The organism is Tenacibaculum sp., assembly GCF_048269885.1.
Lineage (GTDB): Bacteria > Bacteroidota > Bacteroidia > Flavobacteriales > Flavobacteriaceae > Polaribacter.
The window spans coordinates 1-57,671 of record NZ_JBLWTZ010000016.1 but is presented as its reverse complement, the minus strand read 5'-3'; the positions used below and the strand labels follow the sequence as shown (position 1 = coordinate 57,671).

General features: G+C 32.5%; 57 protein-coding genes, 1 other RNA gene, 1 pseudogene and 1 riboswitch (1 of these 60 running past the window's edge). Of the genes and pseudogenes, 30 read left to right on the top strand and 29 right to left on the bottom strand.

The features are described 5' to 3' along the window. Window positions 1-666, top strand: partial view of an ABC transporter substrate-binding protein gene (locus ACN0WY_RS12715; protein ID WP_417800585.1) — the 3' portion only. It extends 273 nt beyond the left edge of the window; only the last 666 of its 939 coding nucleotides appear in the window; its start codon lies off the left edge, out of view; it ends in the stop codon at window positions 664-666. A 9-nt stretch (window positions 667-675) separates the two neighbouring features. Further along, window positions 676-871: riboswitch (cobalamin riboswitch) on the top strand. 82 nt (window positions 872-953) lie between these two features. Beyond that, window positions 954-2,846, top strand: a complete 1,893-nt coding sequence (locus ACN0WY_RS12710) for a TonB-dependent receptor plug domain-containing protein (protein ID WP_417800584.1) — start codon at window positions 954-956, stop codon at window positions 2,844-2,846. 74 nt (window positions 2,847-2,920) lie between these two features. Here ACN0WY_RS12710 and ACN0WY_RS12705 read toward each other — a convergent pair whose 3' ends face one another. Continuing rightward, window positions 2,921-3,334: a thiol-disulfide oxidoreductase DCC family protein gene (locus ACN0WY_RS12705; protein WP_417800583.1), complete on the bottom strand. Its 414-nt coding sequence runs from the start codon at window positions 3,332-3,334 to the stop codon at window positions 2,921-2,923. A 148-nt stretch (window positions 3,335-3,482) separates the two neighbouring features. Between ACN0WY_RS12705 and ACN0WY_RS12700 the strand changes: the two genes are divergently transcribed. Genes ACN0WY_RS12700 through ACN0WY_RS12685 form a run of 4 tightly spaced genes read left to right on the top strand, consistent with a single transcriptional unit; the run spans window position 3,483 to window position 7,795 of the window. Beyond that, window positions 3,483-4,187 (top strand): ABC transporter ATP-binding protein, encoded by a 705-nt coding sequence (locus tag ACN0WY_RS12700; protein WP_330486644.1) that lies wholly within the window; start codon window positions 3,483-3,485, stop codon window positions 4,185-4,187. Window positions 4,188-4,189: 2 nt separating this feature from the next. Beyond that, on the top strand, window positions 4,190-5,419 hold the full coding sequence (locus ACN0WY_RS12695) for an ABC transporter permease (protein ID WP_417800582.1): 1,230 nt from the start codon (window positions 4,190-4,192) through the stop codon (window positions 5,417-5,419). Between the two features lie 2 nt (window positions 5,420-5,421). Continuing rightward, window positions 5,422-6,666 (top strand): ABC transporter permease, encoded by a 1,245-nt coding sequence (locus ACN0WY_RS12690; protein WP_330486646.1) that lies wholly within the window; start codon window positions 5,422-5,424, stop codon window positions 6,664-6,666. A 22-nt stretch (window positions 6,667-6,688) separates the two neighbouring features. Next, a complete protein-coding gene (locus tag ACN0WY_RS12685; protein WP_330486647.1) occupies window positions 6,689-7,795 on the top strand; it encodes an efflux RND transporter periplasmic adaptor subunit in 1,107 nt (368 codons plus the stop codon). Window positions 7,796-8,058: 263 nt separating this feature from the next. Here ACN0WY_RS12685 and gcvT read toward each other — a convergent pair whose 3' ends face one another. Next, a complete protein-coding gene (gene gcvT / locus ACN0WY_RS12680) occupies window positions 8,059-9,141 on the bottom strand; it encodes a glycine cleavage system aminomethyltransferase GcvT (protein WP_417800581.1) in 1,083 nt (360 codons plus the stop codon). A gap of 259 nt (window positions 9,142-9,400) precedes the next feature. Between gcvT and ACN0WY_RS12675 the strand changes: the two genes are divergently transcribed. From ACN0WY_RS12675 to ACN0WY_RS12665, 3 genes are all read left to right on the top strand, one after another. Beyond that, a complete protein-coding gene (locus tag ACN0WY_RS12675; RefSeq protein ID WP_417800580.1) occupies window positions 9,401-11,032 on the top strand; it encodes an aminopeptidase P N-terminal domain-containing protein in 1,632 nt (543 codons plus the stop codon). Window positions 11,033-11,109: 77 nt separating this feature from the next. Then, window positions 11,110-11,655, top strand: a complete 546-nt coding sequence (locus tag ACN0WY_RS12670) for a TlpA family protein disulfide reductase (protein ID WP_417800579.1) — start codon at window positions 11,110-11,112, stop codon at window positions 11,653-11,655. Between the two features lie 18 nt (window positions 11,656-11,673). After that, complete coding sequence (locus ACN0WY_RS12665) at window positions 11,674-11,895, top strand: VF530 family DNA-binding protein (protein ID WP_125344916.1); 222 nt, start codon at window positions 11,674-11,676, stop codon at window positions 11,893-11,895. 2 nt (window positions 11,896-11,897) lie between these two features. Here ACN0WY_RS12665 and ACN0WY_RS12660 read toward each other — a convergent pair whose 3' ends face one another. After that, window positions 11,898-12,749, bottom strand: coding sequence for an alpha/beta fold hydrolase (locus ACN0WY_RS12660; RefSeq protein ID WP_417800578.1), 852 nt, complete (start codon window positions 12,747-12,749; stop codon window positions 11,898-11,900). A 57-nt stretch (window positions 12,750-12,806) separates the two neighbouring features. Between ACN0WY_RS12660 and ACN0WY_RS12655 the strand changes: the two genes are divergently transcribed. Continuing rightward, on the top strand, window positions 12,807-13,517 hold the full coding sequence (locus tag ACN0WY_RS12655) for a hypothetical protein (protein WP_417800577.1): 711 nt from the start codon (window positions 12,807-12,809) through the stop codon (window positions 13,515-13,517). Continuing rightward, on the top strand, window positions 13,517-15,961 hold the full coding sequence (priA, locus tag ACN0WY_RS12650) for a replication restart helicase PriA (RefSeq protein WP_417800576.1): 2,445 nt from the start codon (window positions 13,517-13,519) through the stop codon (window positions 15,959-15,961). The genes ACN0WY_RS12655 and priA overlap by 1 nt, the downstream gene beginning before the upstream one ends. Before the next feature lie 123 nt (window positions 15,962-16,084). On the opposite strand, the gene ACN0WY_RS12645 is transcribed toward priA, so the two are convergent. From ACN0WY_RS12645 to ruvX, 8 genes are all read right to left on the bottom strand, one after another. Continuing rightward, entirely contained in the window at window positions 16,085-17,482 is a 1,398-nt protein-coding gene (locus ACN0WY_RS12645) for a hypothetical protein (protein WP_417800575.1), read from the bottom strand. 194 nt (window positions 17,483-17,676) lie between these two features. Further along, window positions 17,677-18,270, bottom strand: a complete 594-nt coding sequence (locus ACN0WY_RS12640) for a hypothetical protein (protein WP_417800574.1) — start codon at window positions 18,268-18,270, stop codon at window positions 17,677-17,679. A gap of 11 nt (window positions 18,271-18,281) precedes the next feature. Then, window positions 18,282-18,914: a hypothetical protein gene (locus tag ACN0WY_RS12635; RefSeq protein WP_253056544.1), complete on the bottom strand. Its 633-nt coding sequence runs from the start codon at window positions 18,912-18,914 to the stop codon at window positions 18,282-18,284. 23 nt (window positions 18,915-18,937) lie between these two features. Beyond that, window positions 18,938-19,672 carry a (S)-benzoin forming benzil reductase gene (locus tag ACN0WY_RS12630; protein ID WP_417800573.1) on the bottom strand — a complete coding sequence of 245 codons (735 nt, stop codon included), beginning with the start codon at window positions 19,670-19,672 and terminating at the stop codon, window positions 18,938-18,940. Between the two features lie 454 nt (window positions 19,673-20,126). Beyond that, window positions 20,127-20,906, bottom strand: a complete 780-nt coding sequence (gene mazG / locus ACN0WY_RS12625; protein WP_417800572.1) for a nucleoside triphosphate pyrophosphohydrolase — start codon at window positions 20,904-20,906, stop codon at window positions 20,127-20,129. Window positions 20,907-20,909: 3 nt separating this feature from the next. Beyond that, complete coding sequence (locus tag ACN0WY_RS12620; protein ID WP_330486656.1) at window positions 20,910-21,332, bottom strand: DUF5606 domain-containing protein; 423 nt, start codon at window positions 21,330-21,332, stop codon at window positions 20,910-20,912. 26 nt (window positions 21,333-21,358) lie between these two features. Further along, window positions 21,359-21,943 carry a peptide deformylase gene (gene def, locus ACN0WY_RS12615; RefSeq protein ID WP_330486657.1) on the bottom strand — a complete coding sequence of 195 codons (585 nt, stop codon included), beginning with the start codon at window positions 21,941-21,943 and terminating at the stop codon, window positions 21,359-21,361. A gap of 54 nt (window positions 21,944-21,997) precedes the next feature. Continuing rightward, window positions 21,998-22,408, bottom strand: a complete 411-nt coding sequence (gene ruvX, locus ACN0WY_RS12610) for a Holliday junction resolvase RuvX (RefSeq protein ID WP_417800571.1) — start codon at window positions 22,406-22,408, stop codon at window positions 21,998-22,000. Window positions 22,409-22,528: 120 nt separating this feature from the next. On the opposite strand from ruvX, the gene ACN0WY_RS12605 reads away from it, so the two are divergent. Continuing rightward, window positions 22,529-23,344 carry a 2,3,4,5-tetrahydropyridine-2,6-dicarboxylate N-succinyltransferase gene (locus ACN0WY_RS12605; protein WP_417800611.1) on the top strand — a complete coding sequence of 272 codons (816 nt, stop codon included), beginning with the start codon at window positions 22,529-22,531 and terminating at the stop codon, window positions 23,342-23,344. 32 nt (window positions 23,345-23,376) lie between these two features. Here ACN0WY_RS12605 and ACN0WY_RS12600 read toward each other — a convergent pair whose 3' ends face one another. Beyond that, entirely contained in the window at window positions 23,377-24,138 is a 762-nt protein-coding gene (locus ACN0WY_RS12600) for a glycosyltransferase family 2 protein (RefSeq protein ID WP_417800570.1), read from the bottom strand. Between the two features lie 47 nt (window positions 24,139-24,185). Here ACN0WY_RS12600 and ACN0WY_RS12595 point away from each other — a divergent pair, with 47 nt between their 5' ends. Continuing rightward, window positions 24,186-24,944 carry a glycosyltransferase family 32 protein gene (locus ACN0WY_RS12595; protein ID WP_417800569.1) on the top strand — a complete coding sequence of 253 codons (759 nt, stop codon included), beginning with the start codon at window positions 24,186-24,188 and terminating at the stop codon, window positions 24,942-24,944. Here ACN0WY_RS12595 and ACN0WY_RS12590 read toward each other — a convergent pair. Further along, on the bottom strand, window positions 24,931-25,911 hold the full coding sequence (locus ACN0WY_RS12590; protein WP_417800568.1) for a polysaccharide pyruvyl transferase family protein: 981 nt from the start codon (window positions 25,909-25,911) through the stop codon (window positions 24,931-24,933). The two genes, ACN0WY_RS12595 and ACN0WY_RS12590, sit on opposite strands and share 14 nt — an antisense overlap. 60 nt (window positions 25,912-25,971) lie before the next feature. Between ACN0WY_RS12590 and ACN0WY_RS12585 the strand changes: the two genes are divergently transcribed. Next, window positions 25,972-26,520 (top strand): L-threonylcarbamoyladenylate synthase, encoded by a 549-nt coding sequence (locus tag ACN0WY_RS12585; RefSeq protein ID WP_417800567.1) that lies wholly within the window; start codon window positions 25,972-25,974, stop codon window positions 26,518-26,520. 5 nt (window positions 26,521-26,525) lie between these two features. Next, window positions 26,526-27,950, top strand: coding sequence for a CCA tRNA nucleotidyltransferase (locus ACN0WY_RS12580; RefSeq protein WP_417800566.1), 1,425 nt, complete (start codon window positions 26,526-26,528; stop codon window positions 27,948-27,950). Between the two features lie 35 nt (window positions 27,951-27,985). Here ACN0WY_RS12580 and ACN0WY_RS12575 read toward each other — a convergent pair whose 3' ends face one another. From ACN0WY_RS12575 to ACN0WY_RS12560, 4 genes are all read right to left on the bottom strand, one after another. Beyond that, window positions 27,986-29,815, bottom strand: a complete 1,830-nt coding sequence (locus ACN0WY_RS12575; RefSeq protein ID WP_417800565.1) for an ABC transporter ATP-binding protein — start codon at window positions 29,813-29,815, stop codon at window positions 27,986-27,988. Then, entirely contained in the window at window positions 29,815-31,524 is a 1,710-nt protein-coding gene (locus ACN0WY_RS12570; protein WP_417800564.1) for a phospho-sugar mutase, read from the bottom strand. The genes ACN0WY_RS12575 and ACN0WY_RS12570 overlap by 1 nt, the downstream gene beginning before the upstream one ends. Before the next feature lie 33 nt (window positions 31,525-31,557). Beyond that, window positions 31,558-32,514 carry a glycosyltransferase gene (locus tag ACN0WY_RS12565; protein ID WP_417800563.1) on the bottom strand — a complete coding sequence of 319 codons (957 nt, stop codon included), beginning with the start codon at window positions 32,512-32,514 and terminating at the stop codon, window positions 31,558-31,560. Window positions 32,515-32,593: 79 nt separating this feature from the next. Further along, window positions 32,594-33,121: a DUF4199 domain-containing protein gene (locus tag ACN0WY_RS12560; RefSeq protein ID WP_330486667.1), complete on the bottom strand. Its 528-nt coding sequence runs from the start codon at window positions 33,119-33,121 to the stop codon at window positions 32,594-32,596. 176 nt (window positions 33,122-33,297) lie between these two features. Between ACN0WY_RS12560 and ffs the strand changes: the two genes are divergently transcribed. Beyond that, window positions 33,298-33,396: signal recognition particle sRNA small type (gene ffs / locus ACN0WY_RS12555), an RNA gene on the top strand. A 20-nt stretch (window positions 33,397-33,416) separates the two neighbouring features. Here the strand turns inward: ffs and ACN0WY_RS12550 are convergent. Continuing rightward, the gene (locus tag ACN0WY_RS12550; protein ID WP_330486668.1) at window positions 33,417-34,340 is read right to left on the bottom strand and encodes a tyrosine recombinase; all 924 of its coding nucleotides are present in this window, start codon (window positions 34,338-34,340) and stop codon (window positions 33,417-33,419) included. 95 nt (window positions 34,341-34,435) lie between these two features. Between ACN0WY_RS12550 and ACN0WY_RS12545 the strand changes: the two genes are divergently transcribed. The 3 genes from ACN0WY_RS12545 (at window position 34,436) to aroQ (ending at window position 36,119) form a co-directional block, all read left to right on the top strand. Continuing rightward, entirely contained in the window at window positions 34,436-34,924 is a 489-nt protein-coding gene (locus ACN0WY_RS12545) for an outer membrane beta-barrel protein (RefSeq protein ID WP_330486669.1), read from the top strand. A gap of 208 nt (window positions 34,925-35,132) precedes the next feature. Beyond that, window positions 35,133-35,603, top strand: a complete 471-nt coding sequence (locus ACN0WY_RS12540) for an outer membrane beta-barrel protein (protein WP_330486670.1) — start codon at window positions 35,133-35,135, stop codon at window positions 35,601-35,603. 99 nt (window positions 35,604-35,702) lie between these two features. Further along, window positions 35,703-36,119, top strand: a complete 417-nt coding sequence (gene aroQ, locus ACN0WY_RS12535) for a type II 3-dehydroquinate dehydratase (protein ID WP_330486671.1) — start codon at window positions 35,703-35,705, stop codon at window positions 36,117-36,119. On the opposite strand, the gene ACN0WY_RS12530 is transcribed toward aroQ, so the two are convergent. Together ACN0WY_RS12530 and ACN0WY_RS12525 are read right to left on the bottom strand one after the other, a co-directional pair. Then, window positions 36,096-37,283 (bottom strand): DUF4105 domain-containing protein, encoded by a 1,188-nt coding sequence (locus ACN0WY_RS12530; RefSeq protein ID WP_417800562.1) that lies wholly within the window; start codon window positions 37,281-37,283, stop codon window positions 36,096-36,098. The genes aroQ and ACN0WY_RS12530 overlap by 24 nt on opposite strands. 48 nt (window positions 37,284-37,331) lie before the next feature. Beyond that, window positions 37,332-38,333: a YheT family hydrolase gene (locus ACN0WY_RS12525; protein ID WP_417800561.1), complete on the bottom strand. Its 1,002-nt coding sequence runs from the start codon at window positions 38,331-38,333 to the stop codon at window positions 37,332-37,334. Window positions 38,334-38,438: 105 nt separating this feature from the next. Between ACN0WY_RS12525 and ACN0WY_RS12520 the strand changes: the two genes are divergently transcribed. Beyond that, window positions 38,439-39,185 (top strand): CDP-alcohol phosphatidyltransferase family protein, encoded by a 747-nt coding sequence (locus ACN0WY_RS12520; protein WP_417800610.1) that lies wholly within the window; start codon window positions 38,439-38,441, stop codon window positions 39,183-39,185. Between the two features lie 549 nt (window positions 39,186-39,734). Here the strand turns inward: ACN0WY_RS12520 and lptB are convergent. The 4 genes and pseudogenes from lptB to ACN0WY_RS12500 form a co-directional block, all read right to left on the bottom strand. After that, window positions 39,735-40,463 (bottom strand): annotated as a pseudogene (gene lptB / locus ACN0WY_RS12515) (LPS export ABC transporter ATP-binding protein); the annotation flags it as partial. An 87-nt stretch (window positions 40,464-40,550) separates the two neighbouring features. Next, window positions 40,551-40,898 (bottom strand): carboxymuconolactone decarboxylase family protein, encoded by a 348-nt coding sequence (locus tag ACN0WY_RS12510; RefSeq protein WP_330486674.1) that lies wholly within the window; start codon window positions 40,896-40,898, stop codon window positions 40,551-40,553. Then, the gene (tatC, locus tag ACN0WY_RS12505; protein WP_417800560.1) at window positions 40,873-41,694 is read right to left on the bottom strand and encodes a twin-arginine translocase subunit TatC; all 822 of its coding nucleotides are present in this window, start codon (window positions 41,692-41,694) and stop codon (window positions 40,873-40,875) included. Before tatC ends, ACN0WY_RS12510 begins: the two co-directional genes overlap by 26 nt. 1 nt (window position 41,695) lies before the next feature. After that, window positions 41,696-42,667: a KpsF/GutQ family sugar-phosphate isomerase gene (locus ACN0WY_RS12500; protein WP_417800559.1), complete on the bottom strand. Its 972-nt coding sequence runs from the start codon at window positions 42,665-42,667 to the stop codon at window positions 41,696-41,698. Window positions 42,668-42,813: 146 nt separating this feature from the next. On the opposite strand from ACN0WY_RS12500, the gene ACN0WY_RS12495 reads away from it, so the two are divergent. From ACN0WY_RS12495 to ACN0WY_RS12485, 3 genes are read left to right on the top strand one after another with little or no spacing between them, the layout of a single operon-like run. After that, complete coding sequence (locus tag ACN0WY_RS12495) at window positions 42,814-45,009, top strand: RecQ family ATP-dependent DNA helicase (protein ID WP_417800558.1); 2,196 nt, start codon at window positions 42,814-42,816, stop codon at window positions 45,007-45,009. Between the two features lie 12 nt (window positions 45,010-45,021). Then, window positions 45,022-45,450, top strand: coding sequence for a VOC family protein (locus tag ACN0WY_RS12490; protein WP_330486678.1), 429 nt, complete (start codon window positions 45,022-45,024; stop codon window positions 45,448-45,450). After that, a complete protein-coding gene (locus ACN0WY_RS12485; RefSeq protein WP_417800557.1) occupies window positions 45,450-46,043 on the top strand; it encodes a YdeI/OmpD-associated family protein in 594 nt (197 codons plus the stop codon). The genes ACN0WY_RS12490 and ACN0WY_RS12485 overlap by 1 nt, the downstream gene beginning before the upstream one ends. On the opposite strand, the gene ACN0WY_RS12480 is transcribed toward ACN0WY_RS12485, so the two are convergent. Genes ACN0WY_RS12480 through ACN0WY_RS12460 form a run of 5 tightly spaced genes read right to left on the bottom strand, consistent with a single transcriptional unit; the run spans window position 46,040 to window position 50,263 of the window. Next, complete coding sequence (locus tag ACN0WY_RS12480) at window positions 46,040-46,414, bottom strand: DUF4258 domain-containing protein (RefSeq protein ID WP_330486680.1); 375 nt, start codon at window positions 46,412-46,414, stop codon at window positions 46,040-46,042. The two genes, ACN0WY_RS12485 and ACN0WY_RS12480, sit on opposite strands and share 4 nt — an antisense overlap. Window positions 46,415-46,452: 38 nt before the next feature. Further along, window positions 46,453-47,649, bottom strand: coding sequence for an alanine dehydrogenase (locus ACN0WY_RS12475; RefSeq protein WP_330486681.1), 1,197 nt, complete (start codon window positions 47,647-47,649; stop codon window positions 46,453-46,455). 6 nt (window positions 47,650-47,655) lie between these two features. Further along, complete coding sequence (tsaE, locus tag ACN0WY_RS12470) at window positions 47,656-48,069, bottom strand: tRNA (adenosine(37)-N6)-threonylcarbamoyltransferase complex ATPase subunit type 1 TsaE (RefSeq protein ID WP_330486682.1); 414 nt, start codon at window positions 48,067-48,069, stop codon at window positions 47,656-47,658. Window positions 48,070-48,110: 41 nt separating this feature from the next. Then, window positions 48,111-48,692: a DUF1287 domain-containing protein gene (locus ACN0WY_RS12465; protein ID WP_417800556.1), complete on the bottom strand. Its 582-nt coding sequence runs from the start codon at window positions 48,690-48,692 to the stop codon at window positions 48,111-48,113. Window positions 48,693-48,715: 23 nt separating this feature from the next. Continuing rightward, on the bottom strand, window positions 48,716-50,263 hold the full coding sequence (locus tag ACN0WY_RS12460; RefSeq protein ID WP_330486954.1) for a bifunctional response regulator/alkaline phosphatase family protein: 1,548 nt from the start codon (window positions 50,261-50,263) through the stop codon (window positions 48,716-48,718). A 152-nt stretch (window positions 50,264-50,415) separates the two neighbouring features. Here ACN0WY_RS12460 and ACN0WY_RS12455 point away from each other — a divergent pair, with 152 nt between their 5' ends. The 7 genes from ACN0WY_RS12455 (at window position 50,416) to sucD (ending at window position 57,443) form a co-directional block, all read left to right on the top strand. Continuing rightward, window positions 50,416-51,648 (top strand): HD domain-containing protein, encoded by a 1,233-nt coding sequence (locus ACN0WY_RS12455; RefSeq protein ID WP_417800555.1) that lies wholly within the window; start codon window positions 50,416-50,418, stop codon window positions 51,646-51,648. Between the two features lie 65 nt (window positions 51,649-51,713). After that, a complete protein-coding gene (lpxD, locus tag ACN0WY_RS12450; RefSeq protein WP_330486685.1) occupies window positions 51,714-52,754 on the top strand; it encodes a UDP-3-O-(3-hydroxymyristoyl)glucosamine N-acyltransferase in 1,041 nt (346 codons plus the stop codon). Continuing rightward, a complete protein-coding gene (locus ACN0WY_RS12445) occupies window positions 52,747-54,138 on the top strand; it encodes a bifunctional UDP-3-O-[3-hydroxymyristoyl] N-acetylglucosamine deacetylase/3-hydroxyacyl-ACP dehydratase (protein WP_330486686.1) in 1,392 nt (463 codons plus the stop codon). The genes lpxD and ACN0WY_RS12445 overlap by 8 nt, the downstream gene beginning before the upstream one ends. Window position 54,139: 1 nt before the next feature. Continuing rightward, entirely contained in the window at window positions 54,140-54,925 is a 786-nt protein-coding gene (lpxA, locus tag ACN0WY_RS12440; RefSeq protein ID WP_330486687.1) for an acyl-ACP--UDP-N-acetylglucosamine O-acyltransferase, read from the top strand. A 44-nt stretch (window positions 54,926-54,969) separates the two neighbouring features. Then, window positions 54,970-55,536: an elongation factor P gene (gene efp / locus ACN0WY_RS12435; protein WP_330486688.1), complete on the top strand. Its 567-nt coding sequence runs from the start codon at window positions 54,970-54,972 to the stop codon at window positions 55,534-55,536. A gap of 39 nt (window positions 55,537-55,575) precedes the next feature. Beyond that, the gene (locus ACN0WY_RS12430) at window positions 55,576-56,496 is read left to right on the top strand and encodes a UDP-3-O-(3-hydroxymyristoyl)glucosamine N-acyltransferase (protein ID WP_417800554.1); all 921 of its coding nucleotides are present in this window, start codon (window positions 55,576-55,578) and stop codon (window positions 56,494-56,496) included. Window positions 56,497-56,570: 74 nt separating this feature from the next. Further along, the gene (gene sucD / locus ACN0WY_RS12425) at window positions 56,571-57,443 is read left to right on the top strand and encodes a succinate--CoA ligase subunit alpha (RefSeq protein ID WP_099214339.1); all 873 of its coding nucleotides are present in this window, start codon (window positions 56,571-56,573) and stop codon (window positions 57,441-57,443) included. The last annotated feature ends 228 nt before the right edge of the window (window positions 57,444-57,671 follow it).

Here is a 57,671-nt window from a genome sequence, read left to right as displayed (position 1 = left end):
TGTGATGTTTGCCAGATAGATACAGAATCTGTGGCAAAATCGGCGTATAAACTACCAAAGGTTCCAGAATTAATTTCGATTACTCCTAATTCGTTAGAAGATGTTTTTGAGAATGCATTAACCATTGCAAAAGCTATGAAGCAGGAAGCAATAGGAGAAGCGTATGTAAGTGGATTGAAAAAACGTATTTATGATATTGTAGATGTGCAACGTGAACATAGAATCCAGTCTAAAAGTGTAATGTTGTTAGAATGGATTGATCCGTTGTTCAACTGCGGACACTGGATTCCTCATCAAATAGGGTATGCAGGTGGAATCGATTTGTTATCGCATCCATCAGGAGATAGCATTGTAATTTCTTGGGATAAAATCGTAAAATACAATCCAGAGGTATTGATTATCGCTCCTTGTGGATACGGAATTGATAGAACTCTTGAGGATATGAAATTTTTAGAAGAAAGAGAGGAATGGACGTCTTTAAGAGCGGTAAAAAACAAACAAGTGTATATTGCCGACTTTGCCATGTTTACACAATCTTCTGCAGGAACTTTAGTAGAAGGAATTGAATGTTTGGCAAAAATGATTCATCCAGCGTATTATACCCTTCCAGAAAACTTACAAACAAAATTCGCAAATTATCATGATTTGATGGTTGCTAATTTATAAGAATACTATACATTTGCCGTGATTTTTGGTTTTTCTTTAATCACCTATTAAAGAGAATTAAAAGGGAATTCGGTGCAAAACCGAAGCTGTTCCCGCAACTGTAAGCTACTAAGCTTGTAACAATTACTCAAACCACTGTTTTTAAAATGGGAAGGTATGTTGCAAGACGCAAGCCAGGAGACCTGCCAAGATTCAACATGTAATTCGAACTTTCGGGATAAAAGTTTGGGTGTGGTTTTTCTACGCTTATATTTTTCCTGATTTTAAACTTTAATGATTAAGTAGTAATGAAAAAAAAAGTACTTTACTTAAGTGTTTTAACATCATTTTTTGCGTTTAATATCAATGCGCAAGAACAAGACAAAACAATACAACTAGATGAAGTTGTAATTTCAGATTCTAAATTCAAATTAAAAAAGGAAAATTCTGGAAAAGTTATTCATAAAATAACAGCAGAAACTATTGAAAGAAACAGTGGTAAAAATGTTGTTGATTTAATTAATAGTATTTCAGGAATTGAAATAAACGGAAACACAAGTTCACCAGGACAAACTTTAGGAGTTTTTGTTAGAGGAGGAAGTACCAAAGAAGTAGTCGTATTAATTGATGGAATTCAGGTGTCTAATCCATCAAGTAGCTCTGGAAGTTTTGATTTAAGATTATTAGACTTAAATGATGTTGAATCTATAGAGGTTATTAAAGGAGCAGCCAGTACTTTATATGGAACAGGAGCAGCAACAGCTGTAATAAATATTAAGTTAAAAGAAGCAAAATCAAATAAAACCAATGTAGCGTTATCGTTGTTTGGTGGAACAAATAATGACCAAAACACGAAGAGTGGCACAAGCATTCAAAGTTCAGCAAATGTGAATGGGAAAATCAATGATTTTAACTATTTAGTAAGCTTTTCTTCTCTAGATACAAAAGGAACATCTGCAGCAAGAGCAGAAGGGGGAGAGACTTTCAAAGCAGATCCTTTCCAACGTATTTCTACAAATGTGAAGTTAGGTTATAAGTTTAATGATAAGTTTTCTATCAATACTCTAGGGAGTTATAGTGAATTTACCAATAGTTATGATGGAGGTTCTTTCGCAGATGCTGATAACGTTTCGTTAGATAAAAGCTATAGAGTAAGCTTATCTCCTAAATATGAGTACGGAAAAGGAAGTGTACAAATAAACATGGCCTATAGTAAGTATGATTCTAATAGAGTTAACACTCAATATCCAGGAATAAGCAAAGGTGAAAACTACATAGCTGATGCATTTCTTAAGCATGAATTTGATAAAATATATTTTTTAGCTGGGGTTAATTTTCAACATAATACAATTGAAACCTATTCAATTCCTTATGGAGAAACGGAGTTAACGAAGACAGAGTATTCAGAGGAACCAACAACAAAATTGATAGATCCATATGTGAACGCTGTTTATGTATCAGATTTTGGATTGAACGTAAATGCAGGAGTTAGATTGAATAACCATAATAAATATGGTAACCATTTTGTATATAACGTGAATCCATCTTATAGAATAAAACAAGAAAATGGATATGTTAAGTTCTTAGCATCATACAGTACAGCTTTTATAGCTCCTTCTGTTCAAGATTTATATGCTTCTTGGGGGAATGTTGATTTAGAACCACAAGAGAGTGTAACTTATGAAGGAGGAGTAGAGTATAAGCTAAACTCATTAGTACTTAATGCTGTTTATTTTAATAGAGATATAGAAAACATAATTGCATACAATCCTACAACGTATACAATGGACAATATTGGTGATGCTGTTGTAAATGGGGTTGAGTTTAATGTAAATTATAAATTATTAGAAAGTTTAGGTTTGAATACTAATTATACCTACACAAATAATGAAGAAACAGCCATTAGAATTCCAAAACATAAAATTAACGCAGGAGTAAATTATGAAATTAAAGCTACTAATTTGTCGTTAAATTATCAATATGTTAGTGATAGAGATGATACAGATTTTAGAGGATTCCCTTATGAGAATGTTTCATTAGAGTCATATTCGTTGTTAGATTTTTCAGCTAATCATAAGTTGAACGATAATGTAAAGTTATTTTTAGGAGTAACTAACATTTTAAATGAAGATTATCAAGAAACTTTAGGATATACAACTCTTGGAAGAAATTATAAGTTGGGAGTTCGTTTATCCTTTTAATTTATAGAGCGTCCCCCAAAATAAACAGGGAAATATTGCTATGAATAAGCTCACCAATTTGGTGAGCTTATTTTTTATAAAAACTTTTCTTGTATTTCTTTAGAAGGAACCATGCACGCTTCTTTTTTACCAAACCATTTGTAACGATTTTTAGCAATATAATCGTATACAATATTTCTAAGCCCCTCTGGAAATACCCAAAAAACTTGTGTTAATTTCCAGATTCCACCAAAACCATTCATAATTTTTAACGCAGCCGTAGATTTAATATCATAAGCTACATTTGGCTCATATAGTATAATAGAATCAACCTTTGAAGTATCTATTCCTAAATATTGTGTAATTTCTTTTCCTATATCAGACTGAAGAGAAGTAAAAACAAACTGATTTTTCACGTCATATTTTATAACTTTTAGCACACTATTGTTGCAAAAATTACACACACCATCAAACAAAATCACTTTTTTATCACTAGGTAAATTGTTCATATTTAATTTTTTGTAAAAAATTAAGCGCTAACTTGTAACATTAATCAAAATTAAGCGTCTTGTAAGAAAGTAAATAACGATTTAACAATAATTTATCAGTAGATTAGAAAGATCAGTATTTATTTTTATTTAAAAATTAACTAACACTATGATTCGAATAGAAAATCTTCACAAATCTTACCCTATAGGAAAAGACTCACTTCATGTTTTAAAAGGGTTGGATTTACATATAAAAGAAGGGGAATTTGTGTCTATTATGGGATCTTCAGGGTCTGGAAAATCTACCTTATTAAATATTGTAGGATTATTAGATACACACGATGAAGGAAACTATTACTTAAATGGACAGTTAATAGAAAACTTAAATGAAAAGAAAGCTGCGGTATTGCGTAACAAGTTTTTAGGATTCGTTTTCCAGTCATTTAACTTAATTTCTTACAAAACCGCTTTAGAGAATGTTGCATTACCGTTATACTACAAAGGAGTTTCTAGGAAAGAACGATTAGAAATAGCTTTAGAGTACCTTGAAAAAGTAGGATTAAAAGAATGGGCTAATCACTTGCCAAACGAGCTTTCTGGAGGTCAAAAGCAACGAGTAGCAATTGCAAGAGCTTTAGCCACCAAACCAAAAGTAGTGTTAGCAGATGAACCAACAGGAGCATTAGATTCAACTACAACCGATTCGGTAATGGATTTACTAAAAGAAATTAACGATGAAGGGATGACTGTTTTTGTAATTACACACGAAGAAGAAGTAGCTGCTCAAACCAATAGAGTTGTTCGTTTAAAAGATGGAGTTATCATTAGTGATGAGTTAACAGAAGCGGCAACAAATAAAGCAAAAGCAATTTAATTATGTTTGATTTAGATCGCTGGAGAGAAATATTTCAAAGTATTGGTAAAAATAAGCTGCGTTCAGTTTTATCAGGATTCACCGTAGCCTTTGCAATTTTACTATTTACCTTATTATTCGGAATTGTGTCAGGATTGCAAAATCAGTTTAAAACAGCTTTTGTAGACGATGCAACCAATGCTATGTTTGTAAGAGTATGGAAAACATCCAAACCTTATAAAGGATTACAAACAGGAAGAAGAATTCAACTTAAAAATAAAGATTTTGACTACGTAAAAGATACCTACGATAACAAAATTCAACATTTAACAGCAAGAATATATAAGAGCGTAAATATTGCCTATAAAAACAATCAAAATAACTACCAGTTAAGAGCAGTTCATCCAGATCATCAGTTTTTAGAAAAAACAATTATTGATGAAGGAAGGTATATTAACGATTTAGACTTAAAAAATAAATCTAAAGTAATTGTAATTGGTAGGCTTGTAAAGCAAGATTTATTTGGAGAAAAGCCAGCGTTAGGAAAAAGAGTAAATGTTGATGGGATTTCGTATAAAGTAGTCGGAATATTTTCTGATAAAGGAGGAGATAATGAAGAACGATTGACCTATATGCCTGTTACAACAGCGCAGAAATTATATGGAAACAACGATTACATCAGTCAAATTAATATAGGATATGACCCTAAACTAAACCTTGATCAAGCGATTACATTTGGGAATCGACTAGAAAGAGATTTACGTAATAAGCTAGATATTCATCCTGATGATCAAAGTGCGTTATCTGTAAGAAATATGGCAGAAGCAAATAAAGGAATCAACCAATTTATGTTTGCATTGTACTTTATTGTCATTTTTGTAGGTTCAGGTACCTTAATTGCAGGAATTATTGGTATTAGTAATATTATGATTTTTGTGATTAAAGAGCGTACCAAAGAGTTCGGAATCCGTAAAGCATTAGGAGCAAAACCATCTTCAATTATTGGTATGGTAATTCAAGAGTCTATTTTAATAACCACTATCGCGGGGTATTTAGGACTGAGTTTAGGAACCTATATTTTAAGTGCTATTGGAGATAGTTTAGAAAAATACTTTATCAAAGATCCAAGTGTAAGTCCGGGAATTGTAATAGGAGCTACCATTATTTTAATCTTATCAGGATTAATTGCAGGGTATTTACCAGCAAAAAAGGCAGCACAAATTAAACCAATTGTAGCACTAAGAGCAGACTAATTATGAAGTTTTTATTTGATTCAGACACTTGGCAAGAAATTTACGGAAGTATTCGTAAAAACAAATTAAGAACGGGTATCACCATTGTAGGTGTGCTATGGGGAATTTTCATATTAGTTGTCTTGTTAGGGGCTGCGCGTGGTATGGAAAACAATTTTAAAAGAATTTTTGGAGACTTTGCAACCAATAGTGTTTTTATGTGGACGCAGAGAACTGACATGCCTTTTAAAGGGTTTCAAAAAGGAAGAAGATTTAATTTAACCTTTAAAGACATTGAGGTACTTGAAAAAGAATACGCCAATGAAATAAAGCTATTAGCACCTAGAAATCAAACTAACGGTACTGTTGTTAAAGATTTTAAATCAGGTGATTTTCAGGTAAGTGGTGATTATCCAGTGCTAGATCGTGTACAAAAGAAAGATTTAATCTACGGAAGATTTCTCAATCAAAACGACATAAAGAACAATTCAAAAGTTTGTGTTATTTCTGAAGATATGTACAAACAACTGTTCGATAAAAAGGAAATACCTATTGGACAGTATGTGAAGATTAGCAACGTAAACTATAAGGTTGTAGGAGTATATAAGGTTTCTAATACAATCAACATTGATGGAGACACAGCGTATATTCCATTTACTACCTTTCAAAAAGTATACAACACATCCAATAAAGTAGATTGGATGATGATTACAGCCAATGAAGGAGTAGATATTAAGCAGATGGAAAAAGACATTCTGTTAACCTTAAAAAACTTACACAAAGTACATCCAGACGATAAAAGAGCTTTCGGTAGTGTAAACTTAGGAGACCAAATAGATAAGTTAATGGGCTTTTTAACAGGAATGCAGTTTCTAACTTGGTTTGTAGGAATTGCAACCTTAATAGCAGGGGTTTTTGCCATCGGTAATATCTTATTAATAACCGTAAAAGAGCGTACGAAAGAAATTGGAATCAGAAGAGCTTTAGGAGCAACTCCCAAAAGTATAAGAAGACAAATAGTATTAGAATCTGTATTCTTAACCACCGTAGCAGGCATGTTAGGAATTATTTTTGGAGGATTTGTTTTATTCTTACTAGACCGTTTAGTAGGAAGTGGAGACGATCCAACACTCGTAAATCCAACCGTAAATATACCCATAGTAATGTTGGCTTTTTTAATCTTAGTAGTTTTAGGAACCTTAATAGGATTAATACCAGCATATATGGCAACAGTAGTAAAACCAATCGAAGCATTAAGAGAAGAATAAAAAAAGAAACAATCAATTAATCATGAGCAAAAGAGCAAAAATTATCTTAGGAATAGTAGCACTATTATTTGTAGTCATCCTAATTTGGTTAGGGAAGAAAAATCAAAAAAGTGTGGTAACCTATGAAACAGAAAAACCATTTAAAACCACAATCGTAAAAAAAGCGGTAGCTACCGGAAAAGTGGTTCCCTTAGAAGAAGTTGAAATCAAACCTCAAATTGCAGGAATTATAGACAAAATTGTTGTTGAAGAGGGAGCTATTGTAAAAGCAGGAGATTTATTAGCAACGGTAAGAGTTGTGCCAAACGAACAATCATTACAAAGTGCTAGAGGAAGAATAAACTCAGTGCAAATTCAATTAAACAATGCAAAAACTCAATACGATAGAAACAAGAAACTTTTTGATAATGGAGTCATTTCTAGTCAAGAATTTGAAGCCTCTCAATTGTCGTATAACCAAGCAAAAAACGATTTAACCAATGCTCAAAATGATTACCAAATCATTAAAAAAGGATCTGTAGGTTCTGCTGGAGCTAATACAAATATTAGAGCTACCACCTCTGGTATGGTAGTAGAAATTCCTGTTAAAAAAGGATATCAAGTAATTCAATCTAACAATTTTAATGCAGGGACTACCATTGCTACCATTGCAGATATGGAGAAAATGATTTTTGAAGGGCAAGTTGATGAATCAGAAGTAGGTAAATTGGTAAAAGGCTCAAACATTCAAGTTTCATTAGGGGCGATTGAAAGTAAGAAGTTTCCAGCAGTTTTGAACTTTATAGCTCCAAAAGGAACCGAAGAAAACGGAGCGGTCCAATTTAAAATTAAAGCAGATGTAACACTTGATGAAAATTATTTTGTAAGAGCCGGTTATAGTGCCAATGCAGATATCGTTTTAGAGAAAAAGGACAGTGTTTTATCGATCAAAGAATCGTTATTGCGTTTTGATAAAAAAACAGAAGAACCATATGTAGAGATTAAAAAAGGAGAAGATGAGTTTGAAAAACGCGAGTTAAAACTAGGAGTTTCTGATGGTGTAAATATTGAAGTACTAGAAGGGGTAACCGCTAATGACGAAATTAAAATATGGAACAAAGCATCGAAAGATGACGAAAAGAAAAATTAATACTATTTAGATAAAGTATTGATTAATAGTTGGAAAGCAGTTCTTTTAAGAGCTGCTTTTTACTTTTATGGTATAATATAACACACTCATATCCAAAAAGGTGTCATTCAGGGAAGTAAAGATGGAAAAGGGACTTTTGTTGTAGATATTTGGAGTGCTCAAACTACAGAGTACTTAATTTAATTTATTGGGGAAAATTAAATTATTTAAATAAGGGGTAAAAAGCAGCTTTTTTAAAAGCTGCTTTTTTTTAGATATATTTTTTAACCTTTATAAAAAGGTAACTTCACTACTTTAGCAGGAATTTGTTTCTTACGAACTTGGATAAATATATCACTATCTACTTTTGAGTTTTCAATAGTAACATACCCTAATCCAATTCCTTTTCCTAATGATGGGCTCATGGTACCTGAAGTAACACGACCAATATTGTTTCCATTAGCATCAACAATTTCATAATCATGACGAGGAACCCCACGCTCTGTTAATTCAAAAGCAACTAATTTACGAGTAACACCTGCTTCTTTTTGAGCTTTTAAAGCCTCAGCATTTACAAAGTCTTTTGTAAACTTAGTAATCCAACCTAAGCCAGCTTCTAAAGGAGAAGTTGTATCATCAATATCGTTGCCATATAAACAATATCCCATTTCTAAACGTAAAGTATCACGAGCAGCCAAACCAATAGGTTTAATTCCCCAGTCTTTACCAGCTTCAAAAACGTTGTTCCAAAGTTGTTCAACATCTTCATTTTTTACATATACCTCAAATCCACCAGAACCAGTATATCCAGTAGCAGAAACTACGACATTCGGAATTCCAGCAAAATCAGTAATTTCAAACGTATAGAATTTAATATTTGATAAATCAACAGAAGTTAACGATTGCATTGCTTCCGCAGCTTTTGGACCTTGAATAGCTAATAACGACCATTCTTCAGAACGGTTTTCCATTTCAACGTTTAAATCGTTGTGCTGAGAAATCCAGTTCCAATCTTTTTCAATATTAGAGGCATTAACCACTAACATATACTCATTTTCGGCAATCATGTAAATAATTAAATCATCTACAATTCCTCCATCAGCATTAGGCATACAGCTATATTGCGCTTTACCAGGAACTAATTTAGAAGCGTCGTTAGAAGATATTTTTTGAATCAAAGCCAATGCATTTTCTCCTTTTAAAAAGAACTCTCCCATATGACTTACATCAAAAACACCAACTCCTTTTCTAACAGTTTCGTGTTCAGCAGTTACTCCTTCGTATTGTACAGGCATGTTATAACCTGCAAAAGGAACCATTTTAGCTCCTAAAGCTTCATGTACATGTGATAAAGCTGTATTTTTCATGTGTTTGTTTTTTATTGTTTGTATTAACGCATGTAACCTTTGGTAAATAAAACAACCATTATAGGGTATATTTTATGTATGTAGGTTTCATTATTGTGTATTGTTTGTTTTAAAAAAGTGATGCTAAAGTATTGAAAAATTAGCAAACAAAACAGGCGAATCTGTGTAATATTATAAGAGGATATTACCTAAATGTTTGTTAATATTTTCCTTTTTCTACAATAGAATACTAAATTTGAGAGTAACAAATTTTATCACGATGCTAAAAAAACTATTATTTCCTCTTTTCTTACTAAATATATGTGTTGTTGTATCAGCACAAACCCCTACAGATTATTTATCAGCCGATTTTCATAAAGAACGAAGAGCAACTTTACGATCAAAAATGTCTAAAAATGCCGTAGCAGTTGTTTTTGCGAATCCAACCCGAAACAGAGCGAATGATGTAGATTATGTATTTCATCAAGATCCTAATTTTTACTATTTAACTGGGTTTAGAGAACCCAATGCGGTTTTGGTACTATTTTCTGAAAATCAAAAAGACGCTGAAGGGAATAGTTATAATGAAATATTATATGTACCTAAAAAAGACCCTCGATTTGAAATGTGGAATGGAAAACGTTTAGGAGTAGAAGGAGCAAAAAAAGAGTTAGGGTTTGCGATGGCAAAAACATCAGAAGAATTTGTTACAGATGCTATTAATTTTAAAAGCTTCAATAAAGTAAACATATTAAAGTTTAATGATGATTATAGAAACTCAGAAAGAGATAAAGGAGAGATTTACGATTTAGTAAAATCGTTTAAAAAGCAATCTGGATATAATGATAGTGTGTTAAAAGACCCAAATATAGCGTATATTCATAAGGCTATAGCAAATGTACCTGATGCGAAATTAGAAGAGGTGGCTAAAGAGCTTTCTAAAAGTTTAGAGAGTTATCCAGAGTATAAAAAAGACCCGATAATAAAAGAGTATATCTCCGCTACAGATGATGGATTACGAAGAGAACTCAAACAAAAAATAAAAATTAAACTTCAAAAAAATGGTGAATCGAATATAGACATTACTTTTTTACCCACAGCACTTGCTGAAATGCGGGAAGTAAAAATACCAGAAGAATTAAAACTGTTAACTAAGGCAATACGAATTTCGGCAATAGGACAAGTAGAAGTGATGAAAGCTATGAAACCACACATGTCTGAAACAGAGATTCAAGGAGTTCATGAGTTTGTGTATAAAAAATACGGAGCAGAATATGAAGGCTATCCGTCTATAGTTGGTGCGGGAAATAATGGCTGTGTTTTACATTACATTGAAAACAACAAAACAAAACTTGGAAATGAGCTAGTTTTAATGGATTTAGGAGCGGAGTATAGAGGATATACAGCTGACGTAACCAGAACCATACCAGCAAACGGTAAGTTTTCTCCAGAACAAAAAGCTATTTACGAATTGGTATTAAAAGCACAAGATGCAGGAATCAAGGTATGTAAACCTGGAAATCAATTTTGGAAGCCAGGAGAGGCAACAAAACAGATTATTAATGAAGGATTAGCAGCTTTGGGTATTATTAGTGCTCCTTCAGCAGAGCATAACTATTTTCCGCATGGTACTTCTCATCATATAGGCTTAGATGTTCATGATCCGGGAACCTATGGCGCTTTTAAAGAAAATATGGTTATTACCGTAGAACCTGGTATTTATATTCCTGAAGGAAGTCCTTGTGATAAAAAATGGTGGGGAATTGCAGTGAGAATAGAAGACGATATTTTAATTACAAAAAACGGACCAGTAAACCTATCAGCAGAAGCTCCAAGAACGGTTGAACATATTGAGAAAATGATGGCTAAAAAAAGTGTTTTGAATGATTTTTTACTGCCCGAATTAGATTGATAAAGAAAACACACACATTTTGTAATACAATAATATTCATAACGACAGATAACAACCTTTAACTTAAAAGAAACTACATGAAATTCAACAGAAAAACAATCTCAAACATTGTATTTGTCGTTATTATAGGCTTGTTACTATATCCGCCAACAAAAGTCTATTTTATTAGATTGGTTTCGTTTTCACCTTCAACCATTACTGAAGAACAAAGAGAAGAGCTAGTAGACTATAACTGGAATTTAAAAGGGTTAAACACTACGAATATAGATTTTAACGACACCAAGAACAAAGTTGTTTTTGTAAACTTTTGGGCAACTTGGTGTCCGCCATGTATAGCAGAAATGCCAAGTATTCAAAAGTTATATAATGATTATAAAGATAAAGTTGAGTTTGTATTTGTTAGTAATGAAGATTGGACAACAATTGATGCTTTTTATAAAGACAAAGGCTATGATTTACCAACGTATAACATTTTATCAAAAGTACCAGACCAATTAGTAAGCAACTCAATTCCTGCGACGTTTATTATGGATAAAAACGGAACTATTGTCGTAGACAAAAAAGGACCTGCCGATTGGAATAGTGATAAAATTAGAATTTTGTTAGACGAATTACTACAATAGAATATTTACCTTTGTAGCATGAGTCAAGAACAGCCAAATAATCCGCTTCACGGAATAAAATTAGCCACCATGTTAGAAGAATTATACTTAGAGTATGGTTGGGAAGAAATGGGAGAGATTTTAAACATAAATGCCTTTAAAAAGAATCCAACCTATACATCGAGTTTAAAGTTTTTAAGAACAACCCCTTGGGCAAGAGCTAAAGTAGAAAAGCTGTACCTGCAAATGTTAGGTTATTAAGGTTAGCTTAGTACTAAATTACTCCATTCTTCAGGGTTTTCAAGCATAGGGAAATGCCCTGTGTTTTCAAGCCATCGTAGTTTGTTATTAGGAATTTCTTTGTGTAATTGCTCTCCAATAGCCCTTACAGCAATAGGATCGTGGGTAGCCCAAACTATTTTTGTAGGAATTTGTGTTTGTGTCAATCCACCAATCCAACGATGCCAAAAAAAGTAACGTTCATTAATATAATTGCTCAATAAATGAATGACATTCCGACCATTATTATAGTTTAGCTGAAACCACATTTCGTTTAATTCTTCCTGAGAAACCTTAGAAACATCAACATAAATTTTGCGGATATTCCTGTTGAAAACAGTTTGATTCGCCAATTTAGCAACCCATTTCCCTGTAATTTTATTCTTTAATAACTTTTGTATAGTTCGTAGTTTGGCTAATTCAATATGCATACTACCATTGCACAAAATCAGTTCTTTGATAGAAATTTTCAGGTGATTTATATTGTTTCTAGCAATAATTTCGGTAGCGATACTCGTACCATAATCATGCGCTAGTATTGTAACCTCATGTAAACCTAGTTTTTTCCATAAAAGTAAGGCTATATCAGCTTGCTCAATTAAAGAATACGAATAGTTTAAAGGTTTATCTGAAAAGCCAAACCCTAAATGATCGTGAATAATCACTCTGTACTTTTTTGATAAAAAAGGAAGCGCTTTATAATAATCAAAAGAAGACGTAGGATATCCGTGGAGTATCACAAGAGTTTCATCAGTATTTCCTTCATCAATAATAAAAACTTGCTGATTATTAATGGTGTAAAATTCACCCTTATTTTTCCATTCTAGTGAAGTCATAAATATAGAAGCTTTGGTGTTTACAATGTACTCATTTTTGTGTAGTTTTGATTTTAGATGAAGAAAACTACTTTTTACATACTTCCTGTTTTATTTCTATTAATTATTTCTTGTTCCAAAACAGTAAAGGAACAAGCTTTAAGTATGAAAGATGTTTTTCCTAGACAGAAAAATACAGACTCCACTTTTGTTTTTGATTTAGATACAGTAAAAAGCTTTGAGTCATTAACCTCTGTTTTTTGTAAGAATTATGATAAAAGAAAAATTAAGTGTTATATCAGAACGTTAAAAAATGACATTCCTTTCCATGTGAATAGTATAATTCTTTGTGGAAAAGCTGCTTGTGGCATGATAAAATTTAAAAATATATTATTTGTTGACTCTTGTACAGATAGTTTGTTTTATCATAATCGAATAAAATATAATTTTAATTCAGTTAGCTTTGAAAACATGTTAAAAAAGCAGTTTTTTAATAATAGAAAAAAACCTGAATTTGCTGACAGTTCATATACGAGTTTGATATTTTTAGAGTTTATAGGAAGTATAAATAAATCTAAGGAAAGATTAAAGAATAAAATAGATACTATTTCAAAATCATATTATAATTTCATTACTAGTTTTAATAAGAAAAATATAGATTCTATTAAAAAAGTATACCCATTACAGATTAGGTTAGAAGAAGCTATCCCGTTTATAGATGAAAAAGGGAATCGTACTAATTTTTATAATCCACCCCCACCACCAATTCCATTAGAAATAGAAGAATAATGCCACATTTTATTGACGTTATATTACCAATTCCATTACAGAAAACATTTACTTATTCGGTAACTGAAGCAGAAGCTTCTTTCTTAAAAAAAGGAATGCGTGTGGCTGTTTCTTTCGGAAAAAGTAAAATATATACTGCCTTGGTGTTCAATATTCACCAAACTGCACCCGAATTATATGAGGCCAAAGACATTCATCAAATTTTAGATGATACGCCTATTATAACGGAACAACAACTAAAACACTGGCAGTGGATTTCGAGCTATTATATGTGTTCGTTAGGCGATGTCTACAGGGCTGCCTTACCTTCAGCATTTTTGCTAGAAAGTGAAACCATCATCTATAAAAATGAAAACTTTGAAGAAGAAGCCATATTAACTGATGAGGAGTTTTTAATTTTTGAAGCTTTAGAGCATCATTCACAGTTAACGATTCATCAAGTTGCTGATATTTTAGGAAAGAAAACCGTACTTCCTATCATTAACGGATTGCTAGAGAAGAGTGCGATTTACATCAAAGAAGAAATTTACGAGACCTACAAACCTAAACTGGTTAAGTATGTTCGATTACATAATAAGTATGCCTCAAATGAAGGCTTACAAATGCTTTTAGAAGAACTTTCAAGAGCGAAAAAGCAACGAGAAGCGGTACTGACATATTTTCAGTTAGCGGCGGCTAAAAAGCCGATAAAAGCAAAAGATTTAGAAGAACAATCGGGAGCTTCTTCCGCAGTTTTAAAAGCCTTGGTAGAGAAAGATATTTTTGAATTTTATCATATTCAAACCGATCGAATTAGCTATCAAGGAGAAACGAATCAGATAAAAGAGTTGAATGAGTTTCAACAAGAAGCCTTCAATCAAATAAAAACTTCTTTTGAAACACAACAGGTAAGTTTATTACACGGGGTTACAGGCTCTGGTAAAACAGAAATTTATGTAAAGCTGATTAAAGAAGTGATTGCTGAAGGAAAACAGGTATTGTTTTTACTACCAGAAATCGCTTTAACAACCCAAATTATTACCCGTTTACAAAACTATTTTGGAAACTTTATTTCAGTATTCCACTCTAAATATTCGATGAACGAACGAGTAGAGGTGTGGAATAATGTTTTAGAAAACAAACCGAAAGCACAAATTGTTTTAGGAGCGCGTTCTTCGTTGTTTTTACCGTTTTCAAACTTAGGATTGATTGTAGTGGATGAAGAGCACGAAACATCTTATAAGCAATTTGAACCGTCACCACGTTACAATGCGCGTGATGCTTCGGTAGTATTGGGTCATTTACACCAAGCAAAAGTATTGTTAGGTTCTGCAACACCATCAATAGAGAGTTATTTTAATGCTGAGCAAAACAAATACGGATTTATAGCATTAACGCGTCGTTTCGGGAACATTCAGTTGCCTAAAATCGAGCTGATAGACATTAAAGAAAAGCATCGAAAAAAGGAAATGAATGGTCATTTTTCGGATCGTTTATTAAAAATGATTACCGAAGCGTTGGAGGAAAAAGAACAGGTTATTTTATTTCAAAACCGACGTGGATTTTCGCCTGTGGTAGAGTGTACCACTTGTGGGGCGTCTCCTCAGTGTCCGAATTGCGATGTGAGTTTAACCTATCATAAATTCCGTAAAGAGTTAAAATGTCATTATTGCCATTACCAACGCGCAATGCCGAATAGTTGTGGCGCTTGTGGAAGTGCTACCTTAGACACCAAAGGTTTCGGAACGGAGCAAATTGAACTCGAGCTAAAAGAGCTATTTCCAAATCATACTATTGGACGAATGGACTTGGATACCACCCGAGGAAAATATGGGTATCAAAAGATTATTGGGGCTTTTGAAGCACAAGAAATTGATATTTTGGTAGGAACGCAAATGCTTTCTAAAGGATTGGATTTTGAAAATGTATCGTTGGTAGGAATCTTAAATGCAGATTCGATGCTTAATTTCCCTGATTTTAGAGCCCACGAGCGTGCTTTTCAGTTGATGGTACAAGTATCGGGTAGGGCAGGACGTACTAAAAAACAAGGGAATGTAGCGATACAAACCTACAATCCGTATCATCAGATTTTACAGCAGGTATCTACTAACAATTATACAGAAATGTATAAAGAGCAGTTGCAAGATCGTTGGCAGTTTCATTATCTGCCCTACTATCGTTTGATAAAAATCACCCTAAAACACAAAGATTACACGCGTGTTGATAACGGTATCAACTGGTTAGCAAAAGCGTTACAAAATGTGTTTCATGAACACGTATTAGGTCCTACAGCGCCTGCGGTTTCTCGTATCCGAAACCAGTATATAAAGAATTTAGTGATTAAAATTCCGCCAAAGCAATCCTTAGGAAAAACCAAAGAACAGCTACAAAAAATTAAAAATACCTTTGAAGCGGTCAAAGATTTTAGACCAATTCGTTTTATTGTGGATGTGGATGCGTATTAGTTTTCAATTAATAATTGAACTAATGAAAAAATGATTTAAGAGAATAGTTAGTTTGAGTATGATAGAACTTAATTATTAGTTTTTGAAATTTTAGAAATCTTATAGTTTGTACTTCAACAGTTTTTATTTTTCCACAATTTTATTTTCGGCATTATCAATTGATTGCTTACTTTCAAAATACAAATATTTAATATTTTCATATAGTTGGTCGTTATTAATTGTTGATTTTAGTGTGGTAGTTAAAAAGTCATAATTTGTATAGGTGGTTTTAGTTTTTAAAATAGTATTTAACCATTGCCACATTTTTTTCTCTCCAATTTCTTTTTCGATAGCAAGAAAAATAAGCGGTGCATAATTATAAACGTATAACTGCCTGTTTAAATACTCTGATTGAGATTTTATTTTGCTGAAAGGGATAGCTTCTTTTTTAAATTCTTGTAAATTTTCAATCTTTTTATTTATCATTTTTTCATAAACATCTTTTCCGATATTATTTTTAGTTAGCTGTAAAGCTAAATATTCTGCAAAACCTTCACTCATCATATCCCCGAGTTCGGAATTAAATACTTTATATGTACCGAAATAAAAATGACCTAATTCGTGAGCGATAAATGGACGGTAAAAATTTTGATATTCTGGTTCTATCACCTTCTCTAATCCATTTTGCCAACCAATGCTCATGATTGTTGGATATGATACAAACATCCAGCCGTCTTTTATTGACGTTGGTGTAGTATTTACAAAAACCGTTGCTAGCTCATACGGAATATTGAGTTTGGATTCATAAAATTTCTTGTAATCGTTGATGACAGAACTAAATTCGTTTATTTGTTCGTTGGTAAAATCGGAATTCAAAATATAAGTTTCATCAATATTGGAATATTCGTAATTACCACAGAAAAGTGTTAACTCTTGTGGAATTTCACTTTTAAAATGAGCCGACTGCTTTTTAACAGGTAAACTTCCGTTTACATAAATTGTATTGCAATCCTCACAAACAATTTTAATGTCGTATCTCACTTTTTCAAAAGCTTTATCTTTTTTTATATCATAAAGAACAGGATACCAAGCCGATTGAACTCCGTCAGTTCTTAAAGAATTATGATTAAAAGCAATATTTCCCTTCCAATCTTTTCTGCTGTAATTTTCAATGGTGTCATTCACTACCGGAAATTTACCAACATATTTTATTTGTAAAGATTTGGGTAGAAATTTCCCGTCATTACCAGCAAAATAATATGCTAAAGACTCTCCTGTAGAAGTTGAGTCTGACCAGGATTTGTTTGCATAAATCAAAAAGTCATTAGGTTCTTTACTTCTAAAATGAAGTACATTCATTCCTGAATTAAGTCTGATAAAATAATCTTTTAAATGAGGAATATCACTTAAAGTTACATCACACTCAAATGTTCCTTCTTTTATTGAAATGTTTACTTTTCCTGTAATCATCGGTACTTTCTCCTGTGCTTGAAGTTGAATTGATGATAAAATGATAGTCAGTACTAAAAAGATTTTTTTCATATAAGAATTTATTATTCTAGGGAGTTTGTTTTAAAAACTGCCAATAACTCGCTTGAGAATATAAATCCATTCAATGAGTTATATTCAACGTTAGCGAAAGGTAGTAGAATTTAGTTAAATTATTTTTCAAAAATTCCGGATATCCACAATATCCCCATTTTGTAGTTTGTTTTGGGTGTCTATAGTAAAAATGGTTATTGATACCCAATAACCTCTTTCCTTACATTCTTTCTCCATTTCCTTCCAAATGTTAAATCTAAATTTTTAAAAACCCTTGTATTGTAATCAATTAAGCATTCAGGTAGTCTTGCTTCACAACCAAAATCGTAATATTTAAGCTCATGTTTTCTTTCAAATCTTTTATCTTTTTTAGTAGTAGCTATGGGGGCAATTCCACTCATTAAATAAAGCTTAGCTTTCCCAGCTTTCCAATCTGATGAGGCTTTCTCTTTATTCAATCTACATTTAGCATCAACAACTATATGTTTAGGTCTTTTATAGTTTAGCCATTTAGATTTAAAGACAAATTCTTGAACATCATAATCTCCTGCAATTATTATTAAATGATATTCAGATTTTTTGTTTTTGGTAATAAATTTAAAATACCCTAAGCTATCTGCTTCAATAAAATCAATACTACCTTTTTCAGAGATAACTATTTTTCCTACTGGTTTTTTGCGAGTGATAGAAGAAACAATTTTCCCTCTTATTGTATCGTTGGATTGTGAATGTCCTATAGTTATAAACGCTAGAAGACAAATTGTTAGCAATTTTATTTTCTTTTTCACGATTTCATTTTTTAAGAAATTCCTCCAGAATAGCGTTCGACTATTTTCCACTTCCCATTTATCTTTTCTATTTTAATATTGTCGTTCCAAGCACATAAATCTCCACAAAAAAAGGTGTAATGTAAATAACCAACAGTGTAATTCCAATTAAATATAATTCTTGAAACGCCCAAGTAACCATACTCATTTTTTTTGGGGTTAAAGTCTTTTATGTTTTGAGGATTAATGTATTCAAAGGCAATTTTTTCATTCGAGAAATTGTAATCTAAGTTTCGCTCTTTTATCTTTCCTTTTTTCAGGTCGTAAAATAAACGTTCTTCTTTCTCAAATTTTTCTAATTCATTTTCAAACCTCTCTTTATTTTCCTTTATTTTCTCTTTAGAATAACTAATTCCGTTTGCTCCAGTATCATATCCATTAGGTTTAACAGAATTAGCTGTATTTGTATCCAGTTTAGAAAAAATATAAAGTTTTAATTGTTTATCCTCCCAATTATTAAGTTTTACTATTTCATCGAATTTTATCATTTCAAGGATAAGATCATTAATGGCTATATTCTCATTCTCAATATATTTTTCGCTTTCATAATTCTGACAGCTAAAAAGACAAATAGTGCTAAAAAGTATAAGTAAATTCTTTTTCATATTTATTCAATTAAGTATTGAAACTAATCATTATCAAAATTCCGGATATCCACAATATCCCCATTTTGTAGTTTGTTTTGGGTGTCTATAGAATAAATGGTTTCAGCAACGTACTCAGGAGTGTACAACTGGTCGTTTTCTTTCAAATCGATAAAACGTTGTAGGTTTTTAAAATCTTTTTCATCGGTGCTTCTAATATCAGTTTGCATGTTGGTATCTACCACACCAGGGTAAATAGCATTGCATTTTACTCCATGTTTAAGTTCGTTTTGTTCCGCAGCAATAGTTTTGGTCATCATATCAATAGCAGCTTTCGAGGAGCAATACACGCTCCAACCTTCATACGGTTTTACAGCTGCTCCAGAAGAAATACTAATAATCTGTTTTTTACACGTCAACTGTTGTGTGGCTTTGATAAATAAACCAGACAAAATAAGTGGAGTAGTGGTATTCAAATGAATACTTTTGGCAATATCTTCCGAAGGAATATTTTCTAGGTTCGCTATGGTACCGAGTCTACCGGCATTATTCACCAAGGTAATCGATGAAACCTCCAATTTCTGAATTTCATCTAATAACATTTTAAACGTGTTGTGTGTGGCTTTGGTATCAGATAAATCTACAGAAAGCTGTACCACATTTTCCAAATCTACAATGCTTCTGGATAGTGAGTATACTCTGTAATTTTCTTGTGCGTATTTTTCGGCTAAGGCTCTACCAATTCCTTTACTTCCTCCGGTGATGATGATTATGTTCATAGAGTAAAAATACAAAATTTGTCATTTCGAATAAGGTACGACTGAGAAATCTTATAGTTGAGTATTTGTAATTTTAAAGGTTATTTGGAGATTCATTGAGTGAGATTCCTCTCTTGCGTTCGGAATGACAAGGAACGTCATAGCGAGAAGGTCATTGAGCGAAGTCGAAATGAACGACGTGGTTATCTTTTAGTCGATACAAACTCTAGATAACTTAGAACCAAGAAAAAAGACCACTTAGCTGTTAGTGTAAAGACTTTTTGTAATTATACTATAGTCGTGGATATTGCTATTCTTTTCATATTAACGCCTTATTTTATGGCAAGTCTTGATTTTTGTTTCTTTTTATCAAGAAAAAGAATATCAACAATATTTTTTATGTTATGTAGATGTTGTTTTAACCTTAAGGCAGTAGTGTTGTCTTGTGTTGCGATACTTATGCTAGCGTTAGCAGCTATTTGAAAAATTCCTTAGAATTCTCCCAATGCACATCCATTTCAGCGAGGGTCATGTCAGAAAGTTGCTTGCCTTCTTTTTTGGCAGCTTCTTCTAAAAACTGAAAGCGATTGATGAATTTTTTATTGGTTTTTTCCAGTGCATTTTCAGGATTTACCCCAATAAAACGCGCGTAGTTAATCATAGAGAATAAGACATCTCCAAACTCTTTTTCTATTTTCTCTTGATTGTTATTTTTGATTTCGTCGTTCAATTCAGAAAGCTCTTCCTGAACCTTTTCCCACACTTGATGGGGTTCTTCCCAATCAAAACCAACACCTGCCACTTTATCTTGAATACGATTGGCTTTTACTACCGCAGGTAAACTTTTAGGAACACCTTCTAAAACGGATGTATTCCCTTCTTTTAGTTTGAGCTTTTCCCAGTTTTTCTTAACGTCTTCTTCGTTTTCGACAACTACATCACCATAAATATGCGGATGACGGTCGATGAGTTTATCTGAAATGGCGTTGGCAACATCAGCAATGTCGAAAGCTTGTTTTTCGCTTCCTATTTTAGCATAAAAGACGATGTGCAAAAGCACATCGCCTAATTCTTTTTTTATTTCTTGTAAATCGTTGTCTAAAATAGCATCTGCTAACTCGTAGGTTTCTTCAATAGTTAAATGACGCAGACTTTGTAAGGTTTGTTTTTTATCCCACGGACATTGCTCACGAAGGTCGTCCATGATATCTAACAAACGATTAAAGGCGGCTAACTGTTGCTTACGAGTATTCACGATTTAAGCTTCTTCTGTAGTTGTTTCTTCAGTTTCAACTAACGTGCTAAAGTCAAACTCAGCTTTCGCTAAGATGTTGTACCACTGAATTACTTTTTTAATGTTAGAAGCATATACACGCTCTTCATCAAACCCAGGTAATACTTCACCAAAATAAGTAGTTAATTTATTAGCACTTTCTTTGTGAGAAATTGCTTCTTTACCTTCTTCTTTATCAGCCATATTTTTAAGTACTTGTGCTAAAGGCACTTCTTCTTCGTACGTGTAAATAGCGATGTTTTCTAATAAGCTTACGTTATGAGTTGCAGTAATAGGAAAACGTTTCCCGTCAACAATAGATTTTACGATAACTCCTGTTTTAGTTTGTGATAAAATTTCATACAAACCTGGTTTACCTGTTACCGCTATAATTTTGTTAAATTCCATGTCTTAATTTTTTTAGTGTATAACTATTATCTCTTAGCATTAGGAAAACGCATGCGATACCCAGCGTTTACTTTCCCTTTTGAAATATTGTCTAATTTCTTTTTAATTATTCGTTTCTTTAATGAAGAAAGCTTGTCTGTAAATAAAATTCCTTCAATATGATCGTATTCATGTTGAAAAACACGCGCAGGTAATCCGCTTAGTGTTTCTGTGTGTTTTTCAAAATTCTCATCTTGGTATTCAATGGTAACTTTTTCTTGACGAAAAACATCCTCATTAATGGTAGGAATGCTTAAACATCCTTCATTAAAAGCCCATTCGTTACCTTCTTCTTCAATGATTTTCGCATTGATAAATACGCGATTAAAGTTTTTGAAAACTTCTTTTTCTTCTTCACTTAAATCATCATCTTCAGCAAAAGGAGAAGCATCAATCACAAACAAACGAATGTCTTTTCCTATTTGAGGAGCCGCTAAACCAAGTCCGTTAGCATTGTACATTGTTTCTCTCATATCGGCAATTAATTTATCTAACTGCGGATAGTCTTTATCGATTTCTTTTCCTACTTTACGTAAAACGGGATCTCCGTATGCTACAATGGGTAAAATCATTTACTTTTTAATTTTAAGGAATGCAAAAATACAAAGAAAGCATTGGCTAGAAAATTATTTATTGTATAAATACGATTGTAGGATGATTGTTGCACTGATTTCGTCTACCAAAGCTTTGTTTTGACGTTGTTTTTTCTTCAAACCACTATCAATCATAGTCTGAAAAGCCATTTTAGAGGTAAAACGCTCATCTACACGTTTTATGGGGATAGAAGGAATCGCTTTTTCAAGCTTTTGAAGAAAAGGAGTTATGAGTACTTCACTTTCACTATCAGAATTATCCATCTGCTTTGGTTTTCCTACTAAAAAGAGTTCAACATTTTCTTTTTGTGTGTAGTCTTTTAAAAATGAAATAAGTTCAGAGGTATCCACAGTTGTCAATCCTGAAGCAATAATTTGAAGTTCATCAGTTACAGCAATTCCTGTTCTTTTTTTTCCAAAATCTATGGCTAATATTCGGCCCATTCTATAAGTTTTTGCAAAGGTAGCTAAATTAAACAAGGAAGAAATATCTGTTTAAAAAATGTATCTTCGCAGTATATTATGGAAAGCAATTTTATTTTTGCTGAAAATATTTTAGAAAAAATGACAGAATTACAATCAATTATAGAAAAAGCGTGGGATAACCGCGAGTTGCTACAAGAAGAAGCTACGATTAATGCTATTAGAAAAGTAGTAGATTTATTAGATGCTGGAGATTTACGTGTTGCTGAGCCAACTGACACTGGATGGCAGGTAAATGAGTGGGTAAAGAAAGCAGTAGTGTTGTATTTTCCAATTCAAAAAATGGAAACTTTAGAAGCTGGTATTTTTGAGTACCACGATAAAATTCCATTAAAAAGAGGTTATGAAGCGAAAGGAATTCGTGTGGTTCCCAATGCAGTAGCACGCCACGGAGCTTATATTTCGGCAGGAACTATTTTAATGCCTAGTTATGTAAATATTGGAGCGTATGTTGATGAAGGTACGATGGTTGATACGTGGGCAACCGTGGGTTCTTGTGCGCAGATAGGTAAAAATGTTCACTTATCAGGTGGAGTAGGAATTGGAGGGGTTTTAGAGCCTTTACAAGCAGCACCTGTAATTATTGAAGACGGAGCATTTATAGGATCTCGTTGTATTGTTGTTGAAGGGGTTCGAGTAGAGAAAGAAGCGGTTTTAGGAGCGAATGTAGTATTAACAATGAGTACTAAAATTATTGATGTTACAGGTGATGAACCAGTTGAAATGAAAGGAGTAGTACCAGCACGTTCGGTTGTAATTCCTGGAAGTTATACCAAGAAGTTTGCCGCAGGAGAGTATCAAGTTCCTTGTGCTTTAATTATTGGTAAACGTAAAGAAAGTACGAACAAAAAGACTTCGTTGAATGATGCTCTTAGAGAGTATGATGTAGCGGTTTAAGAACGTATAAATAGTACAAAAAAGGGAAGGTTTTAAATCTTCCCTTTTTTATTGTTTTCATATAATTTTCTAAGCTTCGCATACTTCATATAAGAAAAAAAGGCTTGCATCATAGAAAATGTAATACCGTCTAATCCATGAAAAATACCTTTTTTAAGAATATAACAACGTAAAAAAGACCATAATCCGTGTCCTATAGGCGTAAAGAAGTTAACTTTTTTGTTTTGCTCAAAATATTCTTCCGATTGCCAAGTAGTGTACAAGTTGTATTTTCCTATAATTTGATGAAAATCCTTCCAGCCATAGTGTAATAAATGAAGTTTGGTAGTTTTTAGATTTGTAGCTTGTATGCTTTGGTGAACTTTTGTAGTTGCGGGTTTTGCTGTTTGCTTGTTAAAAAATCTACAAGTATACGATGGATACCATCCAGCAAAATCAATAGGTTGATCTTTTAAAAAGTTTTTACGTCTAAAATTATAAGCGTCGTAAGGTTCGTTTAAATACTTTCCGCTCTTAATAAATTCAAAACTATCTTCATCTAGGCGTTCATCAGCATCTAAGTTTAGAATCCAATCATTCTTACAAAATTGAAGCCCATGTACTCTTTGAGGTCCATCTCCTAAGAATTTTTGTAAATAAACTTTAGCCCCCATAGACTCTGCTATTTCAACAGTTTTATCAGAACTAAAAGAATCAATTATAATTACTTCGTCACATACTCTATTTAAAGAGGTAATACAATCTTTAATGTTTGCTTCTTCATTAAAAGTAATTACGAGACCACTTATATTCATGTGTAAATATTATTGTAGATTTGTTCGGTCAAAAATACAATTATTAAATGATTCCAAAAATTATACATTTCTGTTGGTATGGTAAAGGTGAGTATAATGAAACAATAAAAAAATGTATTGCTTCATGGGAAGAAAAGTTACCTGATTATACCATAAAGAAATGGGATGAAACCAATACACCTTTTGATAAATTACCTTTTTTAAAACTATTGTATAAACAAAAAAAATGGTCATTTATTACCGATTATGTTCGGTTGTATTCTATATATAAAGAAGGAGGAATTTATGTAGATACAGATATAGAAATGGTCACTACTTTTGACCATTTATTAAACGAAAAAGCGTTTGTTGGTTTTCAAGGAACAATAGAGTCTGAAAAATACCCATTAAATTCTGCTGTTATTGGAGGAGAAAAAGGCAATGGTTTTATTTTAGATTGTATTAAAGCTACAGAAGAAAAACAACGCTTGTATTTTAATGCGATGGGCGGTCCTCCAATAGTATCTAAAGTATTGTTAAATTACGGATTGAACGAGTACAAAAAACAGCATTTAAATGATGTTTTATTGCTTCCAACAGAATATTTCTTTCCTTTTGCGTGGAATGAAAAGTTTACACAAGAATGTATTCAACCAGAAACAGTATGTATTCACTGGTGGGAAGATTCTTGGGGGAATAAACAAAAAGGCTTTTCATATTTAGTAGATAGCATTAAAAGGAAAGCAGTTAAATTACCCTTATTAATTAAGAATAGAATTAAATTCCTAATTAATAAGAATAATTTTTACCATATTAATTCTTTGTAAAATCAGTACAACGATCAATTAGTTGCTGGGTATATTGTTTGTGATTTGTAGGGTTAGGAATTGGTTCTTTCCAGTTTATTTCATCTAGTTCAATCAAGTTTAAGTTTTTTAACGAACTTAAATCAAGCTCAGAATCTAGATTAACCATGTTAAAGTGTTGTACAATTCCATCCAATCTAGACAGATCAGAAGAATTGTTTAACCCTCCCATTATAAAAATAACAGGAGTTCCCATTGCTAAACAAGGCAGCGCACAGTGAATTCTAGAGGTTATTACTAATTTTGCTGAAGCGAATGTTTTTAATAATCGTTCCGCTTCTTTAAATCTATCTTCAGAAGTAGTTCCTTTTTCTTTATAAAATGCAGTTTCAAACTTTGCATTGTTAACTATTTCTTCAGGGAATATAGATTTTAAATACTCTTTATGATCTTGAAGCTTTGGTAATTTAAACTTTATTAAATCGCGGTAATAGTGCCTAGGAATTCTTTCGTAATAAGATTTCTTATCTAAGTTAAAAAGGACATCGAAAAACACAATATCATCTGTTTTAGGCACCTCAATCTTAGGAAGAGTAGTGGTTAAACAAGAAGAATAATACGAATCTACACCATATTTTTTTAAAATATTTACAGTGTAAAAGTCTCTACATCCAATAGGTTCGTACTGTTTTAAATAAGTGATATTTTCTTGTCTGCTCAATAACGTATCTGCAATATGTGCATTTAAATGAAAAGAAACAAATAAGGGATTAATATTAGGAGATATGGGCCAATTTTTGGTTTTATACATAAACCAGCCATTCATAATTAATTTACAAGGTTCAATATTTTTATCGTTCAAATATTCTCTATTCAGAAGTAAGTCAATATTCGAAAAGTATTGTTTGGCAGCGATACTTTGAACATAATCTCCAATATTAAAATAACCTCCTGTGGCTTTATAATCTAAAAGTGCATTTTTACTCATAAAGCAAAAATATCTTTTTTTATTGATGTAGTGTAATAGTTTAAAGTATAAATTTGTACGATGATTATAGAAATAAAGAACTATTTACTTAACGGAAAAACGATTCTTTATCCAACTGATACGGTATGGGGATTAGGTTGTGACGCTACTAATGAAAGTGCCGTTAAGAAAATTTACCAATTAAAAAATAGAGAAGAATCTAAGAGCCTGATTATTTTGGTAGCCTCTATTGAAATGTTGCAAAAACATGTAGGAAATATCCCTGAAAAAGCTTTGGAAATTTTAAAGACATCAGTAAAACCTACTACAATTATTTACAATAACCCGAAAGAATTAGCCGCTAACACTATTGCTGTAGATGATACAATTGCTATTCGTATTCCAAAGGATCCGTTTTGTATTCAGCTAATTAAAGAATTTGGAAAGCCTATTGTTTCTACTTCTGCAAATGTAAGTGGAGAGCCCACACCAAAATCATTTTCAGAAATAAGCGAAGCAATTTTAAAGAATGTAGATTATGTGGTAGATTTGCATCAAGAGAAAATAGCAGAAAAATCTTCAACGATTTTAAAAATTGAAGGAGATGATGTTATTGTGATTAGAGAATAATTTGTATGCAAAAACAATATTTTAAGGAAGCAATTTCTGCAGAAATATTTCAATATATATCCCAAGCCGCTAAAGAATTACAACTAGAGAGTTATGTAATCGGTGGCTTTGTACGTGATTTTATCTTACAACGTGGTACCGCCAAAGATGTAGATGTAGTAGCGGTGGGAAGTGGAATAGAGTTAGCCCAAAAAGTAGCTGAATTACTACCAAATAAACCAAAAGTTCAAGTCTTTAAAACTTATGGAACCGCTATGTTGCGTTTTCAAGAAATAGAAGTGGAGTTTGTTGGTGCACGTAAAGAGTCGTATTCAGCAGAAAGTAGAAATCCTAAAGTTTCTGAAGGAAGCTTACAAGACGATCAAAACAGAAGAGATTTTACAATCAATGCATTGGCCTTAAGTTTGAATGAAGCTGATTTCGGATTGTTACTTGATCCTTTTGGAGGGATGGCTGATTTGGAAGCTAAAATTATCAGAACTCCCTTAGATCCAGATATTACCTATTCTGACGATCCACTACGCATGATGCGTGCCATTCGTTTTGCTACTCAATTGAGCTTTGAAATTGAAGAACACTCATTACATGCAATAACAAAAAATGCTTCGAGAATTGAAATTATTACTCGTGAGCGCATTGTGGTTGAACTGAATAAAATTTTGGAAGCCCCAGTGCCATCAACTGGATTCTTATTACTTGAAAAAACAGGCTTATTAGATCGAATTATACCTGAATTAACCGCTTTAAAAGGGGTAGAAGAGGTAGAGGGACAAAAACACAAAGATAATTTTTACCATACCTTAGAAGTAGTTGATAACATCGCTAAAAATACGGAGGATGTTTGGCTTCGTTGGGCAGCATTGTTGCACGATATAGGCAAAGCCCCAACCAAGCGTTATCACAAAAAAATAGGGTGGACCTTTCATTCTCATGAATTTGTAGGGTCGAAAATGGTATATAAGCTATTTAAACGTTTAAAAATGCCGTTAAATAATAAGATGAAGTTTGTTCAGCAAATGGTACTGTTAAGCTCTCGTCCGATTGTTTTGGCAAGTGAAGTGACAGATTCAGCTGTGCGCCGTTTAATTTTTGATGCAGGAGATGATGTAGATGCGTTGATGACCTTATGCGAAGCAGATATTACGACTAAAAATCCGAAGAAATTTAAACGTTATCACAAAAATTTTGAAATCGTTCGTCAAAAAATTAAAGAAGTAGAAGAACGTGATAGAGTGCGTAATTTTCAGCCTCCAATTACAGGAGAAGAAATAATGAAAGCTTTCAATTTGCAGCCTTGTAGAGAAATAGGTCAGATAAAAGAAGCGATAAAAGAAGCTATTTTAGATGGTAAAATACCTAATGAACACGAGGCTTCTTACCAGTTTATGTTGGAAAAAGGAGCACAGTTAGGATTAAAAATAAATCAATAATAAAAAAAGAGAAGCAAAATTGCTTCTCTTTTTTATTATCCTAATGATTGCATGGATACGAGTTTAAAATACTCTCCATTTTTATCGAGTAATTCTTCGTGTTTTCCTTGTTCTACTATTTTTCCTTTTCTAAGAACAACAATATTGTCTGCTTTTTGAATGGTTGATAGTCTATGAGCAATGACTAAAGAAGTACGGTGCTCCATCATTTTATCTAAGGCTTGTTGAACTAACTGTTCGCTTTCAGTATCTAAAGCAGAGGTGGCCTCATCTAAAATCATAATAGGAGGGTTTTTTAATACAGCCCTAGCAATACTTAAACGTTGTTTTTGCCCACCAGAAAGCATGTTTCCTCCATCACCAATATTAGTGTCATACTTGTTCGGTAAATCTTTTATAAACTCATGGGCATTTGCTACGTTTGAAGCCTTAATCACTTCCTCTTCAGTAGTGTTTTCCTTGCCTAAAAGAATGTTATTTTTAACCGAATCATTAAAGAGAATAGAGTCTTGTGTAACCATTCCCATTAAGTTACGAAGAGATTCCTTTTTTATGTTTTTTATGTTAACTCCATCAATAAGAATTTCTCCAGAATCAACATCGTAAAAACGAGTAATTAAATTAGCTAATGTCGATTTTCCACTTCCTGATTGCCCAACAAGCGCAACCGTTTTTCCTTTGGGTATTGTTAAGGAGAAGTTTTGCAAAACGTAATCATCTTGATATTTAAAAGAAATATTTTTAAATTCTATTTCTGCATCAAAAGCTATTTTATCTATAGCATTAGCTGTATCTTCAATAGGGTTTTGGGTTTCTAAAATCTCAAAAATTCTATCAGCAGAAGCACTTCCTTGCTGAATTCCATACATAGCTGTTGAAATAGCTTTAGCAGGGTTTAGAATTAAATAAAACAAACCGATATAGCCAAAAAATTCTTGAGGCTGTAAAGTACTGCCGCTTGTAAGAACAAGTTTTCCTCCAAACCAAAGAATAGCAACAATAGTTACTGTACCTAAAAACTCACTTAAAGGAGAAGCTATCATTTGCCGATGTTTCAAGCTTGTCATTAAGCCAAAAAGATTATTAATAGATTTTCCTACTTTTGAGTTGATGGCTTTTTCTGCGGTAAAACTTTTAATTATTTTCAATCCCCCCAAAGCTTCATCAACTATAGATAAAAAATACCCATTCTCTTTCTGAAAATTAGAAGATGATGCTTTTAGTTTTTTACTAGCTGTAGAAATAATAAAACCAGAAATAGGTAATAGTAGGAATACAAAAAGTGTAAGTTTAACACTAATAGCAAACATGGAAATTAAAGTAAAAACAATAGTTAAGGGCTCTCTAACAATAGTTTCAAAAGAAGAAAGATAGGTGAATTGTATTGTGTGGACATCTGATGTAATTCTCGCTATAGCATCTCCTTTTCTTTTTTCTGAAAAAAATGAAATAGGTAGTGAAATATACTTAGCAAACATAGAAGATTGAATATCTTTTATCGTATTTGTCTGTAAAAAAACCAACGTATAAGAAGCGAGGTATCTAAAAAGGTTTTTAAAGAAAAACAAGAATAAAGTTGTTAAACTAACAAAAAGCAATGCCCTTTCTGAACCACCACTCTCAATCATTTGAGATATTTTATAATTGAGGCTACCTTGCACATAATCATATATAGAGGTTATTCCATTATAACTAGGTTGGCTTGTTACGATTTCTTCTTTACCAAATAAAATTCCTAAAACAGGAATAAAAGCTAATACTGATAAGACATTAAATACCGCATAAAGCACATTAAAAAAGATGTTTAAAAAAGCATACTTTTTATACGGTTTGGCAAAATTTACTATTTTTTTAAAACTACTCACTAGAAATTTAGTTGTTTGATAATTCGTTGAATTTTATTATTCAATTCTTCTTCTACTGCCTTAGCATTGGAAATATCATATAATTTACGTTTAACACTAAAGTAAAATTTAATTTTTGGTTCAGTACCACTTGGGCGAGCAGCAATTTTAGTTCCGTCTTCTGTAAGGTAAATTAATACGTTTGATTTAGGAATATCAATTGTTGTTTCTTCACCAGTGATTAAATTTTTTCTTGTTGAAGCTTGATAATCGAATAAGTATTCAACCTTAGAACCATCTATTTCAGTTAATGGATGGTTGCGTAAATCAACCATCATTTGTTTGATTTGTTGTGCACCGTCCATGCCTTTTTTTACGAGAGAAATTAAATGTTCTTTATAAAAATGATGGCGTGTATATAAATTTAATAACTCTTCATAAAAAGAACTGTTATTGGCTTTTGCATTGGCAGCAATTTCACAAGCGAGTAGGGCAGAAGTAACCGCGTCTTTATCACGTACAAAATCTCCTACCATATAGCCAAAACTTTCTTCTCCACCACCAATAAAGTTAAGTTCAGGATGGTCTTTAATCATTTTCGCGATCCATTTAAAACCAGTTAAGCCAACTTTGGTTTCCACACCATAAGAATTGGCAATCTCATTGACTAAATTAGTAGAAACAATGGTAGAACCCACAAATTGCTTTCCGTTCAATTTTCCTTGTTTTTCCCAATCGTTTATTAAGAAGTCGGTCATCATACTCATGGTTTGATTTCCGTTTAATAAGGTCATGTTTCCATCCATATCTCTTACGGCAATACCTATTCTATCTGAATCAGGATCGGTTCCTAATACGATATCAGCCGCAAGTTCATTGGCTAAGTCAACCGCTATTTTAAGAGCTGCAGGTTCTTCTGGGTTTGGAGACTCAACAGTAGGGAAATCTCCGTCAGGAATGGCTTGTTCTTCAACAATATGAACCTGTGTATATCCTGCGCGTTCTAAAACTTCAGGAATTAATTTGATAGAGGTTCCATGTAAAGATGTAAACACAATTTTTAAATCTTTACGACCTTGTATATCAAAAGTCCCGTTAGCTAAAGAAGCTTTCCAAAAAGCTTCGTCAATTTCGCTTCCGATAGAAGTTATCAATTCTTCTTTTGCATTGAAATTGACTTCAGAAAAAGCTAAGGAGTTTACCTCATTGATAATTTCAGTGTCTTGTGGAGGCACAATTTGCCCGCCATCATTCCAGTACACTTTGTATCCATTATATTCTGGTGGATTGTGGGAAGCGGTTAAGACAATTCCAGCATCACAACCTAAATAATTTACTGCAAATGATAACTCTGGTGTAGGACGCATATCTTCAAATAAGTATACTCGAATGTTGTTTGCAGATAACACATTGGCAACTACTTTAGCTAACCACTCACTGTCGTGACGACAGTCGTAACCGATGGCTACTTGTAAGGTTTTGTTAGGGAGTGTTTTATGCAAGTAATTGCTAAGCCCTTGGGTAGCTTTACCTAAAGTATATTTGTTAATTCTGTTGGTTCCAGCACCAACAATTCCACGCATTCCGCCAGTTCCAAATTCTAAGTTTTTATAAAAACGATCAGCTAAATCGTCAGCATTGGTGTTTATTAGTTGTTGAATTTCTTGTTGGGTTTCTGAATCAAAAGTATTAGAAAGCCACTGTTTAGCACTGTTTAAAATCTCTTCCATGTATCAAATTAAAAAACGTACAAAGGTACGGGTTTAAAAATTTAGTTGTTCTTTAATTTTGTAATGTTTTTGTTGCGGATTACTCTTAATTATTAATTCTCCTAAGAAACCAGCTAAAAATAAAAGAGTCCCTAAAATCATAGAGGTTAACGCGATGTAAAACCAAGGATTGTTGGTAACTAATATTGCTTTGATGCCTTTAGAAAGGTGGTAAATTTTCACAATACCAATAAAAAAAGCCGCCAAAAATCCGAAAATGAACATAAGAGTACCCCATAAACCGAAGAAATGCATAGGTCGTTTTCCAAACTTAGACAAAAAAGAAATGGTAATTAAATCTAAAAAACCATTCACAAAACGATCCATACCAAATTTGGTAACACCATATTTACGAGCTTGGTGTTGAACTATTTTTTCATCAATGCGATTAAAGCCTTCATTTTTAGCTAAAACAGGAATGTATCGATGCATTTCACCGCTTACTTTTACTGCTTTTACGACCTCATTTTTATAGGCCTTTAGTCCGCAATTAAAATCATGTAATTTTAGTCCTGATGTTTTTCGAGCCGCCCAATTGAACAGCTTAGATGGAATGTTTTTAGTAATTACGTTATCGTAGCGTTTTCTCTTCCATCCAGAAATTAAATCGAAGTTTTCTTTTGTAATGAGCGTATATAGTTCTGGAATTTCATCTGGACTGTCTTGTAAGTCAGCATCCATGGTAATAACTACACGGCCTTGTGCTAAACCAAAACCTGCGTCTAAAGCTTGTGATTTTCCGTAGTTTTTTTGAAAACGAATTCCTTTTACAGACTTGTTTTTTGCCGATAGTTCTTCAATAACACTCCAAGAAGTATCTGTGCTACCATCATCAATAAAAATGAGTTCGTATAAAAACTGATTGGATTGCATAACTTTTGCAATCCAATCGTGTAACTCGTGTAAAGACGCTTCTTCATTAAGAAGTGGTATTACAACCGATATATCCATATTTTTTATTCAAAGTTTAAAAAGGTAAAGTTACGAAGTATTACTTTTATGAAAAACGTTAACTTACTTAAACTATGTTTTAGTATTGTTCTTCTTCTGTCTTTTTCATCACAGCTCCTGTAATAGCTGAAACTACAAAACCAAGGAAAATATAAAATAATAAACCTAATGCATCTCCAATAAGAGTTCCTTGAAACTTAGCTTGCATAGCTAATTGCGTATCAACTTGTTCGTCTGTTAATCCGGCATCTAATAATTTTTGAGTTTGAAATTCGTTTAATTGACTATAAAAATTGGGCTCAATTAGTCCTGTAAAAATATGACTGTAGATAATACTTATTAAAGCGCCAACAGCAACAACACCTACACCTATTTTTAAAGCTTCTCCCCAAGTTAAAAAAGAACCATTGTCCTTTTTAAATTTTTTAATAGCTAAAATAGGAAGGGCAATAATACATGCAGCTAATACAATCATATTAATTATTCCTCCTACAGTATCGAAGGTCATACCTAAAGCGTAAATTATAAGGTTGGTTAAAACGATAACTCCTCCGTAGGTTAATCCATAGTTTAAAATAATGTTTTTACTGTTTGCTTGATGTTCCATTGTGTGAATTTAGTTAGTGATACAAATATATTCTTTTTTTAATGTTACGTTTGTTTAAGAGCTGTAAAAGCAAAAAAACAAATAACAAACTATTAGTATTCAAAAACTTAGAAATGTTACAGTTTTTTTATTGAAATTTTATTGTTTTTTACGAAAAAATGGTTGTAAATTTGCATCGGCAAGTCCTACACAACCAGCTCCCTTTGAATCCCCCAGGGCGGGAACGCAGCAAGGGTATTAGGTCGTAGCGGTGTGATGTAGGTAGCTTGCCTTTTTTTGTACCCAATAGTTTCGTTTATTCTTCCTCTTCTTTTAGATTAAAATCACTTCTAGGGTGATGTAACTCAACAACTTCTTTAAGGTAACTGTTATCTAAATGCACATAAATTTCGGTAGTTGTAATACTTTCATGTCCTAATAATTGTTGAATAACACGTAAATCAGCTCCATGCTTTAGTAAGTAAGTAGCAAAAGAATGTCGTAGGGTGTGTGGTCCAATACTTTTTTGAAGGTGTATTTTTTGAGCTAACTCTTTTAAAATGATAAAAATCATTTGTCTAGTTAATCGCTTGCCTCTTCTGTTTAAAAAAACGATATCTTCATCTTCTTTCTTTGGAGTAATTTGCGACCTGATTTCCTTAATATAAAAGGTAAGCCTATGAATTGTAGTGATATGTATAGGAACAAAGCGATATTTATTCCCTTTTCCTAGGATACGTATGTAACCGTCATTAAAAAACAAGTCTGAAAGTTGTAAGTTAATTAATTCACTCACACGAAGACCACAACTGTAAATGGTTTCAATAAGAGTTTTGTTACGTTCTCCTTGAGGATGACTTAAATCAATAGCAGCAATTAGCTTGTCCACATCTTCTTTTTCTAAAGTATCAGGAAGTTTTCTTGTAATATTAGGACTTTCAATTAAATCTGTAGGATTATCTTTACGGTAATCTTCAAAAACTAAATAATCAAAAAAACTACGTAAGCCAGAAATTAAACGAGCTTGACTACGAGCGTTGATATGTTTGCTTGTTTCATAAATAAACTGTTGTAAAATTTCATGACTTATGTAAATAGGAGACAGGGGAGTACCTAAATCATTTACAAATAAGGCGAGTTTTTTTACATCTCTTTGATAACTGTCGATAGAGTTTTTTGAAAGCCCTCTTTCAATTTTTAAAAAATTAATATAATCAGATATAGCTTGTTCCCAATTCATTAAAAAAAATACTGTTCTTTTAGTAAAAAATGTTATGAAAATAAAAAAATAGAATTATTTTCGGCTTCAAAATTAAAATTATAAAATTATAAATTATGAAAAAATTATTATTAGTAATTGCTATGGTAGCTGTAGGATTAACTGCTAACGCACAAGAAGGGAAATTTAATTTAGGAGCAAGTATTGGTATACCAGTGGCAGATGCAGATACAGGTTACGATTTTGCAATAGGTTTGGAAGCTAATTATTTATTTAGCGTTTCTGATAACTTTCAATTAGGGCCTTCAGTTTCTTACTCTCATTATTTTGGTGGCGAGATAGCAGGTTTTAACGTTAAAGATGCTACTTTTTTACCTATCGCGGCGGCGGCACGTTTTAATGCTTCTGAAAAATTCGTTGTAGGCTTAGATTTGGGTTACGCAGTAGGTATAAGTCCTGATGAAAATGATGGTGGATTTCATTACAGACCATTAGTAGGGTATAGTGTTTCAGATAATACGTCTATTCAAGTTTCATATTCTGGAGTTAGTGTTGAAGGTGGTACAATAGCTAATTTAGGATTAGGGGTTGTATTTGGACTGTAGTATAAATAGAGTCAATAAAATAAAAAAAGGGAGGCAATTTTGCCTCCCTTTTTTTAATCCTTATTTTTTTTAGCTAACTTTTTTGTCCTTAGTGTTTTATGTAAAAAAACCTGCTTTATGTCCTATTTTTATTGAAAAAAAGAGTTATTGGAAACTTATTTAGATGTATCTTTGCCGGCTCAAAATAAAACTTATAAAAACAAAAATTATGAAAAAATTTTTAGTAGTTGCTATGATGGCTTTAGGTTTAGCTGTTAATGCACAAGAAGGACAATTAAACGTTGGTGGAACTATTGGATTACCTGTAGGTGATGCAGATGGATATGATGTAACTGGAGCTATTGAAGCGAACTATTTATTTAATGTTGCTGAAAACTTTAAAGTTGGACCATCAGTATCTTATTTACACTTTAACGGAGAAGGAGCTGATTATGCTTTTTTACCAGTTGCTGCTGCAGCTCGTTATAATTTTACTGATAAATTTTCAGTAGGAGCTGATTTAGGGTACGGTATTGGAGTTAGACCTTCAGGTGCTGAAAGCGGTTTTTATTACAGACCAATCGTAGGTTACCAAGTAAGTGAAAAAATTACCTTACACGTAGATTATACAGGTGTTGCTCTTGATGGAGCTACAGCTTCTACAGTAGGAATTGGAGGAACTTATTCTTTTTCTTTATAATAAGAAACTCTATAATAAGTAAAAAAGGAAGCAATTTAGCTTCCTTTTTTTTATGCTTAAAAGTTAAAAAGAGTATTTTTACTTTAGATAATATTAAGAATGAAAAAAATCATCATCATCAACGGACCTAATTTAAATTTATTAGGGAAACGTGAACCAACTATTTACGGAGCAAGCACTTTTGAAGACTATTTGAAAGAATTAAAAAATAAATATGTAGATATTCAGTTAGAGTATTATCAATCAAATATCGAAGGAAAAATAATAGATAAACTGCAGGAAGTTGGTTTTGAATATGAGGGGATAATTCTTAATGCAGCTGCTTATACCCATACTTCTGTTGGTATTGGAGATGCAGTGAAAGGAATAGATACTCCTGTTGTTGAAGTGCACATTTCTAATATACATGCTCGTGAAGAGTTTCGTCATGTAAGCTATATAGCCCCAAATGCCAAAGGAGTTATTTTTGGTTTTGGCTTGAAAGGGTATGAATTAGCACTTCAAAGTTTTTTGTAAATACCAGTAACGAATTCCAAGTAAGACCAATAGAGGAATCATAGGATAGGTATATAACTGTATTTTAGTGAGCCACACAATTGGTATCGCTATTAAAAAAAAGAGTAGAACGAGGCAGTATTTGTGAATCCAAATTGGAGGTTCTTTTTTTAACAAGAAAAAGGCGATAATAATATTTGGAGCAAACGCCCATAAAAAGTTAAAGTTATTTGGAGCTGTGGAGTGATTGGTAAAGAACCATAAGAATACAATTAGTAAACCCAAAGCCCCTGTCATAAAAAATAAAGTAACATCAAGCCATTTACTTCTTTTAGAGTTTTTGATGTCTTTATACGTAACAAATAATCCCAGTAGCGAGAATAATAGAAGAATTAAAAACGGACTAAGAGCATCACTTTTTGATTCTTTTTCTTTAAAATCGAGCAAGATATTAGTTTTTTGTACTACATCTTCTTCTTTTTCATCTTTAATTATCCTAGATACTTTTAAAGCTTCAAAAACATAATCAGGTAGATATAAATATTCTGAAGGTGTTGCTGTTTTATCTAATTTACTTCCCAATGCGATATTAATTCCTAAACTTCCCCATGTATTCGGATTAATTTCTTTGTTCATCAATTGCCTCAGAGATTGTTTTTTAGTAATAAAAGTTTCCTTGAACACTAAATGCCCCCCTGTAACCTTTTGAATTATATCACGTGGTTTTGTAGCACAATTATTAAAAAAAGGATCGTAAAAATAGCTTGCATTCTCTGGTAGTACGTTTGTTTCTAAAAATTGGAAAAACTTATTTTTTTGAAGTTGAGTTAAATTTAAAATTTGTTCTTTAACCCAACGTTTGTCTTGTTGAGCACTTTTTAAAGATAAATGAAACGGATAACGTGCTAATTTATATTTCATATAACCTTTGGTAAAGTTTACATAAAAATTAGGATCATCAAAATCAAAAATACCGTAGTTATAAAGTAAATCTAGTTGTAACACAGGGTCTTTTACTCGAATTGCTGTATGTCCAAACTTTTCATATAAGGCTTCACCAGGACCTGAGGTGATAATACTGATTTGTGAAAATTTAGATAACTCTAAAGTGTTAACTCTTTGACAAACTATAGTGTTTATAGTAAGGAAAGCAAAAAGAAAAAAAATATTTTTTTTTATCATCATAAGTTAAAACTTGGTATGGTACAAATATCATAAATACAATTTACATAACTAAAGGTTTTTATGGATATTGTGTGCGTGTCTTATGCCGATAACTTCTTGGATAAAAACACCAATTTGTTGCTCTAACCATCTGTTTTCTGTGTTAGAAAAAGAAGACATAAACCCTACATGTCCCCCGTAATTAGGAGTAAGTAAATGGAAGTTCTTCATTTCTTTAGCTTCCTTTATTGGATAGCATTCTTGTGATAAAAAACTATCGTCTAAAGCATTTATAAGTAGCGTAGGAACTTTAATTTCTGGAATAAAAGGTTTTGCGCTTGCTTTTTGCCAGTAATCTTCTGAACTATCAAAACCAAAAACAGGAACAGTATATTGTTTTTCTAAATGTCGGAATTTACTTGCCTTGAATAAAAGCTCTTTGTCGAGCTGAAAATCAGGGAACTTTTCAGCTTTTTGTAAGAGTTTTAATTTCATAGTGCGTAAAAACTCATTTAGGTAAATTTTGTTTTTGAGTTTGTTTAATTCGGCTTGAGAAGAAGTCAAGTCTACGGGAACAGAAACAGCAATACCTCCTTTTACCTCTGAAGGAATATTGCTATATTCTCCTAAGTATTTCAAAGCCAAATTTCCTCCTAAACTATAACCAATAACAACAATATTCTCGTAGTTATAATTGTTTTTTAGGTACTTAATAATAAACGCTACATCATCAGTTTTTCCACTATGGTAAGTTTCTAAAAGTAAATTATCTTCTCCACTACAACCTCTTAAATTCATACAAACTGTATCAAAACCAATAGTGTTTAAATAATTAGATGTTGTAATCATATAATTTGATTGAGAGCTCCCTTCTAATCCATGAATTAATAATACGAGTGTGTTAGAATCGACCAAAGAAAAGTCTAAATCAATAAAATCTGCATCCCAAGTTGTAATTCTTTTTCTTTGATACTCAATAGTGTCTTTCATAAATAAAGGACGATAAACAGTGTTAAAGTGAGCACTTTTAAAAGGAAAACTAGGAGAAAATGTATTTGATATAATTGGCATAATACTATGTGATAGCTTTTTAAACAAATATGACAAAAAATAGCTAAAATGTAAAAGCCATTGAATGATTTCTTATTTTAGCTGTAAATTATGAGTACTATGAATATCAAAAAATATATTCCCAATTTATTAACTTTAGGAAACTTACTATGTGGTACTATTGCTACTATTTTTGCTATAAAAGGTGATTTTTTTGCTACAGCAATCTTGGTAATGCTAGGAATACTTTTTGATTTTTTTGATGGTTTTGCCGCTCGTATGCTAAAAGTGCAAGGCGAGTTAGGAAAACAACTAGATAGTTTAGCTGATATGGTAACGAGTGGCGTGGTGCCAGGAATAGTAATGATGCAAATGTTGGTAAATGCTTTAGACGTAGATGCTGTTGGGTATTTTGGAGTTGATGAGTACGGTGCAACAGGTAGTAATTTACCATATTTAGGGCTGTTATTAACGCTAGGAGCGGGGTACAGGCTGGCTAAGTTTAATATTGATGTACGTCAATCAGATAGTTTTATTGGTGTACCAACACCAGCTATGAGTTTGTTTGTTATTTCACTGCCATTAATTGCCCAATTTGATAAAGAATCGTTTTTAGTAGGGTTTATTGAAAATCAATATTTTTTAATATTAATTACAGTATTGTTCACCTACTTAATGAATGCTGAAATTCCGTTATTTTCTCTAAAGTTTAAAAACTTTTATTTTAAAGATAATGTGATTAAGTATGTGTTTTTAGTTTTGTCAGTTATATTAATTGTGACGCTAAAAATAGTAGCAATTCCTATGATTATACTTTCTTATATCGTACTATCTATAGTAAATAATTCAGATAAAAAACTTTCTTCAAAATAGATTCAAAAAACATTTTACATAAAACAAAAAACACGTTGATTTAACGTGTTTTTTTTTTAGTTGGATTGAGAAAATATTTTATGTGTTTTTTTGAGGTTCAAAAATGTTACTTATAAAATGATAATTGTCTAAAGATATTTTATCTTCAGCAAAGGCTTTATCCATAAGTTTATTTTTTGAAAACGCTCCTTTTTTGTAAATATCCCAGTTTTCGTTATTTCTATTGGTTAGTATTATCTTATCAGAGGCTATTTCAAAGTTACACCAATCATTGTAATTAGCTATTTTTTTATAGTTGTGGTCGGATACTTTGATGTTTCCTTTTGCATTTAACCCCTCTAAATCGATGCATAAATTACAGAAATCTATAAAACTCATAGTATCAGCTGGTATAACAAGAAATGAATTAACATTTCCTTTTTTTCTATATAGTTTAAAGCCTTCTTTTAAATGATGGATATTGTAAACTTTAGAGAAAGAAGAGAAAAGGTCTTCTTCTGTTGCATTCTCAATTATGAAGTGATTTTGTGTTACAGCTTGATTATCAAACTTTTTCTTTTTAAGCTCAAAATCTTTTCCAAGATATACCCTGCGAACAGTTTCGTCTTCAGCAAGTTCTTCTGGAGTTCCTTCTTTTAAAATCCCTCCATTATACATTAAGTAGGTTCTATCTGTAATGGCCAACGTTGCTTGTACATCATGATCGGTAATTAAAATACCGATATTTTTATTCTTCAATTGCGCAACAATCCCTTGAATATCTTCTACAGCAATTGGGTCTACACCAGCAAACGGCTCATCCAATAAAATAAATTTAGGGTCGGAAGCCAAACAACGGGCTATTTCTGTTCTACGACGCTCACCTCCAGATAATAAATCACCGCGGTTTTTACGCACATGTCCTAAACTAAATTCATCAATCAATTCTTCTAAGCGTTGTTTTCTTTCGGCTTTGGTTCTATCGGTAAATTCAAGAACCGACATAATGTTGTCTTCTACAGAAAGTTTTCTAAAAACAGAAGCTTCTTGTGCTAAATAACCAATTCCCTTTTGAGAACGTTTGTACATAGCGTCGGTGGTAATTTCTTCATGATCTAAAAAAATATGACCATCGTTAGGTTTAATCATACCTACAATCATGTAGAAAGAGGTTGTTTTACCGGCTCCGTTAGGGCCTAATAATCCAATAATTTCACCTTGCTCAACTTCTAAAGAAATTCCTTTTACGACCTTTCTACTACCGTATATCTTTTGTATGTTGTCTGCTCTTAACTTCATTTATTATTGTTAATGATGGAATTGATTAAGGGATAAAAGTAACAAAACTGTTTCTTAAAAACTTCTTAAATCAACTTATACACAAAATTAAGCTCCGTTTTCTAAAGCTTCCCAAAACTCTACAGCTCTTCGTAAATGAGGAATTACAATAGTTCCGCCAACTAATGTAGCAATACTCATGGTTTCCATCATTTCTTCTTTGGTAACTCCATTTTCGTAAGCTGTTTTTAAGTGATACGCAATGCAATCATCACAGCGTAGTACAGCCGATGCTACCAATCCTAGTAACTCTTTAGTTTTAACAGGTAAATGCCCTTCGGTAAAAGCATTCGTGTCTAGATTAAAAATACGTTTGATTACTTTATTATCTGACGCTAAAATCTTTTCGTTCATTTTAGCACGATAGTCGTTAAACTCTTGGACTTTTTGTGACATTTTTTTGTTGTTGTTTTATGACAAATTTTGAAACGTAAATACTCATTTCATATAAAATCATGATAGGTACCGATACAATTACTTGGCTAGCCACATCTGGAGGCGTAATAATTGCAGACAGTACCAATACTACGATTAATGCGTGTTTGCGATACTTTCGTAAAAATTCTGGGGTAATCAATCCTATTTTTGATAAAAAGAAAATAACTACAGGGAGTTCAAAAAATATAGCAACACCTAATAATGTGTTAGTAATAAGACCAATGTAAGCCTCTAATTTAAAGTTGTTTTGTATGGCGTCTGATATTTCAAAATTGTAAAAGAAATATACAGACATAGGTAAAATAACATAATAACTAAACAAAATTCCTAAAAAGAATAGGAAAGAAGAAGTAAAAATAAACCCTTTTGATTTTTTCTTTTCGCTTTCGTGCAATCCAGGAGCTATAAATCGCCAAAACTCCCATAAAATATAAGGAAAGGCAACGACAAAACCTAGAATTAGAGAAGACCAAATTCCTGTCATTAATTGCTGAGTAGGATTTAAAGCTTGTAGTGTTTGTTTGAATTTGATTGTACAAAAACTACTGTCAATTCCCATAGAAGAAAATACTCTACAAAAGAATTGATAGGTTGCAAAATCGGGTTTCAAATGGGCTAAAAGAATCTCATTAAAAACAAAATTAATATTAGCAAAAATTACAATAGCAATAATAAAAATTGCTGCAAAACTTCTTACTAGATGCCATCTGAGTTCTTCAAGATGGTCTAAAAAAGACATTTCTTTTTGTGCCATCTTAAAATATTCCTTCTTTAATTAAATCATGTAAGTGTACAACTCCAACATAACTACAATCGGTATCGGTAACCAATATTTGTGTAATATTATTGTTTTCTAAAGTATCTAAAGCTTCCACAGCCATTGCATCTACATCAATTGTTTTAGGAGTAGTACTCATAATATCAGCAGCAGTGAGCTCATCTATTTTAGTGGTTTTGCTTAGCATTCTTCGAATATCTCCATCAGTAATAATTCCTGTAATTTTATCATTATCATCAATAACAGCAGTAACACCTAAGCGTTTTTCTGAAATTTCAACAATTACCTGAGTAACTTTATCAGTACTTTTTACTTTAGGCAATTCGTTATTTTTAATAAGATCAGAAACTCTTAAATACAAACGCTTTCCTAAAGCGCCACCTGGATGATACTTAGCAAAATCACTGCTAGTAAAACCTCTTAACTCTAATAAGCAAACAGCTAACGCATCTCCTAAAACCAACTGCGCTGTAGTACTCGTTGTAGGCGCTAAGTTGTTAGGGCAGGCCTCTTTATCAACAAATGAGTTTAACAAAAAGTCAGCATTTTTTCCTAAAAAAGAATCAGGATTTCCTGTTATGGCGATAATTTTGTTATGAGAACTTTTAATTAAAGGAACCAATACTTTTATTTCCGGAGTGTTTCCACTTTTAGAAATACAAATAACAATATCATCTTCCTGTACATTTCCTAAGTCACCATGAATGGCATCGGCAGCATGCATAAAAACAGCTGGCGTACCTGTTGAGTTAAAAGTAGCGACCATCTTGGTCGCAATGTTGGCACTTTTTCCTATACCAGTAACAATAACACGACCTTTAGAATTAAATATAAAATTAACAGCGTCCGTAAACGAGCTATTTAATAAATTTGCTAAATTAGCAATAGCATTACTTTCTAAAAGGATAGTTTCTTTTGCGGTTGAGAGAATAGCGTTTGCGTCTTTCAAGTTAAAAAAGTTTTAAGTATATTTTTAAAGTGTAAAAATAGGAATATTTGAGAAGAAAATCTTTTTTAATAAAAAGAAAGTTTACGTTATATATTGTTGGGAATTTTTGTAAATTAGTTCTCGTTTTTAATTTTTGATATTAGAAGATGAATAAAGAGCAGACGGATTTATATGGATCATTAAAAAAAATCTTCGGATTTAACCAGTTTAAAGGGCTACAAGAAGATGTAGTTAACAGTGTATTGGAAAATAAAAATACATTTGTTATTATGCCAACTGGAGGTGGTAAATCGCTATGTTATCAATTACCTGCCCTAATGAAAGAGGGTACAGCAATTGTGGTGTCGCCATTAATTGCCTTAATGAAAAACCAAGTAGATGCCATTCGAGGAATTTCTGAAAACCATGGAATAGCCCATGTATTAAATTCTTCGTTGAATAAATCGGAAATTGCACAGGTAAAATCAGATATTGAATCGGGAATTACGAAATTATTGTACGTGGCTCCTGAATCTTTAATCAAAGAAGAGTATGCGGAGTTTTTAAGAAAGCAAAAAATATCATTTGTAGCAATTGATGAAGCACACTGTATATCTGAATGGGGACACGATTTTAGACCTGAGTATAGAAATCTAAGAAACATTATCAAGCAAATTGATAATGTGCCAATTATAGGCTTAACTGCCACTGCAACAGAAAAAGTACAAGAGGACATTCTTAAAACTCTTGGAATGACCGATGCAAATGTATTTAAGGCTTCTTTTAACAGGTCAAACTTATTTTATGAGGTTCGACCAAAAACCAAAGAAGTTGAAAAAGATATCATTCGTTTTATAAAGCAACGACCAGGAAAATCGGGTATTATTTATTGTTTGAGTCGTAAAAAAGTGGAAGAAATAGCACAAATTTTACAAGTCAACGGAATTAATGCAGTTCCTTACCATGCCGGGTTAGATGCCAAAACACGTGTAAAACATCAAGATATGTTCTTAATGGAAGATTGCGATGTTGTAGTGGCTACAATTGCTTTTGGTATGGGAATCGACAAACCAGATGTTCGTTTTGTCATTCATCATGATATCCCCAAAAGTTTAGAGAGTTACTATCAAGAAACAGGTAGAGCAGGACGTGATGGAGGAGAAGGATATTGTTTAACTTTTTATTCGTATAAAGATATAGAAAAACTTGAGAAGTTTATGGCGAACAAACCTGTTGCTGAACAGGAAGTTGGACATGCACTTTTACAAGAAGTGGTTGGATATGCAGAGACTTCAATGAATAGACGTAAGTATTTACTACACTATTTTGGCGAAGAGTTTGATGAAGTTAACGGGGAAGGTGCTGATATGGACGACAATATGCGAAATCCTAAGAAAAAGCACGAAGCCAAAGATGAAGTAGTAACCTTACTTTCTGTTATAAGAGATACCAGTGAAATGTATAAACCAAAAGAAATTGTAAACACAATAATTGGTAAAGAAAACGCATTGTTAAAGTCGCATAGAACAAATGTTCAGCCTTTTTTCGGTATTGGTAAAGCCAAAGACAATCACTATTGGATGGCTTTAATTCGCCAAGTTTTAGTGGCGGATTTCATAAAGAAAGAAATAGAACAATACGGTGTTTTAAAACTAACAAAAGAAGGTAAAGCATTTATAAAAAACCCATCATCGTTTATGATGACAGAAAATCATGTATACAAAACAGCAGATGATGGTACCATAATTACGAATGAAAAATCGGCAGGAGGAGTAGACGATAAACTCGTAGTTATGTTGAAAGATTTAAGGAAAACTGTAGGAAAACGTTTAGGAGTTCCGCCTTTTGCTGTTTTTCAAGATCCATCTTTAGATGATATGGCATTAAAATACCCTGTAACATTAGATGAGCTAGCCAAAGTTCATGGTGTTGGAGAGGGAAAAGCTAAAAAATACGGTAAAGATTTCGTTGCACTTATTTCAAAATATGTGGAAGACAACGAGATTATGCGTCCTGATGATTTAATAGTGAAGAGTACAGGTGTTAATTCAGGGTTAAAACTTTATATCATACAAAATACTGATAGAAAATTACCTCTAGAAGATATTGCCAAGTCCAAAGGTTTAGAAATGTCTGAATTGATAAAGGAAATGGAAGCGATTGTATTCTCAGGAACCAAGCTTAATATTGATTATGCAGTAGATGATTTACTTGATGAAGATCAGCAGGAAGAAATTCACGAGTACTTTATGGATGCTGAAACCGATAAAATACAAGAGGCATTGGATGAGTTTGATGGAGATTATGACGATGAAGAATTGCGTTTAATGCGTATTAAATTTACTAGTGAAATAGCTAACTAAAAACTCAATAATATGCAAGCAAGTACTTATTTACATTTTAATGGAAACTGCAAAGAAGCAATGACTTTTTATGCGGATGTTTTAGGAGGAGAGATGACAATGTTAATGCAGTTTAAAGATGCACCTGAAGAGGTTTGTAAAAATGTTCCTGAAGAAGCAATGGAATTAACAATGCATTGTACTGTTGAAGCAGGAGATTTCTCTATTATGGGGTCAGATTTCTTAAATGAAAAAGAAGCGTTTACCAAAGGGAATAATTTTGCAGTAAGTATAAATACGGAAGATGAAGATGAAGCCGTGGCTATTTTTAATGGACTTTCTTCTGATGGAGCTTTCGTAATGATGCCTTTTGATGAAGCTTTTTGGGGAGGGAAGTTTGGTATGTTAAGAGATAAGTTTGGTGTAAACTGGATGGTGTCTTTAGAAGAGCAAATAGCATAATGAATCCTAAAGTAACACACTATATACAAGATAAAAGTAAGTGGACGCAAGAGTTAAACCTCTTGCGTTCTGTTTTTCTAGAACTCCCTCTTGAAGAAATTATCAAATGGGGGGCTCCTGTATACGTATATAAAGGGAAGAATATCGTAGGTTTATCGGCTTTTAAAAATTATTGCGGCTTGTGGTTTTTTCAGGGGTGTTTTTTAATAGATAAAGACCAAGTGTTGATCAATGCCCAAGAAGGTAAAACACAAGCAATGCGTCAATGGCGATTTAATGAATTGGGTGAGATTGATACCGTACTTATTAAACAATATGTATTAGAAGCTATTAGAAATACTGAAGAAGGAAAAGAATTAAAAGCAAAAAAGAACACAAAGCCTTTACTAATTCCTGAGGAATTACAGCTGGAATTGGACAACAATAATAGGCTAAAAGAAACTTTTAACGAATTTACTTTAAGTAAACAAAGAGAATTTACAGATTATATTTCTGGGGCAAAAAGACAAACAACCAAACAAAAGAGACTAGAAAAGATAATTCCTATGATAGTAAATAAAATAGGTTTATACGACAAGTATAAAAATTGTTAGTTGTTAATTGTTATCTTATCAATTGTTGCTGTAGAGTCACAGCGTATAACGTATAAGTCAATGTGATTTAAACTGTCTTTTCCGGTTATAAAGTACTCAGCACAAGGCTTTAATCGAGGCTTACTCTTTCCAAAATTTACATCTCCGTGGCTTAAAATAGTAGAAATGGTAGCAGTATCGACTTTTGAAGTAGCCAATATTTGCTGCGCATTGTTAGAAAACAAACGTTTTTTTATTCGGATAGTTTTTAAGGTGCGGGCATCCATTCCGTAATCGAATGAGACATCTTTACCTTTCCAAATAAAAAGAACAACCAAACTACCTAGGGCAATTCCTATTAAATAATAACCAACACGTTTTAACCACTGCATAATTTAAAAATTGAAATGCAAAAGTAAGTAAAATCGAATTATAAAATTAATAAATTAATGTCTCTATAAGGCAAATCAAACCAGTCAGCTACAGTCTTATTCGTTAAAATTCCGTGGTAAAAATACATTCCATTACGCAAGCTTTTATCAAAACGAGCGGCGTTTTCAAAACCTCCTTCTTCAGCAATTTCTAATAAATAAGGTGTAAATATATTGCTAATAGACACCGAGGCTGTTCTTGAGTATCTAGAAGGAATATTCGGAACACAATAATGAATCACTCCATGGTTGGCAAAAGTAGGTTTGCTATGCGTAGTTACTTGAGAAGTCTCAAAACACCCACCTCTATCAATACTTACATCAACAATAACTGCCCCATCCTTCATTTGTTCAATCATATCTTCAGTAACAACCACAGGAGAGCGATCTTTACCTCTAATTGCTCCAATAGCTACATCACAGCGCATTAAAGCTTTTTGTAGGGTTTTAGGTTGTATGGTTGACGTATAAATAGGCGCTTGTACACACGATTGTAAGTTGCGAAGTTTTGTTATCGAATTATCAAAAACTTTAACTCTTGCGCCTAAGCCTATGGCTGTTTTAGCGGCAAACTCACCAACGGTTCCTGCTCCTAAAATAACGACATCGGTAGGAGGAACCCCCCCGATATTTCCTAATAATAAACCGTTACCACCATTAGAGGCTGTCATAAGTTCAGCAGCAATATGCATAGACGCAATTCCTGCTATTTCACTTAGTGATTTTACAATAGGAAAAACACCGTGTTCATCTTTAATATAATCAAAAGCAATTGCAGTTATTCGTTTTTTTGCAAGTGCTTCAAAGTATTTTTTGTTTTGTGTTTTTAATTGTAGAGCAGAAATTAAAACTGTTTGAGGATTTAACATTTGAATTTCTTCTAATGAGGGCGGTTCTACTTTTAAAACAATATTACAAGCAAAAGCTTCTTTTACATCATATGATATTTTGGCACCCGCATCAGAGTATTCTTTATCACTATAATTGGCACCCTCTCCAGCACCAGTTTCAATTACAATTCTATGTCCATGAGTCACCAATGCAGCTACAGCATCAGGAGATAAACTAATTCGTTTTTCTTCAAAATAAGTTTCCTTTGGCAACCCTATAAATAATTCTCCTTTTTGCTTTTTAATTTCAAGCATTTCGGTTTGTGGCATTAACTGCTCTTTGGTAAAAGGTGAAATAGACCCCATTTAAATTTAGTTAGTTTTTAATTGAATGTTTCGTAGCCCATTTTCTAACAGACTAATTGATATTGAAACAGTATCTAAAGGTAGTAAATTTTTAATATTTTCTGGCCATTCAACCAAACACCAGTTATTACTGTATAAATAATCTTCAATGCCCATATCATAAGCTTCTTCTTCATTTTCAATACGGTAAAAATCAAAGTGGTATACGGTTTTACCTGAGTTGGTTTTGTATTCGTTTACCAACGAAAAAGTAGGAGAGTGGGCAATATCTTCCACTCCTAAAACATTACATATCTCTTTAATTAAAGTTGTTTTACCAACGCCCATATCACCAAAAAAGAGCAGTGTTTTATGGCGGGCAGTAGCTATGATTTCTTCAGCTACAGCTGTTAATTCGTTTAGTGAATAATCTCTGTTCATAAGTAGCAAAAATAAAGAAGTAGATGGTAAATTACTATAGTTTATTTGTTCTTATAGCTGTAATGACCAATAATTTTAAAATTGAATAAACAATCTTCTAAAACTTGACCAGCTCCAATGTTATGTACTATCAAGTATTGTTGATTATTGGTTGGCGATTTTTTAGATGAAACTATCCCAATATGAGTTAACCCTCCTCCTAAACTCCAACAAACAATATCTCCAGGTAAATAATTATTAGGGTTTTTAGTAGTTTTCTTAATAGTTCCTTTTCTTTTAAAAAAGGTCATTAAATTAGGTACTCTTCTATGGTCTATATTAGTGTCAGTATTTTTAAGTCCCCATATTTTAGGATACAATGAAAAGTTAGCTTTCATATCTTTATGAACTTCTTGCTGTAAATCTACTCCTAATTTACGATAGGCGCGAATAATAACATCAGTACAAACTCCTTTGTCTTCTGGAACATCTCCTTTAGGGTAAGGTATAGAGAAGTAACTAGGATCGTAAGTAACTTTATTTTTTGTCAGCTCTAAAGCAGCAGTAGAAAGTTTATTTTCTTGAGCTACTAAAGAGTAGGAGTAAGCAAAAAAAGATAAAAATAATAGAAACTTAATTTTCATATCAACACTAATTTTTAAAAAAGCTATTTTGGGTTATAAACAGCACAAGGAATAATCATTTCTTCCAGTGAAATTCCGCCATGTTGATAAGTGTTTTTATAGTACTTTACAAAATGATTGTAATTGTTTGGGTAAGCAAAAAACAAATCTTCTTTTGTAAATATAAAAGGACTGTTAATAGCTACTGAGGGCAAGAAAATATCTTTTGGATTTTTAACCGCGTATACATCTTTATCTTCATAACTTAAACTTCTACCAGTTTTATATCGTAAGTTAGAGCTAATGTTTTTATCACCAATAACCTTGGTAGGATGATTACAATTAATGGTACCGTGATCGGTAGTGATAATTAATTTCTGACCTAACTTTTGGGCTTTTTGAATGATATCGTAAAGAGGAGAGTTTTTAAACCAACTTACAGTTAAAGAACGATATGCTTTATCATCACCAGCAAGTTCTTTAATAACTTCCATTTCAGTTTTAGCATGTGAAAGCATATCAACAAAGTTGTAAACCACAGCAGTAAGATCATTTTGTCGTGTTCCGTTATAGTTGTCAGCTAAATCTTTTCCACTTTTTAAAGAAACTATTTTGTAATATTCGTGAGTAATACTCAGTCCCAATCGCTTTATTTGTTCGTCTAAAAAAGTAGCTTCAAATAAGTTTTTACCTCCTTCATCAGTATCATTTTTCCAATAATTAGGATATCTTTTTTCCATTTCAGATGGCATTAAACCAGAAAATATAGCATTGCGTGCATATTGAGTAGCCGTGGGCAGTATGCTGTAATAAGAGTATTCTTCTTCTTTTTTAAAATAATTATTAATAAAAGGCTCTAAAATTCGATATTGGTCGTAACGTAGATTGTCAATAATTACCCATAAAACCCCTTGGTTCTTCGATAAATTAGGAACTATATAATCTTTAAATAAAGTATGTGAAAAGGTAGGTTTATCATCACTTGTAAGCCAGTGCTGATACTTCTTTTTTATAAACTTAAAAAATTGTGAGTTGGCTTCAGATTTTTGAGACTCTAAAATTTCTAACATTCCCGTATCGTTGATGTTTTCCAACTCAAGTTCCCAGTGAACTAATTTTTTATAAAGTTCAGCCCATTCTTCATAAGAATTGACCATAGCTAAATCCATTGAAATTTTTCTAAACTCTTGTTGGTAACTCGATGTTGTTTTTTCAGAAATTAAGCGAGAATGGTCTAGGTTTTTTTTCAAACTCAATAAAATTTGATTAGGATTTACAGGCTTAATTAAGTAATCTGCAATTTTAGAACCAATAGCTTCCTCCATAAGATACTCTTCTTCACTTTTGGTTATCATAACTATGGGAAGGTTCGCGTTTTTCTGTTTAATATCTGATAGTGTTTCCAAGCCAGTAATACCTGGCATGTTTTCATCTAAAAAAACAATATCAAAATTATTATCACTCACTAAGTCAATAGCATCAGTACCATTGGTGCAAGTTGTTACTTTGTAGTCTTTTTTTTCTAAAAATAATATATGTGGTTTCAATAAATCTATTTCGTCATCTACCCAAAGAATGTGTATGTTTCTCATCATAATTTTCAACTTGTTTATTACCTAAATAACGGCTAAAAGCAGTTTTGTTGTATTTTTAAAAGCTAAAAATACGTTAATTAAACGCTGGTTAATTTGCTTTTGTAGATAAATTATGATTTTTTTGTTTAAAATTCAAGGATTTATACATTTTGAAAAAATCAAAAACCAACAAATTAAAGATAATAAATGATCCTATTTATGGATTTATCTCTATACCAAATTCCCTAATTTTTGATATTATTGAGCACCCTTATTTTCAAAGGTTGCGTAGAGTAACACAAATGGGGCTATCAAACTTAGTATATCCTGGAGCCAATCACACTCGTTTTCATCATGCAATAGGTTGTATGCATTTGATGCAAAAAGCGGTACATGTGTTGCGAATGAAAAACGTTGTAATTTCAGAAGAGGAAGCAAATGCTTTGTATATAGCTATTTTGTTACACGATATCGGGCATGGAGCATATTCACATGCATTAGAACACAGTATTGTGAATGAAATTACTCATGAAGAAATTTCATTGAAATTTATGCAAGCTCTAAACGAAGAGTTTGAAGGAGCATTAAGCTTGGCAATTCAGGTGTTTGAAGGGAAATATCCACGTAAATTTTTATATCAATTAATATCAAGTCAGTTAGATATTGACAGATTAGACTATTTAAAAAGAGATAGTTTTTTTACAGGTGTAGCAGAAGGTAATATATCGTCTGACCGTTTAATAACGATGATGAATGTGGTAGACAATGAATTGGTTATTGAACAAAAAGGAATCTATTCCGTAGAAAAATTTGTCATTGCCAGACGCCTAATGTATTGGCAGGTTTATTTACACAAAACAGGATTGGTAGCCGAAAACCTTTTGGTAAGTATTTTAAAAAGGGCAAAAGAATTGGCTACCAATGGAGTAAAACTTCCCTCTAGTAGAGCGCTTGCATACTTTTTATACAACCCAATAAACAAAGAAAATTTTACAGACAAAACACTACAGATTTTTTCTGAGTTAGACGATTACGATGTACTGTCGGCGATAAAAGAATGGAAGCATCACGAAGATTTTATACTATCTACATTAGCAACAAAAATTATTGACAGAAGCTTGTTAAAGGTTGAAATTCAAGAAAAACCATTTACAGAAGAGTATATAGAAAAAATACGTAAAAAGCTCAGAGAACGAGTAGAATTAAGCGAAAAAGAACTTGAATATTTTGTTTTTTCTAATGCTATAAAGCACCAAGCTTACAATACTGATAAACCCATAAAGATTTACACAAAAAAAGGGAAGTTAAAAGACATTGCAAAGGCATCTGACCAATTAAATCTGAAAGCATTAACAAAACCTGTAGTGAAATATTATTTGTGTTACCCGAAAGCAATGAAGTGAGTGAATAGTTAGAAACAAATTCTAATCAAGAGGTATTTGAACAAAAATAATTACTTTTGCAAATAATGAAATTCACAGCAAAACAAATAGCCGATATTTTAGAAGGAGAGATTGAAGGGAATCCAGAGGCTGAAGTATCTACACTTTCTAAGATAGAAGAAGGCAAGGAGGGTTCGTTAACCTTTTTATCAAACCCTAAATATAACTCATATATATATACAACCAAAGCATCTGTTGCTATTGTAAATAAAAGCTTTGTTCCTGAAAAGGAAATAGAAACAACTTTGATAAAAGTTGAAGATGCGTACAAAGCATTTTCAAAACTTTTGGCGTTTTATAATGAAGTGAAAAACAATAAGCAAGGAAGAGAAAACCCTCACTTTATAGCAAGTTCAGCTACCATTGGTAACAACGAATATATTGGAGCTTATGCCTATGTTGGAGAAAATGTGGTATTGGGTAACAATGTTAAAATTTATCCTAATTCTTATATAGGAGATAATGTTACAATTGGAGACAATACAGTTGTTTTTGCTGGAGTTAAGATATATTCTGAAACCGTTATCGGAACTAATTGTAAAATACATTCAGGAACCGTAATTGGAGCTGATGGTTTTGGGTTTGCGCCAGATGAAAATGGAGAGTATAAGGCAATTCCCCAAATAGGAAACGTTATTATAGAAGATAATGTTGATGTGGGGTCTAATTCAACTATCGATAGAGCCACTTTAGGATCAACAATAATTCGCAAAGGAGTAAAGTTAGACAATCAAATTCAAATAGCCCACAATGTAGAAATCGGTAGAAATACCGTGATAGCTTCTCAAACTGGGATTGCAGGATCAACTAAAATAGGTGAAAACTGTATGATTGGAGGTCAAGTAGGGATTGTTGGCCATATTACTATTGGAAACAATGTAAAAATTCAAGCGCAATCAGGAATTGGAAAAAGCTTAAAAGATGAAGAAGTAGTGCAAGGATCTCCAGCATTTGGATATTCAGACTATAGCAAGTCTTATGTACACTTTAAAAATTTACCAAAATTAGCATCTACAGTACATAAAATAGAAAAAGAGTTGAATGCTCAAAAAGTAAAAGATGAGTAAGAAACAAAAAACAATACAAAATGAAGTTACCTTATCAGGTGTAGGATTGCATACTGGTAATGAGGTTACGATGGTTTTTAAACCAGCCCCAGAAAATCACGGATTTGCATTTAAGCGAGTAGATTTAGAAGGAGAACCCGTAATAGAAGCAAAAGCAGAGTATGTAACAAATACGCAAAGAGGAACAAATCTTGAAAAAAATGGCGTTCAAATACAAACATCTGAACACGTTTTAGCTGCTGCAGTTGGATTAGACATCGATAACTTATTGATAGAAATTAACGCTTCAGAACCTCCAATTATGGATGGCTCATCTAAGTTCTTTATCGAAGCCTTAGAAGAAGCGGGAATTGTTGAACAAGAAGCTGGAATTGAAGAATACGTAGTTAAAGAAATTATTTCATATAAAGATGAAGTAACTGGGAGTGAAATTATTTTAATGCCTGCTGATGAGTATCAGGTAACTACTATGGTAGATTTTGGAACTAAAATATTAGGAACTCAAAATGCTACATTAAATACAATTTCAGAGTTTAAAGAAGAAATCTCAGCAGCAAGAACATTTAGTTTCTTACATGAAATTGAAATGTTGCTAGAAAATGACTTAATTAAAGGAGGAGATTTAAACAACGCCATTGTTTATGTAGACAAAGAATTGTCTGATAGTACAATGGAAAAGTTAAAGAAAGCCTTTAACAAAGATAATATTACTGTAAAGCCCAACGGAGTACTAGATAATTTAACATTGCATTGGGCCAATGAAGCGGCGCGTCATAAATTGTTAGATGTGATTGGTGATTTAGCTTTAACAGGTACTCGAATTAAAGGGAAAGTAATAGCAAACAAACCAGGACATTCTGTAAATACTACTTTTGCTAAGAAACTAGCTAAAATCATTAAAAAGGAAAAAAGAAACAATGTTCCTTCTTATGATTTAAATCAACCACCATTAATGGACATCCATAAAATAATGGATATTTTACCTCACAGACCTCCATTTTTATTAATCGATAGAATTATAGAGTTATCTGATAAGCATGTGGTTGGGATGAAAAATGTTACGATGAATGAAAATTTCTTTGTAGGACATTTCCCTGGCGCACCAGTAATGCCTGGTGTTCTTCAAGTAGAAGCAATGGCACAATGTGGAGGAGTTTTAGTCTTAAATACAGTTCCAGATCCAGAAAACTACTTAACATATTTCATGAAAATGGATAATGTTAAATTCAAACAAAAAGTATTACCAGGAGATACACTAATCTTTAAAAGTGAATTAATTACACCTATAAGAAGAGGTATTGCCCATATGCAAGCTTATGCATACGCTAACGGAAAATTAGTGTGTGAAGCAGAGCTTATGGCACAAATTTCAAAAGTAAAATAATATGAATCAACCACTTGCGTACGTACACCCTCAAGCAAAAATAGCTCGTAATGTAGTTATCGAACCTTTTACAACCATTCATGCAAATGTAGAAATAGGTTCAGGAACATGGATAGGTTCTAATGTAACCATTATGGAAGGTGCGCGCATCGGTAAAAACTGTCGAATTTTTCCAGGAGCTGTTATTTCAGCAATTCCTCAAGATTTAAAATATAACGACGAGGATACAATTGTAGAAATAGGCGATAATGTTACCATAAGAGAGTGTGTAACCATTAACAGAGGAACTTCCGATAGAATGAAAACAGTTATTGGTGATAACTGTTTAATAATGGCGTATTGTCATATTGCGCACGATTGTAAAGTGGGAGATAATTGCATCTTTTCAAATAACTCAACATTAGCAGGTCATGTAACTGTAGGAGATAATGTAGTGCTTGCAGGTATGGTGGCAGTACATCAATTTGCCTCGGTAGGAAACCATGCTTTTGTAACCGGTGGATCGTTGGTACGTAAAGATGTTCCTCCTTATGTAAAAGCAGCAAGAGAACCTTTATCATATGTAGGTATTAACTCAGTAGGCTTAAGAAGAAGAGGGTTTACAACTGAAAAAATTAGAGAAATTCAGGATGTATATCGAATTTTATTTCAGAAAAATTACAACAATTCACAAGCGATTGATATAATTGAAGCTGAAATGGAAGCAACTTCAGAAAGAGACGAGATTATTCAGTTTATCAAAGATTCACATCGCGGAATCATGAAAGGATATTTTAAAGCAAATTAATTAGTAAAATTGCACTTATAAGAGCAACTATAAAGATCAAATAAATGGCATCAACATCAGATATTAAAAAAGGATTGTGTATAAAGTATAATCACGATATATTTAAAATCATTGAGTTTTTACATGTAAAACCAGGAAAAGGACCAGCTTTTGTACGTACAAAACTTAAAAGTGTTACTTCTGGAAAAGTGATTGATAATACTTTTTCTGCAGGGCATAAAATTGAAGACGTTCGTGTAGAAACGCATAAATTTCAATATTTATACCCTGAAGGAGATATATACCATTTCATGAATACGGAAGATTATAACCAAATTACACTTCAAAAATCAGTATTAGACGCTCCAGACTTAATGAAAGAAGGAGAAGTAGTTACTGTTTTAATAAATACTGAAGACGGAATGCCGTTATCAGTAGAAATGCCTTCTCATGTTATTTTGGAAGTAACACATACTGAACCAGGAGTAAAAGGAAATACAGCAACAAATGCAACTAAACCTGCAACCGTTGAAACGGGAGCAAGAATTAATGTTCCTTTATTTATTAATGAAGGGGATAAAATAAAAATAGATACAGAAAAAGGCGCTTACACCGAACGTATTAAAGAATAAATACACTATTCCCGCGTTAGCGGGAATTTCTTTTTAAAAATGAAATTTAAACAGCCTCAAACTTTAGAGCAAATAGCAGCTTTATTAAGTGTAGAATTTGTAGGAGAACCTCATTTTCCAATCTCAGGAATTAATGAAATTCACGTAGTAGAAAAGGGAGATATAGTGTTTGTGGATCATCCAAAATACTACGATAAAGCACTAAACTCAGCAGCTACTACCATACTAATAAATAAAAAAGTAAATTGTCCTGAAGGTAAATCATTATTAATCTCTGAAGATCCTTTTAGAGATTTTAATAAAATCACCAAACATTATAATCCTTTCATAGCTTCAAAAAGCAGTATTGCTGAATCTGCTGTTATAGGAGAAAATACGGTTATACAACCCAATGTTTTCATAGGAGAAAACGTAGTTATTGGTAAAAATTGTTTAATACATGCAAATGTGTCAATTAACAATAACTGTATAATAGGAGATAATGTAACAATCCACGCTAATACTGTTTTAGGAGCAGATGCATTCTATTATAAAAACAGACCAGAAGGTTTTGATAAACTAATTTCTGGAGGTAGAGTAGTACTTGAAGATAATGTAGATTTAGGAGCTTCTTGTACAATTGATAGGGGTGTAACTGGAGATACGTTAATAGGTGCTGGATCAAAAATTGATAATCAAGTTCATATAGGGCACGATACGGTAATAGGTAAAAAATGTTTAATAGCTGCTCAAACTGGTATTGCAGGATGTACAGTGATTGAAGATGAAGTTACTATTTGGGGACAAGTAGGAATTATTAGTGGATTAACCATAGAAAAAGGAACTGTTTTAATGGCACAAACAGGAGTGACAAAATCCTTAAAAAAAGGAGTTTATTTTGGTACACCGCAGCGTGAGTACCGTCAAACACTAAGAGAAGTCATCTATTTAAAAAACGCAACAAATAAAGAAAAAAAGTAACCTAAAATTAATTGTGAAAACACAATTAAAAAGTTATTTTTGTCTGTCTTAAAAAAATAATAAAAAGCAAACCAATGAGTGTTTTAGTAAATAAAGATTCAAAAATTATAGTTCAAGGTTTTACAGGTAGCGAAGGTACTTTCCACGCTGGCCAAATGATCGATTACGGAACAAACGTAGTTGGAGGTGTAACGCCAGGCAAAGGAGGTCAAGAGCATTTAGGAAAGCCAGTTTTTAATACAGTTGATGAAGCTGTACAAAAAGCAGGAGCTGATACTTCAATTATTTTTGTGCCACCAGCATTTGCTGCTGACGCTATAATGGAGGCTGCCGAAGCTGGAATCAAAGTAATTATTTGTATTACTGAAGGAATTCCAACAGCTGATATGGTAAAAGTAAAAGCTTATATTGATCAATTAGATTGTACTTTAGTTGGACCTAACTGTCCAGGAGTAATTACTCCTGAAGAAGCAAAAGTAGGAATCATGCCAGGATTTATCTTCAAGAAAGGTAAGGTAGGTATCGTTTCTAAATCGGGAACTTTAACTTATGAAGCTGCTGATCAAGTTGTAAAACAAGGATACGGAATTACTACTGCTATTGGTATTGGTGGAGATCCAATTATTGGAACGACTACTAAAGAAGCTGTTGAGTTATTAATGAATGATGATGAAACTGAAGCAATCGTAATGATTGGTGAAATTGGAGGTAACTTAGAAGCTGAGGCTGCTCGTTGGATTAAAGCTGACGGTAACCGTAAGCCAGTAGTTGGTTTTATTGCAGGGCAAACTGCTCCAGCTGGTAGAACAATGGGACATGCAGGTGCTATTGTTGGTGGTGCTGATGATACAGCGCAAGCAAAAATGAAAATTTTAGCAGAAAACGGAGTACACGTTGTAGAATCTCCTGCTAAAATTGGAGAAATGGTTGCTAAGGTTTTAGCATAATCTTAAAAGAAAGAATTTTAACAAAAACTGTTAAATTTTTACCATAAATTATTTTTAAATTCGTTGAATTCATAAATTCAACGGATTTTTATATATTTAAGCAGTCATTAATTTAAAATATATAAAATGAAATTAGATCAAGTAAAAAATTTAGGAAAAGAATTAACAAAAAGTCAATTAAAAGAAGCAACGGGTGGTAGAACCTGGTATTACCAATGTGCTGATGGT

Bases quoted from the DNA above. Each gene is read 5' to 3' on its own strand.
- ACN0WY_RS12570 (WP_417800564.1), bottom strand. From the start codon at position 31,524: ATGGAAGAGATTTTAAACAGTGCTAAACAGTGGCTTTCTAATACTTTT.
- efp (WP_330486688.1), top strand. From the start codon at position 54,970: ATGGCATCAACATCAGATATTAAAAAAGGATTGTGTATAAAGTATAAT.
- ACN0WY_RS12485 (WP_417800557.1), top strand. From the start codon at position 45,450: ATGAATCCTAAAGTAACACACTATATACAAGATAAAAGTAAGTGGACG.
- tsaE (WP_330486682.1), bottom strand. From the start codon at position 48,069: ATGAACAGAGATTATTCACTAAACGAATTAACAGCTGTAGCTGAAGAA.
- ACN0WY_RS12605 (WP_417800611.1), top strand. From the start codon at position 22,529: ATGACAGAATTACAATCAATTATAGAAAAAGCGTGGGATAACCGCGAG.
- tatC (WP_417800560.1), bottom strand. From the start codon at position 41,694: ATGGCACAAAAAGAAATGTCTTTTTTAGACCATCTTGAAGAACTCAGA.
- ACN0WY_RS12445 (WP_330486686.1), top strand. From the start codon at position 52,747: ATGAGTAAGAAACAAAAAACAATACAAAATGAAGTTACCTTATCAGGT.
- ACN0WY_RS12550 (WP_330486668.1), bottom strand. From the start codon at position 34,340: ATGAATTGGGAACAAGCTATATCTGATTATATTAATTTTTTAAAAATT.
- ACN0WY_RS12430 (WP_417800554.1), top strand. From the start codon at position 55,576: ATGAAATTTAAACAGCCTCAAACTTTAGAGCAAATAGCAGCTTTATTA.
- ACN0WY_RS12475 (WP_330486681.1), bottom strand. From the start codon at position 47,649: ATGGGGTCTATTTCACCTTTTACCAAAGAGCAGTTAATGCCACAAACC.
- ACN0WY_RS12635 (WP_253056544.1), bottom strand. From the start codon at position 18,914: ATGAAAAAGAATTTACTTATACTTTTTAGCACTATTTGTCTTTTTAGC.
- ACN0WY_RS12665 (WP_125344916.1), top strand. From the start codon at position 11,674: ATGAGTCAAGAACAGCCAAATAATCCGCTTCACGGAATAAAATTAGCC.
- aroQ (WP_330486671.1), top strand. From the start codon at position 35,703: ATGAAAAAAATCATCATCATCAACGGACCTAATTTAAATTTATTAGGG.
- ACN0WY_RS12530 (WP_417800562.1), bottom strand. From the start codon at position 37,283: ATGATGATAAAAAAAAATATTTTTTTTCTTTTTGCTTTCCTTACTATA.
- ACN0WY_RS12705 (WP_417800583.1), bottom strand. From the start codon at position 3,334: ATGAACAATTTACCTAGTGATAAAAAAGTGATTTTGTTTGATGGTGTG.
- ACN0WY_RS12695 (WP_417800582.1), top strand. From the start codon at position 4,190: ATGTTTGATTTAGATCGCTGGAGAGAAATATTTCAAAGTATTGGTAAA.
- ACN0WY_RS12585 (WP_417800567.1), top strand. From the start codon at position 25,972: ATGATTATAGAAATAAAGAACTATTTACTTAACGGAAAAACGATTCTT.
- ACN0WY_RS12630 (WP_417800573.1), bottom strand. From the start codon at position 19,672: ATGAACATAATCATCATCACCGGAGGAAGTAAAGGAATTGGTAGAGCC.
- ACN0WY_RS12565 (WP_417800563.1), bottom strand. From the start codon at position 32,514: ATGGATATATCGGTTGTAATACCACTTCTTAATGAAGAAGCGTCTTTA.
- ACN0WY_RS12490 (WP_330486678.1), top strand. From the start codon at position 45,022: ATGCAAGCAAGTACTTATTTACATTTTAATGGAAACTGCAAAGAAGCA.
- ACN0WY_RS12495 (WP_417800558.1), top strand. From the start codon at position 42,814: ATGAATAAAGAGCAGACGGATTTATATGGATCATTAAAAAAAATCTTC.
- priA (WP_417800576.1), top strand. From the start codon at position 13,517: ATGCCACATTTTATTGACGTTATATTACCAATTCCATTACAGAAAACA.
- gcvT (WP_417800581.1), bottom strand. From the start codon at position 9,141: ATGAAAAATACAGCTTTATCACATGTACATGAAGCTTTAGGAGCTAAA.
- ruvX (WP_417800571.1), bottom strand. From the start codon at position 22,408: ATGGGCCGAATATTAGCCATAGATTTTGGAAAAAAAAGAACAGGAATT.
- sucD (WP_099214339.1), top strand. From the start codon at position 56,571: ATGAGTGTTTTAGTAAATAAAGATTCAAAAATTATAGTTCAAGGTTTT.
- ACN0WY_RS12685 (WP_330486647.1), top strand. From the start codon at position 6,689: ATGAGCAAAAGAGCAAAAATTATCTTAGGAATAGTAGCACTATTATTT.
- ACN0WY_RS12620 (WP_330486656.1), bottom strand. From the start codon at position 21,332: ATGGAATTTAACAAAATTATAGCGGTAACAGGTAAACCAGGTTTGTAT.
- ACN0WY_RS12660 (WP_417800578.1), bottom strand. From the start codon at position 12,749: ATGACTTCACTAGAATGGAAAAATAAGGGTGAATTTTACACCATTAAT.
- lpxA (WP_330486687.1), top strand. From the start codon at position 54,140: ATGAATCAACCACTTGCGTACGTACACCCTCAAGCAAAAATAGCTCGT.
- ACN0WY_RS12480 (WP_330486680.1), bottom strand. From the start codon at position 46,414: ATGCAGTGGTTAAAACGTGTTGGTTATTATTTAATAGGAATTGCCCTA.
- ACN0WY_RS12590 (WP_417800568.1), bottom strand. From the start codon at position 25,911: ATGAGTAAAAATGCACTTTTAGATTATAAAGCCACAGGAGGTTATTTT.
- ACN0WY_RS12710 (WP_417800584.1), top strand. From the start codon at position 954: ATGAAAAAAAAAGTACTTTACTTAAGTGTTTTAACATCATTTTTTGCG.
- ACN0WY_RS12675 (WP_417800580.1), top strand. From the start codon at position 9,401: ATGCTAAAAAAACTATTATTTCCTCTTTTCTTACTAAATATATGTGTT.
- ACN0WY_RS12460 (WP_330486954.1), bottom strand. From the start codon at position 50,263: ATGAGAAACATACACATTCTTTGGGTAGATGACGAAATAGATTTATTG.
- ACN0WY_RS12655 (WP_417800577.1), top strand. From the start codon at position 12,807: ATGAAGAAAACTACTTTTTACATACTTCCTGTTTTATTTCTATTAATT.
- ACN0WY_RS12690 (WP_330486646.1), top strand. From the start codon at position 5,422: ATGAAGTTTTTATTTGATTCAGACACTTGGCAAGAAATTTACGGAAGT.
- ACN0WY_RS12580 (WP_417800566.1), top strand. From the start codon at position 26,526: ATGCAAAAACAATATTTTAAGGAAGCAATTTCTGCAGAAATATTTCAA.
- ACN0WY_RS12670 (WP_417800579.1), top strand. From the start codon at position 11,110: ATGAAATTCAACAGAAAAACAATCTCAAACATTGTATTTGTCGTTATT.
- ACN0WY_RS12600 (WP_417800570.1), bottom strand. From the start codon at position 24,138: ATGAATATAAGTGGTCTCGTAATTACTTTTAATGAAGAAGCAAACATT.
- ACN0WY_RS12700 (WP_330486644.1), top strand. From the start codon at position 3,483: ATGATTCGAATAGAAAATCTTCACAAATCTTACCCTATAGGAAAAGAC.
- ACN0WY_RS12560 (WP_330486667.1), bottom strand. From the start codon at position 33,121: ATGGAACATCAAGCAAACAGTAAAAACATTATTTTAAACTATGGATTA.
- ACN0WY_RS12595 (WP_417800569.1), top strand. From the start codon at position 24,186: ATGATTCCAAAAATTATACATTTCTGTTGGTATGGTAAAGGTGAGTAT.
- def (WP_330486657.1), bottom strand. From the start codon at position 21,943: ATGATTTTACCCATTGTAGCATACGGAGATCCCGTTTTACGTAAAGTA.
- ACN0WY_RS12525 (WP_417800561.1), bottom strand. From the start codon at position 38,333: ATGCCAATTATATCAAATACATTTTCTCCTAGTTTTCCTTTTAAAAGT.
- lpxD (WP_330486685.1), top strand. From the start codon at position 51,714: ATGAAATTCACAGCAAAACAAATAGCCGATATTTTAGAAGGAGAGATT.
- ACN0WY_RS12540 (WP_330486670.1), top strand. From the start codon at position 35,133: ATGAAAAAATTTTTAGTAGTTGCTATGATGGCTTTAGGTTTAGCTGTT.
- ACN0WY_RS12510 (WP_330486674.1), bottom strand. From the start codon at position 40,898: ATGTCACAAAAAGTCCAAGAGTTTAACGACTATCGTGCTAAAATGAAC.
- ACN0WY_RS12645 (WP_417800575.1), bottom strand. From the start codon at position 17,482: ATGAAAAAAATCTTTTTAGTACTGACTATCATTTTATCATCAATTCAA.
- ACN0WY_RS12465 (WP_417800556.1), bottom strand. From the start codon at position 48,692: ATGAAAATTAAGTTTCTATTATTTTTATCTTTTTTTGCTTACTCCTAC.
- ACN0WY_RS12545 (WP_330486669.1), top strand. From the start codon at position 34,436: ATGAAAAAATTATTATTAGTAATTGCTATGGTAGCTGTAGGATTAACT.